This is a genomic window from Neobacillus sp. BP17 (assembly GCF_059579525.1).
The window spans coordinates 154,643-212,313 of record NZ_CM184198.1 but is presented as its reverse complement, the minus strand read 5'-3'; the positions used below and the strand labels follow the sequence as shown (position 1 = coordinate 212,313).

Genomic DNA, 57,671 nt, shown 5'->3' with positions numbered 1-57,671 from the left:
TTAAAGCCTAAAGATTTAGACAACGTTTAACTTCCATTCTTTTGTTTTTTTATCAAAAATGATTTTTGCATGACACGGTTTCGATGAGACTTGCTCATATTCCTCCACCATATCATCCATATTGGCGAAATCGCCAATCACCCAAATAGGAATTTCAATACGCGTCCGTTGATGGTCGGAATCTCGTAACGAAATACAAATCCCTTCCTTAATGAACGGCGTTAGGGACAGAAGGATTTCTTTATTTACTTGTGGATAGGTCTTTTTCTTTCGAAAGCCAAGAATGGACTTTTCAACTTTAAGATCCCCTAGTTTCCCTGCAATCACTTCACTTAAAACATGGAAGAAATCCTTGAAGCTTCGGTAATAGGTTTTGTTAAACCAGCCATCATCTTGAGCCAAATAAACAAAACGGTTACCTAGTTTATTATAAAAAGGTAATTTCAAATGGTGCTTTAGATGACCTAAGTATAATAGTTCAGCGATTTCCTGACCTGTCAGTTCATTCAACACATCTTCCTCAATAAAGTCAATCCAACAGAAATTTCCGTAACTATAGACATCTTCCCCTGCCAATTTATTAATTCTATCATCTGGACAATATTCAAGTTGGGTATGCATATTAAAATCAGCATCATCAAAGCGGTGCGCAAGTAATAGCAAGGGATTTAATGAACCTGAAAAAGCAGCAGCGAATTCAGCAAATTCGATGCCGGAAGACATTACATACTGGTCTGTTTGGTTTAAATGGACATAGATGAGATCCTGTATGTCTTGATGATGCTTTTTCAATGCAAAACTCCTCCGTTCAACACATGAAATGATTTAGTCAATACTTCCTTATTTTATCAAATAATAGTCCAAATAGCTTATTTCAATTCTTTTACAAATAATAAGATTGATTAACACATACTAGATTTATGATTATTGGATTATTATTTGTTAACTTTCCTTTTTCATCTATATTTCTTTTGTAAATTAGAATTTATGCATTAGCAAGATAAGGAGCTGGTTTCATCCATGATTAAGGATATGACTCAAGATGAATTAAGTCTTTATATCATAAAAACATTAAAGGAAAACAGAAAAACGGAATTTGAAAATATACTTGATGAACTCCAGCCCTATGATATCGCTAAGATTTACGAGGATTTACCTGAAAAACATAAAGGGAGATTTCTCCTATTTTTAAAATTTGATGTTCTTGCTGATTTAATGGAAGAACTTGAAAAGGAAGATCAGCTTGGCTTATTAAATATTTTAGGAATTGAAAAGTCTAGTAAGGTCCTTGATTTAATGGATAATGATGACCTGGCGTCATTACTGCATGAATTATCGCCCGAGAAAAAAGATTCCCTTCTTTCAGGAATGAAGGCCGAGGAGTCTAATGCTGTTCAAGATATTATGAAATATCCACCAGAGACGGCCGGCAGAATCATGACGAATCGGTTTGTTTGGATTCGCAGCTCTTATACGGTTAGGGAAGCGGTTGACAAGTTTAAGGTGTTCGCTGAATTTGCCGAATCCATTAACTATCTATACGTTATTGATGAAGACCGGAAATTGGTTGGCGTCGTTTCTTATCGTGATCTACTCTTAGCAGAGCTAGATGAAAAAATAAGGACCATTATGTATGAACGGATCATTTCTGTTACAGTCGTGACAGACCAAGAGGTTGTAGCGCAAATCGTGGAGCGCTATGATTTCCTAGCCATCCCCGTCGTCGATGAGAATAATGTCCTCGTCGGGATTGTCACTGTGGATGACATTATTGACATCGTAATAAAGGAAGCCAATGAAGATATTGAAAAATTATCGGCATCTGGAAAATCCATTGACTTTGAAACAAAGACTTTAGTTGCAGCCGCAAGAAGGCTTCCATGGCTCATCTTGCTTTTATTTATCGGTGTGGTTTCAGGAAGAATTATCAGCAGTTTTGAAGATACGCTAAAGCAAGTAGTCGCGCTGGCCTTTTTTATGCCGATGATTGCCGGCATGACTGGAAACACAGGGACACAATCGCTGGCAGTTGTAGTAAGAGGATTGATTTCGTACGATATTGATAAAGGTGTGATTGCACGATTAATTGCAAGGGAATTGGGTGTTGGGATTACCATTGGTATGACTTGCTCAATTTTGATTGCAGTGATTGCATATATTTGGCAGGGAAGTCTCATTTTAGGGGCAGTAGTCGGCAGTTCTCTATTTTTCACGCTCATCATTGGAACACTTGCAGGGACAGTTATTCCGCTTATTCTCTTTCGTTTAAAAATTGATCCTGCTGTTGCCTCAGGACCCCTAATTACCACTTTGAATGATATATTTTCACTGCTTACCTACTTCGGGATTGCCACCATGTTTTTAAAATATCTCATGTAGAAAAAAATCAGTGAATTGTTTTTTGATTTTTTAGGAATGTCCTAAAGAAAGGGACCATATTTATTTCTTAAATAGACAATCTGGTTTACACTAGGAAAGGAGATACTAACATATAGTTAAGCGAAGGTGAATTATGACAGATTTTATTAGTTCGATCTTGGAGTTTTTATCACAATTGGGCTATTTCGGCATTGCGATAGGATTAATGATAGAGATTATCCCGAGTGAAATTGTTTTAGGCTATGGCGGTTATATGATTTCGCAGGGACATCTTAATTTTATTGGATCCGTCATTGCCGGGACCATAGGCGGAACACTTGCACAGTTATTTTTATATTGGGCCGGTTATTACGGCGGCAGACCTTTTTTAGAAAAGTACGGAAAATATGTGCTAATTAAAAAGCATCATATCGATATAGCTGAACAATGGTTTGAAAAATATGGAGCCGGTGTTATTTTTTCAGCACGCTTCATTCCTGTTGTCCGGCATGCGATTTCCATCCCAGCAGGTATTGCTAAAATGTCAGCAGCCAAATTTACGCTATTCACGGTGGCAGCTATTATTCCGTGGACGATTCTATTCCTCTACTTAGGTAAAGTCTTAGGCAGTAACTGGGCACATATTAAAGAGTATGCACAACCCTACGTAATGCCCGCCATTATCGGAGCAGTTATTCTAGGAGCCATTTATTTTTTAGTCAAAAAGACAAAGAAAACCACCGACTAAATACCGGTGGTTTTGCTTTGCTTAAAATTTTCTTTGCGCCTCAGTAAAGCGCCTGGAGCAGAGATCAAAATCCCAAATTAAAATGTGCTATTTTTTGAAATGAAATGGGAGTGTTGACACAATAACCCTCTTTTTAAAAATAAGATAGGTACGAATCAATAAACTTGATTGGTTGTGCAAAATATTGTGCCAGTTTTTCTTTGTTATAAATTGCGGAATCAATACGGTCACCCGATATTGGTTTTCACTTGCTTTATGTTCTACCGTATCGATAAACTTCGATAGAGGAATCAGTACACTTCGGTAATGCGACTGTAGCGTAACGAGCCTTACATCCGGCTGCCATTGCTTCCATTTTTCTTCGAAACGCTTTTCGTCCTCACGATCAAACGACACATACACCGCAAAGATTTGATTCGTTAACGATTTGGCATAATTGATTGAGTTTTCAACAACCTTAGTAATCCCGGCGACAGGGACAATAATAACATTTCCCTCAATCGGAGGCGCAGGATCACCTGGATGGATTCTTAATTGCTCGCCAACTGCTTCATAATGATGATTTATCCGTTTGAAGGCAAACACGATGATGGGTAAAAAGATAACCACAAACCATACTTGGCTAAATTTAGTTAAAAAGAAAATGATTAATACAGCTAAGGTAATCAGGGCACCGATTAGATTGGCAGCGAGTTTTGCCACCCATCCAGCCGGCCTTTCTCGTAACCACTTTATGATCATCCCCGATTGCGACAAAGTGAAGGGGATAAATACGCCCACTGCATAAAGTGGAATTAAGTGCTCTGTTTGACCTCTAGAAAAAATAATCAGCAAGATGGAGCCTACTCCTAAGGAAACAATCCCGTTAGAATACCCCAGTCTGTCTCCCCTAATGGTAAACATTCTTGGCATATATTTATCCTTGGCAAGCGCATATGCTAATAACGGAAACGCAGAGTATCCAGTATTAGCCGCCAGAACTAATATAAGTGCGGTCGTACCTTGGACAAAGAAATATAGGTAATTACGTCCAAAAGTCTCTTTTGCTATTTGTGAGACGACCGTTTCGTCATGCTTTGGTGAAATTCCGTAATAATAAGCCAGGAAAGTAATACCCGTAAATAACAAGGCGAGCAATGTCCCCATTAAAATTAATGTTTTGGCCGCATTCTTTGGTGCTGGGTCTTTAAAACTTGGAATGGCATTCGAAATGGCTTCCACCCCTGTTAACGCTGAGCATCCTGATGCAAAAGCACGAAGCAGCAAGAACAGTGTTATTCCTTGAACCGGCGTCCCGATGGCTGCCTGTTCAACAGTTGGTGAGACATCGCCTGTCATAATTTTAAAAAGACCCACACCAATTAAAATAAACAGCGCTACAACAAACAAATAGACAGGATAAGCTAAGATTGATGCTGACTCCGTTATTCCACGCAGATTGAGAATGGTAATAAAGACTACCAGAACGCAAGCGATTCCAACGGTATGCTGGTGTAAAATTGGGAAAGCCGACGTGATCGCATCCGTACCAGCAGATATACTTACCGCTACCGTTAATATGTAATCAACTAAAAGGGATCCCCCTGCAATCAATCCTGCTTTCTCACCAATATTCTCTTTCGAAACAATATAGGCCCCGCCGCCCTGGGGATAGGAATAAATAATTTGTCGGTAGGAAAGGATTAACGCAGCTAATAGAAATAATACTCCAACAGCAATCGGAACTGAGTACCAGTAAGCAATAACACTAACCGTTGCTAACACAATCAGAATTTGTTCAGTCCCGTAGGCCACAGATGATAGGGCATCGGAGGATAGTATCGCTAAAGCCTTTAGGATATTTAATTTTTGTTCGCCTAGTTCCGTTGATTTTAACGGCCGGCCGATTAAGAATCTCTTAAAAGAAGAGAGCACTGGATTCACCCACCACATTTGAAGTAAAATTACCGATTGATTTTAACACAACACCATTTTTATATGAAGTGTTTTATTTTTGACAGATATCCGAATTTCCACAAAAATATCAATGTATCACTACATAGTCTTTTCCTAATCATTCCGATTAATGAAGAAAATTATCCGGTAAAGGTAAAAAAAGCATGGAACCCTTATTAGGACCCCATGCCTTCACACTAATATTTTTACAAACTAATTTACGTTCGCTTTAATGATTCGCTTCATTGCCTGCATTTGTCCTAAATGAATCCCCTCATGGAAAAGCGCAAAATTGGCTAGTTCACCAAAGGTTTCTTGACCAAGGAATGGGGTTTTTAGTCTTTGATTAAAACTCTCCACTGGAATTTCTTTGATTCGCGCTAATTGGTCTTGCAACTGAATGATTAATTCCTGAACGGAGGGAACATCCCCTTCCCAGGCAGCCGGACTCGTTCCTGTGGCAAATAACTGCATATAGCTCGCTGGCAGCTGAGTTGATTTTTTCGGAAAGCCAAACATAAATTGCTCGGCTACTGTGAGAACATGACCCACATGCCAATGGAGCGTATTATTAAATCCATTGGGCTGAATGCCGGCGATCCCTTCTTCTAGATCCCCTACAAAGTTAACAAATTTTCCTCGTGTAAGCTCAAAATGCTTAAATAATAATTCACTCATCTTTTTGCCTCCCTTTCAATTGCTTAGCTGAAGCTCAAATTGATTATCCTACATTTCATCAGGGGCTTCCAATCCTAACAACCGTAACCCCTCTTTTAAAACTTCCGTTACCGCAAAGACTAGCGCTAACCGGCCCTGCTGCTCTGCGCTGTCCTCGAGGATTTTTACTTCCGCATAATATTTATTGAACGCTTGTGCCAGATCAATAATGTATTTTGCCACTTGGGACGGATCGAAGTTGGTACAGGCTCTTTGAACCGCAGGAGCGAATTCCATTAAGAGGCTGGTTACCTTCCATTCCTTCTCCCATGAGTTGGTGTAGGTTGCAGCCTTATACTCAGTCTTCACAGTGGCTTTTCGTAAAATGGAACATGCCCGTGCATAAGTATATTGGACATAAGGACCTGTTTCACCTTCAAAGCGAAGCATCTCTTCTAACGAAAATTCAATATCGTTCATTCGGTTATTCTTTAAGTCATGGAAAATAACCGCGCCAACTCCCACTTGTTTAGCTACCTTATCTTTGTTAGCAAGATTAGGATTTTTCTCTTCAATATTATGTCGAGCCATTGCAATCGATTCATTTAAAACTTCTTCTAATAAAACAACCTTCCCTTTTCTCGTCGACATTTTCTTTCCGTCTTTTAGCATCATGCCAAAGGGAATATGGTGCATTAGTTTCGACCAATCATAACCCATCTTTGATAACACTGCGATTAACTGTTTAAAATGAAGACTTTGTTCATGGCCTACGACATATAAGGATTGAACAAATTGATACTCCTCCTGTCGATAAAGAGCCGCAGCTAAATCACGGGTCGCATACAAGGTGGCCCCATCCGACTTTTTAATAAGGCATGGCGGAAGTTGTTCTTCATTTAGTTCGACCACTTGTGCCTGCTCGGACTCAACGAGTAAATGCTTTTCCTCTAGAAGTTGAACGACGCGATCCATTTTGTCGTTATAAAAGGCCTCACCTGCATATGAATCAAATTCAACGTTCATTAGCTCATATATTCTGGAAAACTCTTTTAATGACTCATCACGGAACCATTTCCAAAGCTCTAATGCTTGCGCGTCTCCGTCTTCCAGTTTCTTAAACCAACTCCGTCCTTGATCTTCAAGAGAAGGGTTGCTCTCGGCTTCTTCATGAAATTTAATATAAAGGGACAATAATTCCTTAATCGGATTTGCTTTAACCTTGTCGGCATCTCCCCATAATTGATAGGCCGTGATTAACTTCCCGAACTGCGTCCCCCAGTCACCCAGATGATTAATTTTAAGGGGTTTATAACCGCATTTCTCTACAATTAGTGCGAGTGAATTGCCGATTACAGTTGAACGCAAGTGCCCCATTGAGAAGGGTTTTGCAATATTAGGAGAGGACATGTCAATCGTGACAGCCCCGCCGTTCCCAAACGTCAGCGCACCATACTTCCCCTTTTGTGTGAGGATATCTTCTACAACTTTTTCGGAAGCTGTCTTTTTGTTTAAAAAGAAATTAAGATATGCCCCAACCACAGTCACTTTTTCAAAAATGGGGGATTGAATTTTTTCACATAATTCTTCGGCAATCAGATTGGGGGATTTTCTTCTTAGCTTCGCTAACGTAAAGCAAGGAAAAGCTAAATCCCCGTGCTCCTGGTTTTTGGGCTTTTCGATCATCAGTTCCAAGTCTTTCAGTGTCATCTCTTGGCCAAGCAAATCAAGTAAGATAGATGCCAGCTCTTGTTTAAAATTCATTTGATTTGACCTCCTATTTTCTTTATAAAAAACAAAAAACTCCCGTCTCTACTAAAAGAGACGAGAGTTTAGAATCCCGCGGTACCACTCTAATTGTTCAATTAAGAACCAGCTTTCCTTTGTAACGGAGGATCCTCCGGCATACCCTACTTTACCTTCAAGCATGCATCTCAAAAGTGCGCTTCATTATCTATTCTGTTTCAGGCTCACACCACCCCTGAATCGCTGGACCATCATAGATAACTACTCTCTTTTTCATTGATTTTTTCCGAATTTATTATCAGTTATTATACTGGATTAATATGGGTTTTTCCAGTGATTATTGATTATTTTTTACATTCGGGAAATCCTAACGTAAAGGAGGGATTTTAATGGCGAGAAGAAGAAATAAAATCCTTGTTCCAGAGGCGCGAACTGGCTTAGATGCGTTGAAGGCGAAAGTCGCAAATACCGGTAACCCGGAGGATGCGAAATTTGAAGCAGCACAAGAGGTGGGGGTTCCATTGAAAAAAGGTTATAACGGCCAACTCACCTCAGAGCAGGCAGGGAAAGTAGGCGGCCGGCTGGGCGGCAGCATGGTCCGCGAATTGGTAAAGATGGCACAAGAAAACCTAGCAAAGAAATAATGCCCGGGGTCAAATTTATTTGGCCCCTTTTCCAATCTGAGTGTCTAATACAGAAGTCAATACACAAAATTTAAAAAATAAAATTTTCAAAAAAAGTTTGACAATTCTGTGACAATTGATAGAATATTCTTACAGGGAGTTGATGATGATGCAGGAAAAACACTTAAAGAGTATTTTTACATTTAAGAAAACAGCTATCTTCGGAAGCAGTTTAGGAATCATTCTCATTTTGTTCGGTCAATTTGTAAACGGTTACAACACTGCGTATTTTTTAACCGCACTTGGATTTGGAATCCTCGCTGGTTCCGTAGTCAATTACCTTTTCGGAACTTTTTTAAGTTTAATGGAAGAATTCACTGGCAACCGTAAGAATGCACCAAAAATGGCCGCTGCTTCAAAGAATCTTTATCTTATAAAATAAGTATACGGAGCGCCACACTAGTGACGCCCCATAGCTAAAGACTTGTATGGATACAGACAAGTCTTTTTTATGTGGACAGACCTTTTACTAAAAACACCTTCATAATTTCCGCAATTTGTTCAGAGCTTAACGGCTGATGATGCTTCTCCCAGTCTGAAACTAAAGCAATATACATTTTTAACAACAGAAAGCTAGTGATTTCAGTATTGGCTGCCGGGATGGCCCCTTTCATGATGGCCGCATCGATTTTCAGCTTTAAGTAAGCAATAATTTCATCCTCCACATGCTGCAGCATTTCTGAAACCGCTAAAGTCCCCATTTCCGTTTCCTCTTGCACCATCTTGATCATCAATTGGTGCTGGGAGCGAAATTCTAATAAACGATAAAGCGCCCGATGCACGTTTTCAGTAAAGGGTAAATCTGGTTGGATAACTGATTCTGCTTCCGCAATCATTTCCTTTACCAAAGTGGAAATAATCTCTTCGAATAATTCTTCTTTATTTTTAAAAAAGGTGTAAATCGTCCCTTTCCCTACATTGGCCAACTTTGCGACTTGATCCATTGTTGTTGCTTTATAGCCAAACAAGGAGAAGGATTTCGTTGCTGCTTCTACAATCAGCTTTCTTCGATCGGTTGCCATGTCAACCTCCACTGACCATTTTAGTTTTTCGGTCATTTTCTTCAAATATACCATAAGTTCCATTCTACTTCAATCTCTCCATTAACATGCAGACAGACTCCTAAATCAGGAAATTGCGGATCGATTAAATATAGAAAATTTCCCTTATTCATTATAGAATAAATAGATCGAATTATATTTAACAAAACCCATCTAATTTATAGAATCAGATGGGTTTTGTTCTAAATTAATGATTTTTTCAGGTTCCGTAAATATCGGTAGCGAATCAAAAAGAAATAAATGAATTGTGCCAGTAAGAAACCAGCTAGAACGATAATCATGTCTTTTGCGATCGATAATTTATAAAAGCTTTGTAATGCCATAAAGGCGAACCCACTATGAACAAAGGCTACTACAATTGGCACGAAAAAAAGCAAGGCCAGCTGCTGAGTAACAATTTTATTTAGTTCACGATCGGTTAATCCTACCTTTGTAATGGTCAGATATTGGCGCCTGTCGTAATCCAAATCTGCATAAAGCCTGAAATATAGAAAGCTTCCTGCCGCGATAAAGAATACTGCACCAATTAATAAAGCAACGAATAACATCATCTTATACATACCCATTTGTAGTTCGTATAAAGTTCCGCTGACCGTGATCGAGTAAGGAACATGTTCTAACGACATAGAGGTACCGTTCCTGACTAGATTTTCTGCCATCCCTGTTGTTTTTTTTAGTTCCTTTGTGTAAAAGCCCGTAAAGGTTTCGGTATTCACGGGTGTAAGCCTGTCAAACAACCCATCACCGACCACGATCCCCTGACCATGAAGCAACTGGTTGGGAAAAACGATGTGTTTAGTGGGCTGGTCATGAGTAAGTCTTATCTGATCCTGTTTTAAGGTATGGGTTACTTCTTCCAAGTTACTAAAAATCGATGTACGCATTTCTAGCGTTTCATTTCCGACAAGCCGCTTTTCATCAAATTCGTAACCAGCTGCTGCTGCAATTTTTTTATAATCCGAGAAAGAAACGACCGGGATTTTTTCTCGTGCATATTTATCTGTTGAAGAAGCAACAGCTACGTATTTAATCAGGATCTGATTCGTTGTGTAATTGATATTCTTTTCCTTTAATTCCGCTTCAATTTGCTGTAAATTTTGCTGGTGAACTGGTTGATCATCTTTTGCAAGATAACTAATTTCAGCGGGAAATTCTACGTCGAGTTGTTTAATCATTACATTCATCGAGGCAAGCGTCCCTACCGCACAAAATGCCACCGTTGAAACAATCGTTACCATGAAAAACATCCGTGCATTATCCTTCAAACGATAGGCCAGACTGGAGAACGTCACTAAATTCGTTTTTTTCCAATACAAGAAACGATTTTTTTGAAGTAGTTTTGTAACCCATACCGATAGCTGAGTATAGAAAAAGTAGGTGCCAACAATTGTCATTCCAATTACAGGCAGAACTCTGAAAATTAATGTCAGCATGGTTGCTGTTGCGGCTAAATAATAACTGACTATGAGCAAAATTGCTGAGAAAATTGATAAGAAGACCGATACCTTGGGTTCTTTTTTCGGCTTTTCCCCTGCCTGAAATAAATCAATTAATTTATTTACTCTGACAAGAATGGTTGTAAATAACGATATACAAAGGAAAAGGATTAAAAAGGCGCCGACAGTGAGCAAGAGTGCTTTTTCAGAAAAATAAAATGACAAGGGGGGAATTCCAATCATTTTGGAGCCAATCATAAGAAAGAGTTTCCCCGTAATCATTCCAGCCCCAATTCCTATAATAATCGCTCCAACCCCAATTATCATATTCTCTAAAAACACCATAAGATTTAACTGGCCCTTTGTCATGCCATGCATCATTAAAATTCCAAATTCACGTTTCCGTGATTTTAGAAACGTGCTGACAGAGTATAGTACAAACAGGAAGGAAAACACGTACATAATTACTTCAGCAGCCGTCATTAATTCAACAGCAAGCGCCGAAGTTACACCCTTTTTAATATCTGGATGAAAGATATATAGGGCGTAAATAAAAAAGATCATGACCGAAAAAGCACTGCTTAAGAAGTAGGCTGCGTAGGTCCGTTTATTACGGACCACATTTCTATAAACGAACTGTGGAAAGGTCACGGCTGTCCCCTCCTAACAACGCAAGCATATCAATAATCTTTTGGAAGAATGCCTGGCGGTTATCACCGCGGTAGATTTCGTTATATAGTTGTCCATCCTTAATAAAAATGACACGGTGACAATAGCTTGCGGCGACAGCATCGTGTGTGACCATTAATGTGGTAGCGCCATCTTCCTTGTTGATTGCAGTCAGTGTCTCCATGACATCCTTTGCTGATTTTGAATCCAGGTTCCCTGTTGGTTCATCCGCCAAAATAAGCGCTGGCTGATGAATGATGGCACGGGCGATGGCCGTCCGCTGCATTTGACCGCCTGAAATTTCATAGGTGCGTTTTTTCAGGATTGGGTCAATCCCTAATTTCTTTGCTACCTGATTGAGTTTTTGGTCCATTTCCTTCACACTTTCACCATCAAGTGTGAGCGGTAGAACGATATTTTCCTCTACAGTTAACGTATCTAGTAAATTAAAATGCTGAAAAACAAACCCTAGCTCATGGCGTCTAAATAGCGCAGTTTCCTTTCGATTGAGCACATGGGGGTTTTTCCCATTTATAAAGATGTCCCCGGCAGTTGGCCGGTCGATTGTGGCAATAAGGTTCAAGAGTGTGGTTTTCCCACTACCAGACGGCCCCATGATTCCAACAAATTCACCCTTTTCAACCGTAAAATTTATATTTTCAATGGCTTTATGCGCCACTTTCCCCTCATAAATCTTTTCTAAATGTCTCACATCTAAAATCGACATCCAATTTCACTCCCTGTTTTATTCGTACCCTCATTTTACCTAGATATCAGCCCCCGCTTCCATGTCGTAAACTTACAACTATCTTACACAATTGTAAGGTTGAAAAAATTGTGCAGTAAGATAGATAACCATCCATCCGAGCGTCCGCCCCAAAAGGACAAAACAGGAAAGTGTCCACAGACGGTGCCTGACACCATAAATGACACCATAAATTGAATCCATAAATTGATACCATTAATGGCATCAAAAAAAAACGCCATTAGAAAATAATGCGCACGGTGGTTCCTTGATTGACGATGGATTCGATTTCGATGTAATGACCGAGTTTTTCACAGATTTGCTTGGTGAGATGGAGGCCCATTCCGGTCGATTCTTGAAAGTTGCGGCCATTTTCACCTGTAAAGTAGGGATCAAAGACACGGGGTAAGTCGCTTTGGGGAATCCCGACTCCTTCATCACGGATTTCTAAAACAGTATTTATTCCACGCTTATAGCCATGAAAGTATATTTTACGATTCTCCTCAACGGTATAGCGCAGGGCATTGGTCATCAACTGGGTAATGGCAAAGGACAACCATTTTTCATCTGATGCCACTTGAAGACCCCCATCGATTTCTATCACTGGGAACACTCGCTTCCGAATAAATAAGCGTTTCTGGCTGGATGTCACAGATCTGGCAACGGTTTGCAAATTTAGGGTCTCCACATAAAAGTCGCGTTCAAAAGTATCTAAACGTGCTGTGTATAAAACCATATCCAACCCCTTTTTAAGACGATCCAACTCATCCCTAATTGCGCTGGAACGGGAATCATCCTCATCCTGGACAATTAAATGAATAACAGACAAAGGGGTCTTCATTTGATGCACCCATTGATTGATAAACTGAATATGCCCCTCCAGTTTGTATTTATAATTATGAATGTCTGTTTTATAGTGACGGAATTGGCTTTTCAAAAGCTGTTGTAAGCCCTCCGCCAGTGGGCTTTGCTGTACATTGCTTGTAAAATCCTCCATGGAGGTCAGCTGTTTTTCCATCCGCTGGTAGAACGAGCGATTCGTGATGTATCGAAAAAAGAGATAACCAATTAGAAGGCATGTACTTAGGAATGCCGCATAAAGACTTATCGATAAATGACGATAGCCGTCAAGCCAATAAATGCCCGTTATCACGACTAATTGAAGAAAATAAAAGAGAATCAATGCCAGCTGTTCCCGAAAAAAAAGCCTCATCACACATGCCTCCAATTCGGAACGAGCCGATACCCTTGACCGCGGATCGTTTGAAGGGCATCATCAATAGACAATGCAGCTAATTTTTTCCGAACACGTGTTACGTACACATTCAAAGTATTATCATCCACAAAAGCTTGATCGTCCCAAATTTTTTCTAAAAGCCTGTCACGGCTGACGACACGTTCTACTTTTTTCATTAGTTCATTTAAAATTTTTGCTTCCGTATGGCTCAGGTCAATTTCCTGTTTATTTAAAGTTAGCCGCAGCCGTTCCACATCCAAGATTAATCCTTCCACTGAGGTCGTCCGCTCATTATTCGCACTAGCATAAGTTCCATAAGCTCTTCGCAGGTGACTATTTATTTTCGCCGTAACAATTTCATAATCAAAAGGTTTCGTGATATAATCATCCGCTCCATTTTCTAGTGCCATCACTTGGTCCATCTTTCCTTCTCGAGCAGAAATAAAGAGAATTGGACAAGTTGAAACACTGCGAATTTGCCGGCACCAATAGTAACCATCATATTTTTGCAAATTCACATCCAATAAAACGAGGTGTGGTTCAAATTTCTCAAATTCCCCACGGACCGCATCAAACTTTTCAACGGACTTTGTATCATACCCGAATTTATGTAAATGCTCTTTCAGCAAGTTCACCAATTGTTTGTCATCTTCAATTATAAAAATTTTAAACATGATAATACTCCTTCCCTATACTCCTCCTTGATTGTATCAAATGGCCGCAAAAAAATGGAAATAACAGCAAAAAACACCGCTAGGGAGCTCAGAGCGGTGCTTGGCAAATCATAACTATTTACTCACAACGAGATGAGCAAAATGAAAATGCTCAAAGGCATGTAATCCATCTTCTCTTCCCTTAAAATACATCTCCTCAATATTAGCTGGAGAGAGATTTTCATAGAGTAACATCTGGCAGTCCTGGAGCTCCAAGTCCAGTTCAAACGGATCGTAGCCGGTAATCATCGGTTCACCCGTTTGGGCGGTAATTTGTCTCATTCGGGTTAGTTTCTTAGAGGCTAGTCTTTCATTAAAAGCAGTATCATCGAGGTAGTCAAAGATAAATGAACTCCCGTTTGCGGACATTTCCGCCACAGAAGATAGTAATTGGCAGAACTCCTTTTTAGCTAGGTACATGACCACGCCCAGCAGGCTAAAATAAGTATATTGTTGTTCATCAAAGCCGCTTTTCTTCAGTTCTGCACGAAGAGAATCACTTTTAAAATCTACAGGGATGAATCTAACATTTCTGGGAATATCCATACCGATTTCCTGGAGACGTTTTATCTTAAAATCTTGGGTTGCAGGATGATCAACCTCATAAATAATAAAATCCTCTGGAAGCTTTTCTTGCCTTAAAGCAAAGGTATCGAAACCCGCTCCGAGAATGACATACTGTTTAAACCCACGTTCGATTGCAGACCTAAGTCCATCTTCTGCATATCTTGACCGGCTGACTAATTGGGGAATGGTCTGGTTGTTCATCACCCACATTAGCTTTTCATCAAAGGTTTCCAATGTTTCGCTTTTTTCTTGATCAAAGAAGGCAATTGCGTTAGCCCAGTTGGTGGCGATCAACTGTTTTTCTTCTTCATTTAAGAGTGAATGAGCAATAAAGTCATTAAAAATCGGATCTATGCTGGTAGATGCATGATAACCCCTGGCAAAGCAACTAACTATTGCGGTCAAGCTTTCCTTCCTAGTTTGCAAACAGGTTCCCCCTTCATAATCCCTTATTAACGCAGAAAAACTCCTAACAGAGCTCTGCTAGGAGTTTATTTTATGATAGAGACATACCTATTGTCAATAAATTAATATTATACCACAAATCAATTGATTTGTCAACTAAAATTTAACCTGAATAATAAAAAACATCCGGTCCGCAACTTTTCATTCGACCACCGTGATTACCCCTATTATTCAATTACCTTTTGATTTCCCTTTAATTTATCCAATATTTTCAGTAATCCAACAAAACCTCTAATTGTAAACAATGTAAAATTTACACTGCCAAAAGTATGGAAGACTGTCCATTTTCTCCATTTAAATAGCTTTGTATTCCTTTCCATATACCATTGACCAATACTCATAGGAACACTAAAAATCAAACTTTTCAATAGTATTTTCCAAAATTTATCTTTGTAAGAAATCTTGACCCAGATCACACTTAAAATCGGGAAAAATAGTATGTCATAAATAATGTTCGTTTTAAAAATCTTCGGAAATGGACGAACTGGATATGCAACTCTTTTTGTTCCAACTACATACGCATCAATAAGAGTAGCTAATACTCCTTTTGAGAAAAAAATGACGAGAGTTTCTCTCATTTTTGATCCTTTAAATAGAAATGGCAAGGAAATAAAGCATAAAGATGTAAGTAAATTTAAGAGTTTTTTCTCCATATTAAGCATCCTTCCAAAGAAATTATGATTGACTATATTAAAATATCCTATTTTGATTAATATTATCCTTTGAAAAAATTTAAATAATTACCTGTAAGTAATTATGACTTATTGGGCAGCATTTTTTTATCTTAATTTTGTCTGTAATATCATAAAAAAAAGGCTCAATCCCGTTAAGTTCTCTGGATTGAGTCTCGGATTTAAAATTATTAATGCTGTTCCTTCTATCACTTCATCAGTTTACAGGGAATATAAGCATTGCACCTGCACACAGTACAATAATACGGATTAGGTACATAGGTACGGAGAACAACCAGAACTGCGGAAGTTTATATTTACCCATGCCTAAAATCATCGCGGGCATACCATCGATTGGCATGTATCCGCCGTTCCATCCAGATACGACAACGGTAACTGCGGCAGCAACAGGATTAAGTCCCAAACTAAGGCTGGTTGCAATAGCGATTGGCGCAAAGATGAAGACAGAACCCATATTTGAACCAGTAAATGTAGCACAGGTACTGGTAAGAAGTGCGAAAATTAAGATAAGAATGAATGGACTGATATTAGTACCTAATGAATCTGCCACAACTTTTCCGATCATAGCTGTAAATCCAGAGTTAGCCAGAGCGTCCGCAACGCCGATCACACCAGCCATCATTAGGATTACAGGTGCACCCATATTGTCGCGAGCTTCCTTGAAGTCAAGTACATTCATAAATAGTAAGATTGCTCCTGCAAGACCAGGGATTACAAATGAAGCATTACCTAATTGGTTCATTAGCATCATACCAATAACACTAAGGACAAATAGAACGATGGTAGTGTATTCTTTCCATGCAGGCAAAGCCGCAAACTCAGCCGTAGCAGCTGCCTCATCCATGACGGAATCTTCGGAAATTGGATGATCTGGCAGAAGACGATAAGCAATCAAACTCCATACCAAGAAACCAAGAGCCAGGATGAAATTCACTACAGCGAATTTCGTCATAGAAAGCCCGCCATGATAACCTGCCGTTTCCAGTACGCTGACAGTAACACCATAGAAAAGTGCTACATTGAAAGGAATCAAAGGGTGGTTTGTCGCAAACCCCAAAGGCATCATCAGTTTAGACGTAGGCATTTTTTTATTGTAAGGGATCGTAGATATTAAGGATAAAATGAGTACATAGTAACCAGTGGCACCGGCACCTGGTAAGCTGGCACCAAGCATAACGACCACAAGCAATAGAGCATAGCTCTTATAACCGCCCTTATTTACCAAAGCAAGCATAGAGGCCTGAACCTTACCAATCAGGCTAGTCTTCATTAATGCCGCCATCACAACCATAAAGCCGGCAATCATGATAACACTTGGGTTCACGAAGCCTGCGAAGGCCTCTTGGACAGTAGACAAACCGGTGGCTACTAGCAGAAGGCAGGCTAGGATTGGTGGTGCACCGAAGGCCATCTTGTCTGACATAATCAATCCAATCATCAGGATCAAGATACCAAGGGCAAGAATCATGTGCAATGTCATATCTTATTTCTCCTCTCTTAATAACCAAGTAAACTGATATTTTGTTAAATTGGTTTTATCCCCAAGCGTTCCGGTGGTAACTTACGATCTAGCTGATTTCTCCAGATGTAGGATTGTAAACCCCTTCATTTTCACGTTTTTCACCATAGATATCTTCAACTGAAAAACTATTATATTTTACACATATTCTATTCTTATATGCGTACACTAAATGCAATCGTCTTTCCTCATCTTGATAAATAGTAGGATATTCAAATTGTGAATTATTCGTTTTATTCTCTGCCCCAATGAAACCTTCTGCGTGTTCAATAATCCGGCCGATTGGCCAAGTATGTCCGCCATCTTCTGACACTGAAACCACTACCGGATTTCTCAATCCAGGCCATGCTACTTTCCCTTTTTCAGGATTATTTGCAGCGTTTGCATTATAGGCAATGGCAATGGCACCGTTATCCAATTTGATTGCACTTATACTAGCATTATTATTTGGTAAGGTTGTTGGTTCAGGCGCTGTCCATGAGTCTCCATTATCTGTTGACTCGCTTCTATAGATATAATCCGCAAATCTACTTCTCATAAATGCTACTAAATGACCATCCTCTAATTCGACCACATTGGCATGCACTCGTCCGTTACTATCAGGCATGCGAACTTCTTTCCATGTCAGTCCTTCATCATCTGATACTTGAAATACGGTAGGATCGTTTGTCAGACCTAATTCTGAATCTTCACAGATCCATGTGCTAAAGATCCATCTGCCATTACTTAATACTTGAATCGCTTGTCGAACAAATGTACCAGGCTGGCTAAATAATACTTCCGGTTCTGTCCAAGTTTCACCATTGTCGTATGTTTTCTGATATTTAATAATAGACGTAAACTGCATATTATCTTTACCTGGTTGTCTACCCTCCTGAGAAGTATAGATTAACCAAATGGATTTATCAGGAGCTTGGAAGAATGATGGGTTTTGCTCACTGCGCGTATCATCCTGCGAGACAATTTTCGGTTCATTCCACTCTAGGGTTTCATGGTTAAATTTCGATAAGACAATAGAAATATCGGGACTGCCTTCAAATGAACCTGCAAACCATGCACATAATAAATCTCCGTCGTCTAACTTAATAATCGTTGGTGCATGTGCGGTTGAAAAAGGACCAGATGGAATTAATGAAAAATCAATATTTGTATAATCATCATGAACTAATTTACCGTTTGGAATCGACCTGTTAATGACTAATGTATTGTTACCCATACGAATCACCCTATCTTTCTATTAAATTTCTATCTAATTGCCGCTTCTTTATTTGCATTATTTGCTAGCTGGACCGCGTAATCAATAGCATTTTCAAGACTAAGTTCACTCGCCGTCATCTTACCTGCTTGGTCGAATGCTGTTCCATGATCCACTGAGGTTCGGATAATTGGCAATCCTAATGTAATATTTACTCCAGAAACCTCTTTCCATTTGTTTTCTTCTTTATCAAATACAAACCCTAAAAGTTTTAATGGGATATGTCCTTGGTCATGGTACATGGTTACAACGATATCATACATTCCACCACGAGCTTTTGAGAATACGGTATCTGCTGGTAAAGGTCCGAATACATTAACCCCTTCACTTTTAGCTGCTTCAATCGCAGGGATGATTTCGTCAATTTCTTCCGTACCAAACAATCCATTTTCTCCACAATGTGGATTTAAACCCGCCACAGCAATCCTTGGATTTTCGATCCCCAAGTTTACACAAGCATGATGAGCAATGTTTATTACATCTAACACTCTCTCTTTTTTAACTAAATCGCAGGCTTGTCTCAAAGAAACATGCGTTGAAACGTGAACCACTCTTAAATCACCATCAGCTAACATCATAGAAAATTTATTCGTATTTGTAAGCTGTCCATAAATTTCAGTATGACCGGCAAAGTGATGTCCCGCTAAGTTTAACGCTTCTTTATTTAATGGATTCGTAACGGTCGCATCTACTTTCCCTTCAAGGGCTAATTCAATGACTTTTTCCACATAGAGATAGGCTGCATTTCCTGCCTCTTTAGACACCTCACCAATCTGTAATTCATTTGCATCGACAGAAGCTAAGTCAATGACATCGATTGTTCCCCATTCATACAATCCATCTTCCGGTGTAGTTATAGCATTTACTTTCAACTGAATCTCCGGGAATTTCTCTAAATAGCTCTCGACAATACTTTTATCTCCAACTAGTAAGGGGTTACATTTTTCATATAAGCCTTTCTTTTGAAAAGCTTTGATTGAAATTTCAGGTCCGATACCTGCAGGATCACCCATTGTTACTCCGATAATTTTTTTCATAATGCCCTCCTAACTACTTCATTCCCAATTCGATATTTTCATTTAATACTGATTTTAATGCTGTAATTCCTTCATCAGACACTTGGTTGAATGGTGCACGGCACTTCCCAACCGGATAGCCTAGCAGTTCAACAGCCGTTTTAACCACAGTATTGGGATTTGCAAATTTAAAACAATCTCTGAAACTTCTGATAGAATCCTGGTATTTACGCGCTTCTTCGATATTCCCATTGACAAATTGTTCGTATATTTGTGCCATAGTAAACGGATAAACATTCGAACATCCTGCAATACCGCCAGTTCCACCGGCAAGTAACGTCCATAATATTAATGAATCATTACCTGATAGCACCGAAAAGTCTTCTCTATTTCTTGTTCTTTCAATATATTGAAGGATATTATCAAAGTTGCCGCTGCTATCTTTGACACCCACAATATTGTCAATCTGACTTAGTTTTTCAACAGTCGCAGGTTGGATAGAATTACCCGTTCTAGCTGGAATATTGTATAAAACAATGGGCATATCAACGGCTTCAGCAACTGTTTTAAAATGATGATAGATCTCTTCTTGAGTGGCTGTTGCAAAATAGGGTGTAATGATGGATAAGTAGTCTACACCAACACGCTTAGCCTCTAGCGATAAGCGAATGGTATCTTGTGTTCCAACTAATCCTGTGGATGCATAGACAGGGACCCTTCCTGCAACAGTTTTAACTACTGTTTCCATGACTTTCACTTTTTCTTCTTCACTTAAAATATACCCTTCACCATTTGTACCAAATGTAAAAATACCATGAACCCCACTCTCAATAACTCTATTCACCTGATTTACGAGCTCTTCATAGTTAACTTCTTCATTGTCATACATGGGTGTAACAATGGGTGAAATAATTCCTTGTAATTTGTTTTTCACATGAATCACTCCTACATAATTTCTAGATAAATTTTACGAGCATCTTCTGGTGTTACTTCTCTCCTATTATTCACAAGCAATCGTTGAACTTCCATTCCAGCCTCAACCAATCCTTCAAGATCTTCCTCCGGCACATTGAAAGCTTTTAAGCTAGTTGGAATTTCAAGTGTTTTCACGATGTTTTCGATGGAATCAATGATAAATTTTGACTTTTCATTTACCGTCAATTCTTCATTTTTTTCCTTTACCACTCGATCATACGCTTTCGCTAAGAGGTCAATAATAACCGGCTCATTAAACTTCATAACTGGTGTTAGCAGAATGGCGTTAGAAACACCATGAGCAATATGATATTTTCCACCTAAAGGATAGGACAAGGCATGAACCGCAGTAGTCCCTGAAGATGTAATCGCTACCCCAGCATAGAACGAACCTAATAACATGTTACGCTTCGCTTCAAGTGCATCTGGGTTTGTGCAAGCTTCAATAATGTTATTCATAATTAAATCTAATGCCTCTAATGCAAAGGTATCACTGATTGGGTTCGCCTTTTTTGAAGTAAAGCATTCGATCGCATGTGCTAGAGCATCAATGCCTGTGGCAGCAGCAATCGGTTTAGGTAAATTTTTTATCATGTTGCTATCTAAAATAACGTGATCAGCAATTAATTCACCATTGACAATACCAACTTTTAAATTCTTTTCAGGTACACCTACAATGCTATTAGGGGTTGCTTCAGACCCTGTACCAGCTGTGGTAGGAATCATTAATGATGTCACTTGTTTTTTAGCTGCTAACGGATCCTCTAGTAAATCTTTTACCGTATAATCATCAGTAGATAAAACGGATGCTAATTTAGCGATATCCATCACACTTCCGCCGCCAACTGCAATGATAAAATCAGCGTTCAATGCTTTAAAATGCTCAACAACCTCTTGGGCCTCTGTGTAAGATGGCTCTGTTGGTATATCCGATAAGATTTCGTACTCGATATGATTCTTTTCGATAATACTGATGACTTCGTCTAGCAATCCAACTTTAAGGATGCCTTTATCTGTAAAGATCGCGATTTTTGTCACGCCGTCTTTGATAAGGGTATGGAGGTTTTGCATAGCATCTGAACCTGCAAACACATTTGTTGGCATTTTTAAATTATAATTATTTAACATAATACACATCTCCTTTTTCACTAATCAATGCATGTAATTTAACAAATAGATCTTCATCACCAAACCCGCCAGATTTAGTAATGACATAATGTTTTTCATCCTTAAAATCAATACTTCCATAAACAATTCCAGGGAATAATTCTTTCAGAGGTTTAATTTCAGTAATCCCGAATACCTTCATCGATTGATATAATGTATCTCCGCCTGTAAATAAGATTGTTCTTTTCATACCATTTGACATAAGCTTCTTTACTAAGTATCCGAGTGACTGTCCAATCCGAAATCTTAGTTCATTTCCTTGATCGGGCAGTTGATTGATTTCATCTGTCGATACCTTCCCAAATGTTTCAAACATGAGAGGTTGTTCCATGTTTAAATATTGAAGGATATTTTTTTGCCCGTTTACTGTATCCCAATATTGTTTATCCCAAAGCTGCTCTAGCGTTAACGATATTCGTTCGAATCCATTTACTTCCGCAAATGCAATTTGCTTTTTAGTTACTGGATTCACACTTCCACTAACAATGAATAATGGTAGTTCCATACTGTTTTGTGTGGTGTCCCTATTTTTATAGATGATCTTGGCTAATGCTTTAGCAAACCCGGCACACCCCACCGTGATCTTTAATGCATCATTCAGTAATAGCTCATACCCTTGAGATAACATCTCCACATCCGAGTGACTTTCTATTAACATAATTCTTTCTTTTTTGGGAGGAATGTCATATTTTTTTGTAATATACGTTTTTAAGTCTGCTTCTTTCAGTAGAAGAGATGGGATGTGGCTTTCCGTTACCGGTTCGTACGGATCTTGTCCAAAAACGCTTTCATTTACTGGAATGGAATCAATAAGTAATATTCCTTCACAACTAAAGCGATTTTGTTCTGGATACGCCGGAAGAAAAGGAATACATACATCCTCGAAAACATCACTCAACGCTCTTAACTCAGAAGCCACATTTCCTCTTAAGGCGGAATCCACTTTTTTAAATATATATGGAATATTTTCCTCTTTGGCTTTTAAGGCGATCTTCTTAATCACTTCATATGCTTCAGATTTATTCAAATATCTTGTTTCAGTATTGAAGACAAGTACTTCTAACTGATCTGTAGATTCACCAAATTCAAACTCTAAGTCAGAGGTCACTACAGTTTTCACACCATAATTAGAGAACTGAACTCCAGTATCAAGTGCCCCCGTAAAATCGTCAGCCATTATAAGTACCCTAATCATATGTTCACCACCTACTTTATAATTGAATTATAGATTTATAAGCTGTCTAAAAAAATATGATAACGATTAATATTGTTACATTTTGAAACTTTTATAGTGAAAACGTTACCAGTTTTCAAAGATTCGTGATAAACTGTTTAAAAATGAAACGCACAAGGGGAATATACATGCAAAATATAACAAAAATCCTTGGTATCGCACCTTACGAAGAGTTAAGAAAATCAATGGAAAATGTAGGATCTACTTTCTCTAACATTTTGCTAAATACGTATACTGGTGATTTACAAGAAGGAAAAAATCTAGCCCTGGAGGTGATTCATAACGATTACGATATTGTCATATCAAGAGGAGGAACAGCTGAGTTAATTAGGAAGAATATATCTATACCGGTTATAGATGTTTCAATATCTGTATATGACATTCTAGGTGCGATCAAACTAGCAAATAACTACACTTCTAAATTCGCGATTGTAGGCTATTCAAGTATTACGGAAACGGCACATTTAATTTGTGACATATTAGACTACTCTGTGGAAATATACACGATAGATGATTCAAGTGATAAATTAGGTCTGCTAAAATCACTGGGGAAAAAGGGGATTAAATTAGTTCTTTGTGATGCCATAACGAATAAACTAGCACTAGAAATTTCTTTAAATACCATCCTTATTACATCAGGAAGTGAAAGTATTAGACGTACATTCGAACAAGCAATAGAGTTAAATACGCATCTTCAAAAATTAAAATTAAAAAATAACTTACTCACAGAAGCTATTGAACATTTTAAAACGGACTGTTTAATTTTATCCAGTCAGTTTGAATTGATTTACTCCAGTTTAAATACAGAAATTAATGACTCCATCTATAATTATTTGCTTTATAAAAAAGAGACTGCTCCATTTAATGAATCACAAACCTTTTATCATTCAGTAAACAACACTCTATATAACTTAAAAGTAAATAGTTCAAATAAGGCAAATGATATTTTTTATATTGTCACTGTCCAAAAATCTGTCACACCTGTCATGAATTCTAAATTCGGTGTCACCTATGAAGATAAGTCAGAAGTGGAACAACAATTAAATAATAACTTATATAAAAATCCTATTATCACCGATGAGATTAAGGATAAAATTAAACAAATGGATTCAAATAATTCGCCTATTATATTACTAGGAGAAAGAGGCACAGGAAAATATATAGTCTCGCAAAGCCTATTCACCAGTCAAAATAATAACAATCATACAATGGTAACGATTAATTCTAACTTACTAAATGATACAATGTGGAAACATCTTTTAAACACTAGTAACGGCCCTTTCCTTGAAGTCGGCAATACCATCCAGTTTAATCACTTTGATAAAATTTCAAATGAAAACTTTGAAAAGTTAATGACTATTATTGAATCTACTAACTTACACATAAATAATCGTCTGATCTTTATTTGCGAAAAAACATCTGAGGGTATTACATCAGAGTCCTATAAAGAATTAATGAATCGAATGAATTCGATAAGTTTTCTTCTACCTACCTTACGAGAAAGAAAAAATGAAATATCAGCTATATTGACGATGTTTTTAAATAAGGTAAATATTGAAAACAATACGGATATTATCGGGTACGAACCTAGTGCTCTGGCTACTCTTTCGCAATACAATTGGCCAGGTAATTTCATACAATTAAAACATGTTCTAACCGAATTAGTTTACCTATCTAAGTCGCTCTATATAACTAGTAATAATGTTAATAGTATTTTGGGTACACAAAAAATGGTTGAAACGATTTCTTACTCAGAAGATGGGATGAATGTTCCATTTAACAGCAGTAAAACATTACATGAATTTAGTCTGGATATCATCAAGCAAGTACTTGACCAGCATAACGGCAACCAAACCTTAACAGCTGAGCAGCTTGGCATCAGTCGAACAACGTTATGGAGATACTTAAATAAATAAAAAAGCCTCTTATAGATGGATGAACCATGCTAGCAAAACTAGCATGGTTTTTTCTAATATCCTTCGGCCATTGAACTATCCTCACCCATTTTTCAGCAAATTTCTATGTCAACCAAACGTTTGATTAAAACAGCTATATCCCTTGATACATATGCCTCTATCCCTCATAGTCCAAAAATAATTTGTAGAAAAATAAAAAAAAATAAGTCGTATCTTAGCGAAAAGTCAAGATGCGACATCCTTTCGACGAAATAACAAAAAGGCTATACTAATCAAACGTTTGATTAGTATAGCCTTAAGAACTGATATATTAGAATTATTCCTACAAAGTGACCGCAAAGATTGTCGATAGGAATGAATTAATTCCGCAGGAAATAATCTACTTTTCTACAAGATTTGATGAGATTTCCCAAAACCTACAAGGGTTTTAGTCATCCTCCGCTGCTTTAATGCAGTGGAGGACTGACCCTTGTCTTAATTCTTGAGCAAATTGTACTGGTTAATTATCTCAATAGAGATTTCACTATTTTCATCCAACCCGCATACTTCATTCAGAACAGTCGGTAGTCCTTTGTCCTGAATCATCGCTTGCAGTTTCACCGCTTCTTGATCTTCCTGATAGTCGAAATGTAAAGCAGAAGCAATCACCGTTGCAAGATTTTTGAAAGAAATGCCTGCTTTCGCGGCTTCCACAGCCGGTTTAACTAAACGATCATTTGGTCCCAGTTTACGGAGAGGCCCACGCGCTACCCTTGTCACGGCATCATTTAAATGCGCATTTTTAAAGCGATGAATGATCTTATCAATATATTGCTGATGTTCATTAGGATTTAAACCATATTGTTTAATTAAATAATCGCCTGTCTCTCCAAGAGTAGCTCGAACTTGATTCAGAATGTCTTCATCTGCTAATGCTTGATCAATTGTTTCTTTATTTCCTAGATAGCCAAGATAGGCAATGGTGGCATGGCCCGTATTCACGGTAAAAAGCTTTCTTTCAATAAATGGAGCAAGATCATCGACAATTTTCATCCCTTCAACAGGTGGAATACTCTCACTTGTTTCCACAACCCATTCATAATAGGTCTCAACCAGCACATCGAGTGAGCCCTGATTGTTCTGAATCGGTACAATCCGGTCAACGGCTGAATTAAAGAAATAGACTTTTCCAGCTAAATTTTCCTTTGTTTCTTCATCTAAATGATCAAATATATAGCCTTTTAACAAGTCGGTCGCTGAAATTTGATTTTCACAAGCAATCACATATAACTTTTCATTGTTCGATTTTACTCGTTTGGCTATTCCTTTCGCCATTAAAGGGGCAATATGCGGCAAAATATTCGGCCCAATCGCTGTCGTAAGATAAGTAGCCTTGCTGATTGCGTCCACTACCTCTTCTTCCTGTGTCAAATTATTCAATCCGGAAACATTTTCAACCATCATACTTTCTTGTTGATCGGTTGCCAATTTTACTTGATATTGCTTTTCTTTGTTTAACTGATTAATGATTTGGTCGGCGATATCAACAAAGGTAACATGATAGCCGGACTGTGAAAAAAGTGCGCCAATAAATCCTCTTCCAATATTTCCTGCTCCAAAATGGACTGCTAATTTCATTTTTATCATTCCTTAATAATATTTGTATGAAGATAGTCCAAAAAGACCGCTTCTAATCTCTCCCGGATCATCTCTTCATTCGCTGATGAAAATATCTGGATTGCTTCATTATTTTCAATTAAACTTGTACTTATCAAACTTACTATTTCCTGCTCTCTAACCGCTAATTCCTCAGGGGCAAGCATTAGAAGCAAATTTTTAATAAACATGTCCTTACCATCCATTCCTTTTACAAGCAATGGATGCTCCAAATGCGCAATCTGAAAAATAAGCTCCTGAACATGTTTATTCCTGCAGTGGAACAGGGCCATCCCTGTTTCTGGTATTCCGAGTCCGCCTTTACTTTCTCGCTCTTTTAATGAGGTCAGTACATCTTCTCCGTTTGTTAACAGTTTTTCCTTCTCAGCCTCATGTACCATTCTTTCAATAATCTTTTCATGGTCATTTACTTCAGGCATCTGATTGACACGAAAATTAGTTAGGACAGCCTCAATGCTTTTTTGGACATCTTTTAACTGTTGCAAGACTTCGGTAATGTCTGCCTTTTTTCCTCGGTCAGCTGAAAAGGATTCCTTTGGTGAAAATCCTAGATATCGTTTTTTCTCCGTTAGTACATCAATATTTTGGCGCAAGAATTCCCGAATCGTCTCTATATTTTCCTCAGTTAAAAGGGGAGAAACTAAAATATAATCTATGTCAATAAACGGTAGGTTCACAGTTGAAATAATCAAATCATAGTCTTCTAATTGATCTTTTTGCTGGATTTCTTTGATGGATTTGATTTCTATCTGTTCAATCCTGGGAATCTCCTTTTTCACTCTGCTTGCGAGCATTTTAGAAGTTCCGATACCAGTCGGACATACCACCAATGCATGGATTGGTAATTTTTCCTCCCTTAACACAAGCGCTGATCCGAAATGCATGACAATAAAGGCGATTTCATCATCAGGAAAGGAATCAATCTTTCTTAATTGCTTTTCTACACTATTTTTTACCGCGAGAAACAATAACGGATACTTCCGCATTATTTCCTCTTTTAAAGGGTTAAATAAACCCATTTGTTGTTTGATTCGATAAAGAGAAGGTTCCATATGAGCCAGCAGTCCTTGATACAATGAAAAGTCATTCGTTAAATCAACATGCAGTTGGGAGGAGACATCCTGTATAAGAGCTCTAACCAATTTGCTAAGACCGATACTGTCATAGGGAGCCTCATCCGCTGCTTGAAGTTTGGACCCCTTTAGGATTACGGCTAAATAGATGAAATCCTCTTTAGAGAACTTGACCGAGAAGATCGCTTCAAGTTCCTTACATATTTCCACTATTAGCCGATACTCATTTGTTAAATCATCGGAAAATTCTACATCCTCCTTTAATAAAAAGAAGTCTTCCGTCCTTTGCATGGTAATACATATATGTACGATAAGCCCAATATAATCACTATCGGCAAGACGCAGCTGCGAATTACTAAAAGTAGTATTTACTAACCGCTCTATCGCAAGAAGGTAGTCCGGAAGAAAGTAATGTAAAATATTTCTATGATCATACTTACCATTTTCCAACAAAAATAATCTCTCTATCAGTTCTTCATGAAAATGAAGCAGAATATAACTTGCTAGGGCTTTTCGCTTAGATGACTCCGAGCCGATCATATCGACCCCCACACCTCGTTTTCTTGTTAATTGCACATTAAAACGACCAAGCCAATCCTTCAATTCATCTAAATAAGTTGTCAAAGTTGCAATACTAACACCAATGTTACTTGATAAGACTTGAATCTTATAGGATTCCTCTTGAACCAAAGTTATTAATAACTGTAGTTTTTTTTCTTGCGGGGTTTGATCGATTGAATGATTCCCCATTAAAAATTGGAATAGGCGAAAAATTTGTTCGTTCTTCCCTTCAATCGCAAGTCCCTTCTCCATATTACGTATTAATCGGAGATCAAATGAATCAATAATTTTCTCTACCGCTTTTAAATCCCGGTGGATTGTTCGCCCGCTCACATTTAAGTATGCTGCTATCGACGAAACGGTATGTTTACCTGATGTTTTAACGATTAATTCAATGATTGCTTTTTCCCTAGAAGTTATATACATGCAATCAACTCGTTTCTGATAAAAAGTACACGAGGAAAAAGTGAATAGAAAAGCGGCAATATGCTGCTTTTCTATTCGTTAATTGAGAACTATTTATTATTTATCATTTAAAATATCCATGATTTCTGTTGCTGACTTGGCCTCAACCAGTCTTTCTATATTGGCCATATCTGAACAAGTAACAGCAATTCCAGATAAAATTTCAAGGTGTGTACCATCTTTCCCGGCAATGCCGAAAATCAGTCTTACCTTTTGCCCATCAAAATCCACACCATTTGGTACCTGTAATACCGTAAACCCAGAATTTAGAACATCTTTTTTCGCTTCTTCGGTACCGTGTGGAATCGCAACATCATTACCCATATACGTAGAAGTCATTTCGTCACGGGCAATCATGGCATCAATATAGCTTTCCTTCACATATCCCGCCTTAACTAGTGCCCGACCCGCAAAACGAATCGCCTCTTCCTTTGACGCAAATTCCTGATTGAGAAAGATATTTTCTTCACGCAGCAAAGCATCATCTGTATGTGGGTCACCACTTGGAACAACGGCTTCAGCGTCCTCGACGATTTCCTGCAGCTCAGCTGTTTCAGGATTTTTTAAACGATTAATTAATTTATCATATTCTGGGCTTGATAAGAAATTATCAACTGAAATATGATAAGCATGTGGTACTTGTTTCTGAGCTCTAGGTGTCAGTTCCTCCTGCGTTATAACAATTTGGGCATCAGAAGGCAGGTTACTAATCGCCATATTAGTCACTGAAATATTCATATCAGCTTCCTTAACCTTTTTCCGAAGAAGTGAAGCCCCCATTGCACTTGATCCCATTCCAGCATCACAAGCGAAGATAATTCTGCTTACATTTTCAGGAAGTTCTCCGTCATTAACAGCAAAAGCATTGGCAACGGAGCTCTTCTTGCCTTTCATTTCTTGCATTTTTCTTGCTGCTTCTTCAAGATCCGCATCTTGCTGCTTACCTGTCTTTAAAATAAATGATGAAAAAACAAAGGATACGACTCCAGCTACGAGGACTCCAGCAATGTTTGCTAAATAAGTACTTGCATGCGGCGGAGTAACGGCCATAATGGCAAGAATACTACCTGGCGATGCCGGAGCTGATAATCCCCCGCCTAACAGCCTTAAGGTAAATACACCGCTCATTCCACCCAAGATGACGGCAAAGAACAACATCGGACGCATTAAAATGTATGGGAAGTAAATTTCATGAATCCCGCCAAAAAACTGAATGATGGCAGCGCCTGGTGCTGACCTTTTTGCATTCCCTTTTCCAAAGATACAATAGGCCAAGAGAACACCAATCCCCGGACCAGGGTTTGCTTCAAGCAGAAACAGTATGGATTTTCCTGTTGTTTTTGCCTGTTCCAAACCGATTGGTGAAAGTACACCATGATTGATCGCATTATTTAAAAACAATACTTTTGCCGGTTCGATAATGATACTTGTCAATGGCAAAAGTCCTGTTGCTAACAGCCAATCTACACCCGTAACAAGCCAGCCGGTAAACGTGGTAACAGCCGGACCAACAGCTAAAAAGGCTAAGATAGCTAAGAATCCGCCCAATATCCCTGCTGAGAAATTATTTACTAGCATTTCAAAACCAGCTTTGACTTTACCCTCAATCAGCTGATCGAATTTCTTAATGACATAACCGCCGAGCGGCCCCATGATCATAGCACCAAGGAACATTGGGATATCTGCGCCCACAATGACACCCATTGTCACAATCGCCCCAACGACACCCCCGCGTTGATCGTGTACAAGTTTCCCGCCTGTATAACCAATTAATAGCGGAAGCAAGTAGGTAACCATTGGTCCTACTAATCTGGAAAGGTTTTCATTTGGGAAAAACCCTGTAGGAATAAATAGTGCAGTAATTAAACCCCAAGCTATGAATGCCGATATATTCGGCATAACCATCGAGCTTAAGAAGTTACCGAACTTCTGAACAGCTACTTTTATATTAGATTGAGCCATATGCCCTCATCCCTTCATTATGATGTTACCTTATTCATGGTAAAGGACAAACCGACTGCATTCAATAAAGAGGAAAACTAACTTTGTCATTATATAAGTGACAAAGTTAGTTTTTCTCAAAGGACAAATAGTTATGCCGCTTGGAAACCCATAAAACATGCATGGTAAGTCCTTGTTCTTCAAGGAATCCTTATTGCAAAATAAAAGACTCAATCCATTTCGGATTGAGTCTTACTAGAATAGATTTTTCATTCAACAGTTTCTTAGGACAGACTTATTACTCTACCGTTACTGATTTCGCAAGGTTACGCGGTTTATCCACGTCACAATCACGGTGCAGAGCGGCGTAGTAAGCAATTAACTGCATTGGTATAACAGAGATAAGTGGTGTTAATAATTCATGGACTTCTGGGATGACGAAGCTATCTTCGTCCATATTTAATCCCTTCATTGAAATGATACAAGTGCTTGCTCCACGTGCAGCAACCTCTTTCACATTTCCACGGATGCTTAAGTTTACACTTTCTTGGGTGGCAAGAGCGATTACTGGTGTGCCCTCTTCGATTAAGGCAATCGTTCCGTGCTTTAATTCTCCACCTGCAAAGCCCTCAGCTTGGATATACGAAATTTCCTTCAGCTTCAAGGCACCTTCTAAACCTACATAATAGTCAACACCGCGGCCGATGAAGAAAGCATTCCTTGTTACTGATAAGAATTCTCTTGAAATATGCTCAATCAACTCTTTAGAGTCACATAGCACTTCCATTGCATTTGCGATAATTCCTAGTTCATGGACTAAATCCATCTCAACGTCGATGTTTTGGCTCTTAGCTGTTACCTCAGCCAAAATGGCAAGTACAGCAAGTTGTGCAGTGTATGCTTTCGAAGAAGCAACGGCAATTTCAGGACCTGCATGAAGCAAAAGTGTATAATCCGCTTCACGAGAAAGTGTTGAGCCTGGGACATTTGTAATTGTTAAAGTTGGGTAACCTAATTCTTTTACTTTAACAAGCACTGCACGGCTGTCGGCCGTTTCTCCACTTTGTGAAATGAAAATAAACAAAGGCTTTTCTGTAAGAAGCGGCATATTGTAAACAAATTCACTAGCAATATGCACTTCGACAGGAATTTTAGCAATGTTTTCAATGAACTGCTTACCGACAAGTCCTGCATGGTAAGAGGTTCCTGCTGCTACAATATAAATCCGGTCTGATTTATTCACGGCCGCAATGATCTCATCATCAATGGTTAATTCACCCTGAGTATTTTGGTACGTTTGGATAATCTTACGCATCACAAGCGGCTGCTCATCAATCTCTTTTAACATATAGTGCGGGTACGTACCCTTTTCGATGTCACTTGCATCCAGTTCCGCTGTATATGGCTTTCGGCTGATAATTTCACCGTTAAGATTTTGAATGGTCACTTCATCCTTCGAAACAAGGACAACTTCTTTGTCCATTAATTCCAGGTATTGATTCGTAACTTGAATCATTGCCATTGCGTCGCTGGCAATCACATTAAAGTCTTTTCCTAATCCGACAAGAAGGGGACTTTTGTTTTTTGCCACATAAATGGTTTCGGCGTCTTCTGCATCTAATAACGCAAGCGCATATGAACCGTGTAACAGCTCTAGGGTTTTACGGAATGACTCTAAAACCTCTGACCCTTGGCTGACAAATAATTCAATCAGCTGAACAATAACTTCTGTATCTGTTTCGCTCGTGAACGAGACATCTGCTAAATATTCACGCTTTAAAAGGTCATAGTTCTCAATTACCCCGTTATGAACTAAGGTAAACCGACCTGAAGCACTTTGATGTGGATGAGAATTTACCTTACTCGGCACACCATGTGTTGCCCAACGGGTATGACCAATTCCCACATTTGCCGCAATATTTTCATCAACGATTTGACGTAAATCAGCTATACGACCTTTTTCCTTAAAAACATGAACTCCATTTTTGTTCATAACTGCTATGCCTGCTGAATCATAACCTCTATACTCAAGCTTTTCTAAGCCTTTTAATAAAATTTCTTTTGTATCATTATTTCCGATATATCCTACGATTCCACACATTTTCTAGTTCCTCCCTGATATAGGGGGCAAGAATGCTTTGGAGGCTAATGCTTGCCCCCTTATCTCTGTTTTTAAGGTATCTGTCTATACCCTTTTAGCATTACTGTTAGTATGCGCATTTTCTTCTCTTTGTGCACAAAGTTGCCTCTGTGTTTTAAAGAAGAAATTTTTCGGTTGTGCGTCTTCAACCGGGAGGTATCCGCCGAACATTCGATACTCCTCCTCCTCGTCAACTAACCCACCACATTAGGTTAGTCCAGGCGCTTTTTTTTTAATAGTAACTCTTATATTCTCACTCCCCACCTTTCGTTGAAATTATGCAGTATTTTGCTTTAAGAAACAAAGCAAATTAATACTACTATGATTACGTGTCCCCGTCAACCAAAAACAGGAATTCGTCATCATTCATACATAATAAAATATGCATAAAGGAAGGAGACCGTTCCCTTATGCATATTATATGGGTTCTATTCTTCTTTTAATTCCATTTCTTCCTTGACTACTGCTACAATTCGGTTTACATAGGATTCACATAATTCCTCTGTTGGTGCTTCTGCCATAACACGGACAAGTGGTTCTGTTCCAGATGGCCGCACGAGAATTCTACCGTCTCCGGCCATTTCAGCTTCAACCTGCTCAATAACCGCTTTTACTTGTGCATTATCGGTTACATGGTGTTTGTCGGTTACTCTCACATTGACAAGCTTCTGAGGGAATTTCTTCATTTCACCAGCCAGTTCAGATAACTTCTTCCCCGTAACCTTCATAATGTTAACTAACTGCAATCCAGATAATAAGCCATCCCCAGTGGTGTTATAATCTAGGAAGATAATATGGCCGGATTGTTCTCCGCCAAGATTAAATCCATTTTTCTTCATTTCTTCGACAACATAACGGTCACCCACAGCTGTCGGTACACTATGGATTCCATGAGCTTCTAGTGCTTTATAGAAGCCGAGATTGCTCATAACAGTTGAAACAATGGTTCCATGTTTTAGTCGACCTTGTTCTTTTAGATATTTACCACAAATATACATGATTTGGTCGCCATCCACGATTGATCCATTTTCATCAATGGCAATTAAACGGTCACCATCACCGTCAAAAGAAAGACCCACATCTGCACCTTTTTCTTTCACTAAAGCGGCTAATGCTTCAGGGTGTGTGGAACCGACACCCGCATTGATATTTAACCCATTCGGAGAAGCTCCCATGGTGGAGAGATCTGCATCCAAATCAGCAAATAAATGTGCGGCTAACGAAGATGTCGCCCCATGCGCACAATCTAAAGCAATATGGATCCCAGAAAAATCTTCATCGACACTATTTTTCAAGTATTGCAGGTATTTTTGACCGCCTTCGAAATAATCCATGACTTGCCCAAGTTCTGAACCGACTGGTCGAGGCAGCTGATCCTCTGGCATATCAATAAGTTTTTCAATTTCTAACTCCTGCTCATCAGAAAGTTTAAAGCCATCCGGACCAAAAAATTTAATTCCATTATCGGCGACTGGATTATGGGAAGCAGAAATCATAACACCTGCTTGTGCACCTAAGGCTTTTGTTAAATATGAAACACCTGGAGTAGAAATAACCCCCAAACGCATAACTTCCGCTCCAATAGATAGTAACCCCGCTACCAGTGCTCCTTCTAACATATGCCCAGATATACGAGTATCACGTCCGATGAGGACTTTAGGACGATCCTTGTCCTTTGTTAAAACATATCCGCCAAATCGTCCTAATTTAAAAGCAAGTTCCGGTGTTAATTCACTATTTGCTACTCCACGTACCCCATCGGTACCGAAATATTTTCCCATTTTAAAAATCTCTCCTTCAACATGTGTATTGCTGGATTTTATGCATTAATTTTATGGATCGTAATTTTCGCTGATGATTTAGCTGGTTTCCATTCTACTGCAGAAGGACCGTCAACATGAATGTCTACTTCATGATCCCCTTCTTCAAGGTTAGACACATCGATAAAGACATTAAAGTCTTCAGCCTTAACGCGAGTAACTTTTGAAGCGGGGCCGTTAACTAGTATATCAATCAACTGATTTTCAGGATCATTAATGGTAGCCTCATATTCATCGGATAATCCTTTAATGGTTACAGGTACATCCGAAAGGGTTTTTTCTTCTTCCTTTTTGACTACAACCGTTGCTTTTACCAATTGCGGTGTCACCTTGGTAATTCCATTTGAAATGATGACAGGCAATGTCAATGTGGTATTATCGGTAATTTTGCTAAGATCTACTTCCACGCGGACTCTTTCAGTATTATTTAGAACACTTTCACTCCCGTAGACGGTTGCTTCTTTTTTATCGATTTCAATCGACTCAATTGTCACTCCCTCTGGGGCGGTTCCATTTCTAACAATATTGATTGGCACAGTCTTTGTGTTGCTTTTCACTGGAATTGTAATTTTAACCGTATTAGGTTCCACTTGAACATTTAACTTATTTAGATCTTTATCAAGTACCTGGATGTCAGCTTCATCAGTAATCGTATCTTTTAGTTTATTTCTTGTTTCTAGAGTTGCCTTAACATAGCTAATCCGATCAACGATATTTTTTGCGCCTGTAATCTTTACCTTATTAGGTTCAACCACAGGGATACCTGCTGAATACCCCTCATCAATTTGATTCTTATTAAATTCTGCCTCTACCTTAAATTCCTTGGTAATCTTCTCTTGGACAGAAACAGTCACACTACTTGGTTTCACCGTTGCCGTCAATTTATCTGATAGATTTCTAACCTTTACTTTCACCTTCTGTTTTCCAACTTTGGCCTTTGTTAAATCTACATACACTTCAAAGTTTTTTAAGGCCTTTGCCGTCTGGATGTGCGTCAGTGGACCCTTTAAGGTGATTTCAACATTGCTTGGAATCCCAGACACGACTAAATTTTCAGTATCATAATAAACATTAACAGGAATATTAGTGATCGTGGCCGTGGATTGTTCTCCTGGAACATTGACGTCTGTTATCTTTTTCCCTGTATGTGGGACAGAGGAATAGAGAAGAACAGCTAATAGCAAAGCTAGGATTTTTATAAACCAGGGATTATCCATCCATTTATCCATTATTTTTTCCCCTCCAGTTCCAACGAGCTGAAGAAGCTTGTTTCGGTTTGATGTTAATTAGCAATTCACTCGTAAGTAATTCCTTTAATTCATCAAGATTGATTGAACGGTGAAGTTCCCCATTCTTTGTAAGCGAAATATTACCGGTCTCTTCCGATACAACGACAGTTAAACTATCTGTGACTTCGCTGATACCTAATGCTGCACGGTGCCTCGTCCCAAGCTCCTTCGATATAAATGGGCTTTCGGATAAAGGAAGATAGCAGGCGGCTGCAGCGACATTATTTTTCTGAATAATAACCGCACCATCATGAAGCGGTGTATTCGGGATAAAGATATTAATGAGCAATTCTGAGGAAATATTTGAATTTAACTGGATACCAGTTTCTATGTAATCGCCCATTCCTGTTTCTCTTTCAATAGAGATTAACGCTCCAATACGGCGCTTTGCCATATAATCGGTTGCCTTGACAATCGCTTCAACTGCCTTTTCCGGACCTTCATCATCCAAAGTACTGCTTCTCGAGAAGAACTTCCCCCTGCCTAATTGCTCAAGGGCTCTCCTGAGTTCAGGTTGAAAAATGATAATAATCGCAAGAAACCCGTATGTTATCGCCTGTTCCATCATCCAGCTTAACGTTTGGAAGCCTAGAAACTCGCTGACAACTCTGCCTAAAAGAATAACGAGAATGCCCTTTAGTAATTGGACGGCCTTCGTTCCTCTAATCACATTGATCAACTTGTAAATGACATACCATACGAGGACAATATCAACAATACTAGCTAAATACTTCCATATTTCGAAATCAGCAAACGGCATTGTTCTTCCTCCGTAATTTTCTTTATCACATATAAAATACAATCTATTTATTATATCATAAATACCACTTGTACCTATTATATGTATCTTCCTAAAAAAACAAATCACTCAGACAGAGTGATTTGTTTTTTATTTAGTTTCTGGTTGGTTCTCAAAAATTTGAACAACATCATGTGTAGTCTTTTTAATATGGTACCAAATCCAATCAAACACTTCATTAACTTCATCAATTTGCCCCGTTACATGTCCTGCCGAAGCCAAATACTTTTCACCATTTATGACGGTTACATCCCCTTGGACTTCGCCTTCAATTTTCAATTTGCCATTCCGGACGATGACATCGCCTTTGACTGTTTCACCTTTAGGAACGATGACCGTATTATTTTGAACCACTAAATTTTTTTGCTTTGTAACCGAAAATTCGCGATCTTCATTCCATGTCGAAAAGAGACTGCCCATCATTAATACGAGAAATAATGAGGCAGCTGCAAGCATGGGATGGTTTTTTATCCAGCGCTGCATTCCAATCTTTCTCTTCTCTTTTGGTAAACGTGCCAATACATTAGCGGTAAAATTATCAGGCGCTTGCATATATGAGACGCTTTTTACAAAAGCAATCGTCTTTTTTAATTCATTAAATACTGCTTCACAATCTTTACAACTTTGGAGGTGTTCTCTTAGGGTTCGTTCATGTTCGGGTGTAATTTCCTCATCTAAGTATTCATGCATTAGCTCGATGATTTGCTCTGGACACATTGACAGTTTCACCTCTCATCATACATATCTTAATTGTTGTCTAAGTGCTTCTCGTCCCCGGTGAATTCTTGTTTTAACCGTCCCCAGGGGTAATTCAAGAATTTCACTAATTTCATTTAAGGAGAGCTCTTCCATATATTTCAAAACAATGGCTGACCGATATTTGTCAGGCAGTTTTAAGATCTCATTTTGGACGGTTTCTTGCAGTTCTAAACTTTCTAACTCCGTCTCAGGCAGCGGTGTGTTGGAAGGGATCTGTGAGTACATGGTTAAGCCGTCTGTCCCTGCAACTTCAGCATCTAGATAATGATCGGGTTTCTTTTTACGCATTCGGTCAATACACAGATTGGTAGCAATCCGGAACAGCCAGGTTGAAAATTTCAAATCTTGATTAAAGGATTTGATATTAACAAAGGCACGGATAAAAGCTTCCTGTGCAATATCCTCTGCTTCATGGCGATTACCAAGCATGCGAAAACAAAGTTGATAAATACTGTTTTTATATAATTCAACAATTTCACCAAAGGCATCCTGGTCTCCCTTGATTACTTGCTTTATTCTCTTTTTTACTATTGCATCCATTAAGTTACCTCAGCTCCATTGCTGCTAACCGATAATACGTATCGATAACAGAAAAGTTTCGTTTAAAAACGAAAAAATTTACAACACCTTTAATATTAACAAAAATATCCTAAAAGGTTTAATAATAAGCTAAAAATAAAAAAACAGCAGCACAGATGATGTGCAGCTGTCTGATTTTGGGTGCTTTCTTATTAGATGACGGGGTGCACTTTTCGGTTGGGGGGATTAGGTAAAGCGGGCGAGGTGAGAAATAGACGGAAAAATTCCGCCTAATTTGAAATGAGTATAAAAAAATGAGTAAATAGCCGGAGAAATTCCGTCTATTTACTCAAAAAATGCAAAAGTGGGGAATTTTTCTTTGCTTAACCGGAAAAACTCCGCTTATTTACCACGAAATGAGCTCCATTCTGCTTTTAACCGGAAAAACTCCGCTTATTTTACTTTTGTTTGTTAACTCGACTAAGCTGTTTTTATTTATAATAATTTTTCCCCGAATAATGAACCCATCAACTCAACAGCAACTTTAGCTGTTTTATTTTTTTCATCTAAAATAGGGTTTACTTCAACAAATTCTGCGGAGGTAATAATTTTTGCCTCTTCTAACATCTCCATGGCAAGATGACTTTCACGGTAACTGATTCCACCAATAACTGGTGTACCAACTCCTGGCGCATCATTTGGATCTAAACCATCGAGATCAAGTGATAAATGAACACCATCTGTTTTATCCTTAAGGTAGGCAATTGTTTCCTCCATTACTGCAGCCATCCCCATTCGGTCTATTTCATGCATAGTATAAACCTTGATACCTATTTCTTTAATTAATTCTTTTTCTCCATCATCCAGCGCCCTTGCACCAATAATGACTACATTCTCTGGTTTTACTTTTGGACCATATCCGCCTATATCGGTTAACTTGCTGTGACCTAACCCGATACTGACGGCTAGAGGCATTCCGTGGATATTACCTGTGGGACTTGTTTCAGCTGTATTTAAATCACCATGGGCATCATACCAAATTACTCCAAGGTTTTTATAATGTTTAGATACACCTGCTAAAGTACCAATTGCGATACTATGATCACCGCCAAGAACGAGTGGAAATGCACCAGACTCCACAGCAGTATCTACTTTTTCAGCAAGTAAAGCACTTTTTTCCGCAACTAAATCTAAATTTCGTAAATTGGATTCTTTATCAACTACTACTTCAGGTCTTCCAATTGGAATATCCCCTAAATCATGTATTTCATCAAATAGTGGCTTTAGGCGTTCAACTACCCCCGCATAACGGATCGCACTTGGCCCCATGTCCACCCCACGTCTCATTTGTCCTAAATCCATCGGCATTCCAATAATCGAAAGCTTGTTCATAATAATTCCTCCTACCCCAATATAATTCTATTTTAACCGCTTTCATACCGATGACTCAACTCGACAAAATAATGTATGAATATACGTAAGAAAAGCAAAAAAAACTTTGGAATTTTATCCAAAGTTTTTTGCTTTTCCTATATGAGCCATGAAGGACTCGAACCTTCGACCCTCTGATTAAAAGTCAGATGCTCTACCAACTGAGCTAATGGCTCTCTGGCTGGGCTAGCTGGATTTGAACCAACGCATGTCGCAGTCAAAGTGCGATGCCTTACCGCTTGGCTATAGCCCAATAATGATGTGATAATATCTAGTATGACCAACTTTTTTAAAAATATAATGGTGGAGGGGGACGGATTCGAACCGCCGAACCCGGAGGGAGCGGATTTACAGTCCGCCGCGTTTAGCCACTTCGCTACCCCTCCATATTAAATTTAAAAAAATGGTGCCGGCGAGAGGACTTGAACCCCCAACCTACTGATTACAAGTCAGTTGCTCTACCAATTGAGCTACCCCGGCATAGGTTTACATAATAAAATTATGGTGGAGGATGACGGGATCGAACCGCCGACCCTCTGCTTGTAAGGCAGATGCTCTCCCAGCTGAGCTAATCCTCCAAATAAATGAAAGTTATTTTCACTAGCGTGAAAAAGTTATGGTGACCCCTACGGGACTCGAACCCGTGTTACCTCCGTGAAAGGGAGGTGTCTTAACCGCTTGACCAAGGGGCCATACTATTATTAAAATAGGTAAGCTTCCAAGCGGGCTCGAACCGCTGACCTCTTCCTTACCATGGAAGTGCTCTACCTACTGAGCTATGGAAGCACAGCTAAACTTAGTTTACATAAAAATGGCTCCGCAGGTAGGACTCGAACCTACGACCGATCGGTTAACAGCCGATAGCTCTACCACTGAGCTACTGCGGAACAATAATATTACAGCCTGGCAATGTCCTACTCTCACAGGGACGCGTGTCCCAACTACCATCGGCGCTGAGAAGCTTAACTTCCGTGTTCGGTATGGGAACGGGTGTGACCTTCTCGCCATAATTGCCAGACCATATATTCGACACTATTTTATTATAATGTCTTTTTTATTTTTTTCAAGAGGAAAATTAATTTTTTTCATTCCCTCAAAACTAGATAATACAGAAGAAGTTTGTAAACTTGAGTTCACCTTAAAATATGGTTAAGTCCTCGAACGATTAGTATCAGTCAGCTCCACATGTTACCACGCTTCCACCTCTGACCTATCAACCTGATCATCTTTCAGGGTTCTTACTAGCTTGCGCTATGGGAAATCTCATCTTGAGGGGGGCTTCATGCTTAGATGCTTTCAGCACTTATCCCGTCCGCACATAGCTACCCAGCGATGCTCTTGGCAGAACAACTGGTACACCAGCGGTGCGTCCATCCCGGTCCTCTCGTACTAAGGACAGCTCCTCTCAAATTTCCTGCGCCCACGACGGATAGGGACCGAACTGTCTCACGACGTTCTGAACCCAGCTCGCGTACCGCTTTAATGGGCGAACAGCCCAACCCTTGGGACCGACTACAGCCCCAGGATGCGATGAGCCGACATCGAGGTGCCAAACCTCCCCGTCGATGTGGACTCTTGGGGGAGATAAGCCTGTTATCCCCGGGGTAGCTTTTATCCGTTGAGCGATGGCCCTTCCATGCGGAACCACCGGATCACTAAGCCCGACTTTCGTCCCTGCTCGACTTGTAGGTCTCGCAGTCAAGCTCCCTTGTGCCTTTACACTCTGCGAATGATTTCCAACCATTCTGAGGGAACCTTTGGGCGCCTCCGTTACTTTTTAGGAGGCGACCGCCCCAGTCAAACTGCCCACCTGACACTGTCTCCCACCCCGATCAGGGGTGCGGGTTAGAATTTCAATACAGCCAGGGTAGTATCCCACCGACGCCTCCACCGAAGCTAGCGCTCCGGCTTCTCAGGCTCCTACCTATCCTGTACAAGCTGTACCAAAATTCAATATCAGGCTACAGTAAAGCTCCACGGGGTCTTTCCGTCCTGTCGCGGGTAACCTGCATCTTCACAGGTACTATAATTTCACCGAGTCTCTCGTTGAGACAGTGCCCAGATCGTTACGCCTTTCGTGCGGGTCGGAACTTACCCGACAAGGAATTTCGCTACCTTAGGACCGTTATAGTTACGGCCGCCGTTTACTGGGGCTTCGATTCAGAGCTTCGCTTGCGCTAACCCCTCCTCTTAACCTTCCAGCACCGGGCAGGCGTCAGCCCCTATACTTCGCCTTGCGGCTTCGCAGAGACCTGTGTTTTTGCTAAACAGTCGCCTGGGCCTATTCACTGCGGCTCTTCGAGGCTATTCACCTCAAAAAGCACCCCTTCTCCCGAAGTTACGGGGTCATTTTGCCGAGTTCCTTAACGAGAGTTCTCTCGCTCACCTTAGGATTCTCTCCTCGCCTACCTGTGTCGGTTTGCGGTACGGGCACCTTTTATCTCGCTAGAGGCTTTTCTTGGCAGTGTGGAATCAGGAACTTCGGTACTAAATTTCCCTCGCTGTCACAGCTCAGCCTTATGTGAGAGGCGGATTTGCCTACCTCTCAGCCTAACTGCTTAGACGCGCATATCCAACAGCGCGCTTACCCTATCCTCCTGCGTCCCCCCATTGCTCAAACGATAAAGAGGTGGTACAGGAATATCAACCTGTTATCCATCGCCTACGCCTTTCGGCCTCGGCTTAGGTCCCGACTAACCCTGAGCGGACGAGCCTTCCTCAGGAAACCTTAGGCATTCGGTGGATGAGATTCTCACTCATCTTTCGCTACTCATACCGGCATTCTCACTTCTAAGCGCTCCACCAGTCCTTACGGTCTAGCTTCAACGCCCTTAGAACGCTCTCCTACCACTGACATCGTAGATGTCAATCCACAGCTTCGGTGATACGTTTAGCCCCGGTACATTTTCGGCGCAGAGTCACTCGACCAGTGAGCTATTACGCACTCTTTAAATGGTGGCTGCTTCTAAGCCAACATCCTGGTTGTCTAAGCAACTCCACATCCTTTTCCACTTAACGTATACTTTGGGACCTTAGCTGGTGGTCTGGGCTGTTTCCCTTTTGACTACGGATCTTATCACTCGCAGTCTGACTCCCACGGATAAGTCTTTGGCATTCGGAGTTTGTCTGAATTCGGTAACCCGATGAGGGCCCCTAGTCCAAACAGTGCTCTACCTCCAAGACTCTTACTACGTGAGGCTAGCCCTAAAGCTATTTCGGAGAGAACCAGCTATCTCCAAGTTCGATTGGAATTTCTCCGCTACCCACACCTCATCCCCGCACTTTTCAACGTGCGTGGGTTCGGGCCTCCATCCAGTGTTACCTGGACTTCACCCTGGACATGGGTAGATCACCTGGTTTCGGGTCTACGACCACATACTCAATTCGCCCTATTCAGACTCGCTTTCGCTGCGGCTCCGTCTCTTCAACTTAACCTTGCATGGGATCGTAACTCGCCGGTTCATTCTACAAAAGGCACGCCATCACCCATGAACGGGCTCTGACTACTTGTAGGCACACGGTTTCAGGAACTATTTCACTCCCCTTCCGGGGTGCTTTTCACCTTTCCCTCACGGTACTGGTTCACTATCGGTCACTAGGGAGTATTTAGCCTTGGGAGATGGTCCTCCCTGCTTCCGACCGGATTTCACGTGTCCGGCCGTACTCAGGATCCACTCAGGAGGGAACGAAGTTTCGACTACAGGGTTTTTACCTTCTCTGACGGACCTTTCCAGGTCGCTTCATCTACCCCGTTCCTTTGTAACTCCATGTTGAGTGTCCTACAACCCCAAGAGGCAAGCCTCTTGGTTTGGGCTATGTCCCGTTTCGCTCGCCGCTACTCAGGGAATCGCGTTTGCTTTCTCTTCCTCCGGGTACTTAGATGTTTCAGTTCCCCGGGTATGCCTTCCATACCCTATGTATTCAGGTAAAGATACTGTTCCATTACGAACAGTGGGTTCCCCCATTCGGAAATCTCCGGATCAAAGCTTACTTACAGCTCCCCGAAGCATATCGGTGTTAGTCCCGTCCTTCATCGGCTCCTAGTGCCAAGGCATTCACCGTGCGCCCTTTCTAACTTAACCTAAAAGGTTATTCTCTTAACTTAATTAAGAGAGAAAACTAAAATGGCGATTACTCGATGTTTACTTTGCTTCTTCATTACGATTATCTAGTTTTCAAAGAACGAATTAGTTTGAGAGAATTGCACTCTCAAAACTAAACAAACAAGAATCAATGCACAAACTGTTTTGTCTGGCTCACAAGTCCAGCTTTATCCTTAGAAAGGAGGTGATCCAGCCGCACCTTCCGATACGGCTACCTTGTTACGACTTCACCCCAATCATCTGTCCCACCTTAGGCGGCTGGCTCCTTACGGTTACCCCACCGACTTCGGGTGTTACAAACTCTCGTGGTGTGACGGGCGGTGTGTACAAGGCCCGGGAACGTATTCACCGCGGCATGCTGATCCGCGATTACTAGCGATTCCGGCTTCATGCAGGCGAGTTGCAGCCTGCAATCCGAACTGAGAATGGTTTTATGGGATTGGCTAAACCTCGCGGTCTTGCAGCCCTTTGTACCATCCATTGTAGCACGTGTGTAGCCCAGGTCATAAGGGGCATGATGATTTGACGTCATCCCCACCTTCCTCCGGTTTGTCACCGGCAGTCACCTTAGAGTGCCCAACTAAATGCTGGCAACTAAGATCAAGGGTTGCGCTCGTTGCGGGACTTAACCCAACATCTCACGACACGAGCTGACGACAACCATGCACCACCTGTCACTCTGTCCCCCGAAGGGGAAAATCCTATCTCTAGGAGTGTCAGAGGATGTCAAGACCTGGTAAGGTTCTTCGCGTTGCTTCGAATTAAACCACATGCTCCACCGCTTGTGCGGGCCCCCGTCAATTCCTTTGAGTTTCAGCCTTGCGGCCGTACTCCCCAGGCGGAGTGCTTAATGCGTTAGCTGCAGCACTAAAGGGCGGAAACCCTCTAACACTTAGCACTCATCGTTTACGGCGTGGACTACCAGGGTATCTAATCCTGTTTGCTCCCCACGCTTTCGCGCCTCAGCGTCAGTTACAGACCAGAAAGCCGCCTTCGCCACTGGTGTTCCTCCACATCTCTACGCATTTCACCGCTACACGTGGAATTCCGCTTTCCTCTTCTGCACTCAAGTCCCCCAGTTTCCAATGACCCTCCACGGTTGAGCCGTGGGCTTTCACATCAGACTTAAAGGACCGCCTGCGCGCGCTTTACGCCCAATAATTCCGGACAACGCTTGCCACCTACGTATTACCGCGGCTGCTGGCACGTAGTTAGCCGTGGCTTTCTGGTTAGGTACCGTCAAGGTACCGGCAGTTACTCCGGTACTTGTTCTTCCCTAACAACAGAGCTTTACGACCCGAAGGCCTTCATCGCTCACGCGGCGTTGCTCCATCAGACTTTCGTCCATTGTGGAAGATTCCCTACTGCTGCCTCCCGTAGGAGTCTGGGCCGTGTCTCAGTCCCAGTGTGGCCGATCACCCTCTCAGGTCGGCTACGCATCGTCGCCTTGGTGAGCCGTTACCTCACCAACTAGCTAATGCGCCGCGGGCCCATCTGTAAGTGACAGCCGAAACCGTCTTTCAACTTTCCCTCATGAGAGGAAAAGGATTATCCGGTATTAGCACCGGTTTCCCGGTGTTATCCCAGTCTTACAGGCAGGTTGCCCACGTGTTACTCACCCGTCCGCCGCTAGACTCCGAAGAGTCTCGCTCGACTTGCATGTATTAGGCACGCCGCCAGCGTTCGTCCTGAGCCAGGATCAAACTCTCCAAGAAAGTTGATTAGCTCATTTGTTACGTTGGCTTAGTTTCATTTCTGAAACTAAAAGTTATTGTTTGTTTGCACGATTTTGTTTGTTTAGTTTTCAAAGAGCAATTTGTTGTATCGCTCAAAAGCGACTTTATTAATATATCACCTGCAAAACATAATGTCAACAACTTTTTTGAAGTTTTATTTATGTCAGCAGCGACGTTTATTAATATACCAAGATACTTATTTATTGTCAACGGTTCTTGCATAAAAAAAGAATCTTTTTTTATCCCTTTTTCCTATCCTTCTTTCCTCTCCTCATATACTTTAGACAATCATGTGGTGAAGCTACTCTTCGAAAAAGGGTAAATAATACTTTATATCTTTCTTCCATCGCTCTCTTTACTATGTGATCTATACGATCATCTCTTAAATCAAAAAGAATTTCATCCATTTCTCTTTTAATAAGGTATTCCATTTCTTTTACTTCCTTATCATTTATTAGAAGTCCAAACATTGAATAACCTCCAGCGTAATATCTAGTAATTGTAGTCTTTTCCAATTTTTGAGATTTTATTATAAGATTTTCTATTCATATTTTAAAAAAAGTCCGCATAGGTTGAGACAAGGACAGTATTGGACGAGGTGGGGACGATGAAATTTTTTGTAGTTAACGGGAAGTCTTTGAAGAACATTTCACTTATTTTAATTGCAGCGTTTTTTACGGCATGGTTTCTCTACATAGAGAACCTTACACAAATTCCTGTCTTTTCAACAAAGGATGGTCCGAAAGCAATTTATAGAGGGGAAAAGGGTCTTGCTCTTACTTTTAATATCGGTTGGGGTGATGAAAAGGCAGAGCCTATTTTAGATACCTTAAAGAGGGAAAATGTAAAAGCAGCTACTTTCTTCTTAGCTGGTTCGTGGGCCGAGCGACACCCAGACATTGTTAATCGAATCATAAAGGATGGTTATGAAATCGGTATTCTTGGCTACGAATACAAAGACTATCGGGACTTGGAAGATGTAAAAATCGGCCAAGATATCTCAAAAGCACAAGAAGCCTTCAGAAAACTAAATGTGAAGGATATTAAGTTGCTCCGAGCTCCAACCGGTCATTTCGATGAGCGGACTTTAAAAATTGCCAAAAGATATGGATATACAGTAGTCCATTGGAGTGTCGATTCAAAGGACTGGAATAATCCAGGGATTCCAGCCATTGTCAAGAACGTTGGTAAAGCAGACAAAGGCGATATCGTTTTGCTTCACGCTTCCGATTCAGCAAAGCAAACAGCCAAAGCATTGCCATTGATTTTAAAGGAAATTCGCCAAAAAGGATTTAAACTTGTTTCCGTATCAGAATTAATAGCTAACGGTGAGGCCAGTTCAAAAGAAATAAGATAAACACAAAAAAACCGTCCAACTTTTTAAATGGACGGTTTTTTTGTCTTTTTCTTAGTTACGGGTTTGTTACTTTGGGCTTGGTTTGCCCTCTTTTGTCTTTCCTGCTGTGATTGAATGTTTAATTTATGCAAAATCAAAAGTTGATAAGCATTACACGCCATTAATGCAAACATCATGAGGTAAAGCCAGCTATGTTCATTTACGCGAAGGACTGGTACCCACTCAACTAAAGTAACCACAATCATAAAAAATACGGCAGGAATAAACGCATCCCGATTGGTCTGTTTTACTTTATACCATGCTGCCGCTAACGCAACTATTAACAGGATGATAGCGGGACCAAAGTATGGGAGAACAGAATCACCTGGGTCAGCAAAATTGTCGTACCGCAAATAAACTAAATCAAATAAACCAAATAGAATAAGAACAATTTGTACAGCATTCCACAAGGAAACAGATTTAAAGATCCCTAAACCGAAACGGTGAACCGTTAAATATGCAAAAAAGCCCATTTGGCTAATAACACTAAACAAAAAGCCCATGACAATTAACCAAATCAAGGTCGACAAAATATCAATGAGTTTAAATTCAGTAAAATAGGGCTCAAACTCATTCCAGCGAACAATAAAGCCCACAATAGCCGTTGTGATACCGCCCACTAATAATGTGTTTAAAAATAATTTTACCCAATTACGGCTTGTCACACTATAAACCTCCAGAATACAAAAATAATCAACATTATGATTGTACCAAGTCAAATTTGAAAAATCCATAATTTATGATTCTGTACGAATAATCTTTCACAAGTTACAACATGCTAAACTTAAGGATTTTTATGTGAAAGGGGCTTATTAATGAAAGCAAAAAGCATATTGTGCCTCCTGCCCATCTTGGTGTTCTTGACAAGCTGTTCAGCCAATGAATCCAGCGGCGGAGGACAAGTTGATTACGAACAAACGAAAAAGATGGTTGTTGATATTCTTAAAACGGATGATGGGAAAAAAGCACTCCAAGAAGTAATGTCCAGTGATGGCATGAAGGAAAAGCTGGTAATGGATCAAAAAGTTGTCTCTGATACGATCCAGCAAACTCTCACATCGGATAAGGCAAAAGATTATTGGAAAAAAACGTTTAGTGATCCTAAATTCGCACAAAGCGTTTCAAAAAACTTGAAGTCTGAAAACAAAAAATTACTGAAGGAATTAATGAATGACCCCGAATATAGAGGAATGATGATTGAGGTTTTTAAAGAGCCGGAAATCCAAAAAGAGATGGCAGATGCATTAAAAAGCAAAGAGTACCGAGCACATCTACAAAAAGTCATAACAGAAACAATAGATAGCCCCTTGTTTAAAGCAAAAATACAAGAATTGCTCTTAAAGGCAGCAGAAGAAGCGGCTAGTAAATCCGCTGGTAAAAGCCAAAGTTCCGACAGCGGCAGTAAGACCGATACAGGAAGCTGAGGTGAATTTATTATCTTGACCCATACTATCTAATGAAGAGAAGCCTTTTCCAGGAGGAAAGGGCTTCTCTTTTTGCATCTTTTTATTTTTTAAGTAAGGCAGTTACTTTTTCAGCAATTTCTAAATAAATTTTTCCAGTCTGATGGTCTTCTTGATAAATTGATGGTGCAAAGTCTTCGTCGTTCCAATCGGGCTGGTTAAGCGGCAAACGGCCAAGAACTTCGGTATTCAATTCCTCCGCTAATTTATCTCCCCCGCCTTGTCCAAATACATATTCCTTTTCACCAGTCAGCTTACTTTCAAAGTAGGCCATGTTCTCAATGACACCAAGAACTTCATGGTCAGTTTTCAGTGCCATTGCACCCGCACGCGCTGCAACAAACGCAGCAGTTGGATGTGGAGTAGTAACGATAATTTCTTTACATGCCGGCAGCATGGTATGAACATCTAAAGCCACGTCCCCAGTACCTGGCGGCAAATCTAATAATAGATAATCGATATCGCCCCACTCTACTTCACTAAAGAAGCTGTTTAACATTTTTCCTAACATGGGTCCACGCCAAATAATTGGTGAATTGTCTTCCACAAAAAAGCCCATGGAGATAACTTGGACACCGAAACGTTCGACAGGGATGATCTTTTCTCCCCTAACTACAGGTCTCTGGGTAATTCCCATCATATCAGGTACACTAAAGCCATAAATATCGGCGTCAATTAATCCAACCTTTTTGCCTAGACGCGCCAGCGCGACAGCAAGGTTCACCGACACCGTTGATTTACCAACGCCGCCCTTTCCACTGGCAATGGCAATGAAAGTGGTTTTATTTGAATGAAGCAAATTTGTCTCATTATTTTCTGGTTCCGCATGGCGATTTGCTGCTAATACTTCTTCAGGTAGTTCGCTAAAGCGGATTCCCACCGTTGCCGCCCCAGCTTCTTTTAACAAATTAACAATTTGTGTTTGTAATTGGAGCTGCTCCGCTGTACCAGTTTTTGCGATTGCCACTTTTACGCTTACATGGTTTTTTTCTTCTTTGATCTTTATTTCCACAATAGCATTTAATTCAGCTAATGTTTTATGTAAAAATGGTTCCTTCAGGCTGCCTAGAACCTCATAGATTCTTTCCTCTGTTAACATAAAAAGCACCTCACATTTTGAATTCGTTTCCATCTCTCAGTATATCATATCCAAGTTAAGAAACAGTTAAATGAATCACAGGTATTTTTACTGCTAGCTGCTTTTTTTCCAAAAAAATAGAAGGTGTTTTTCCACCTTCAATACTCTGGCTCGACGAGTTCTTTTTCATTCGTATAATATCGAGTGATACCTTGATAGATGGAAACGGCAACTTTCTCCTGGTAGGAATCCTTTTTTAACTTTTCCTTTTCTGCAGGGTTGGACAAAAAGCCAACTTCCACTAAAACGCCAGGTTTCTTCGCGTTTTTTAAGATATAGACATTATTAATAGGTTTCGCTCTACGTGTGGTGTTCTTTAAATTTGTCCGCAGCTCGTCTTGGATAAACTTGGCCGCCTCTGCATTTTCTTTATATTGTGGTGCATAGAAGGTTTGAGCTCCGCTCCATCTGGAAGATGGAATGGCATTTAAATGAATACTGACAAAAAAGTCATTATCACCGTCGTTAATCATCTTCAGTCTAGTTTTTAAATCTTCCACTTTTCTTCGACTGTAGCCTCTTGTATCAGATGCTGCTAAATCGGTATCTGTTTCTCTGGTCATAATGACAAGGGCACCTTGCATTTGCAAGTAATCCCGAACTTTTTTGGTAATCTCTAAGGCAATGTCTTTTTCTAAGGTTTGACCCGTTCCTGCGCCGCCATCTGGTCCGCCGTGGCCCGGGTCAAGCAAAATGATTTTTCCTGACAACGGAAGATTCCAAGCATTCAATGAGTCATCTTCAGCAAAGTCATATTGTAAAACGAAAAATAAGACAAATAAGCCTACAATAAAACTAATTATTTTCAGTCTTCGTTTTGACACCCCAATCATTCCTTCCCGCTCGTCCCTATTCTCTAAACTATATGGGACAAAGGGGGGAATTAGAACAGGAAGAAATGCCAGACCTTAGTGCAGACGGAGCTTGTGGCGTCTTTGTCCTTTTTCATAGCCCTCTCTCCACCAGATATGGATATACTGCTCACATAGATAGTAAAGTGATTCACTCATGGCGCCTTCTTCACCGCTCCCCCAATAAAGGAAAAAGTTATATAACGTATCAATAAGATGTTTTTCTTCTCGGTAGCAGCGTTTTCGAACATCATCAAAGGTTTCACCATGATAACCAAATTTGCTATATTTTGCCCCCAATAAAAAAGCTTCAAGTGCGATATCATAACATGCTTCTTCAATTCCTGTATTCATGATGAGGCTGGAAACAATTTTGGTGGAGCCAAAGTATTGTTGGACTCGTTCTTTTAATGTATTGATCGATAATTCCCGAAGGACTGATCGTTCATATTTTATTTGTTTTTCCCGTTTTTTTTCCTTAAAGGTCGTAATGACTGTCACTTCTTTTCACCTCTTAGAACTATTCTTTATCTGGGGTTCAGAAGAAATGCAAAGAATTAAGTTGCCAATTTTTATCGGGTGTGACTCTAAATTGTTAACAAAGAATTCAAACCAACGAAGTAAGTTGCTCCTTCGTCCATTACTTAAAGATCTTGGCTTTCACTCACCTATTGAAGGTGACGTAACCTTTGTACACCCCAATTTCACCTTATACCAAGCCCCATTAAAAGAGCCAATTATTCACCCCACTCAGTTAAACAGTCTAATGAAAAAATTAAACGAGATTCCTTCAAAACTAACGAACCGCCACAAAATACTTGCTGATCAACTAATCTCATTGCACCAAACGGACAATCCTTTTACCCGTTATCCCGCTAATAACTTTGATCACCTGAAAAAGGGGGTTATTTGTGGAAAATGCCACTTGTTGATCATTCCTGATGAAGGGAAGATGATTGTCTGTAGTAAATGCGGGCACATAGAAACAATCGATTCTGCTGTATTACGGTGTGTGGAGGAATTAGTGTTGCTTTTTCCTGGCATCAAAATTACAACGAATCTGGTTTTTGAGTGGTGTGGGGTTGGGTCTAAGAAGCAAATACGTCGAATCCTTAAACAAAACTATACTTTGATGGGGTTTGGGCAATGGACTTATTATGAATAGATTTACCAAGGCAACTCTTTTTCGTTCATAAGGGTAGGAACGATTGACTGATTGAATACCCTGGGACTCTTTCTCCCCCTTGCTCGGTCGTCAATCGCTCCTATTGGCTACCCTGGCGACTCTTTTTTTCCCTTGCTCGGTCGTCAAATGCTCCTATTGGCTACCCTGGCGACTCTTTTTTCACCTTGCTCGGTCGTCAATGACATCTATTCACTCGCTATTTCTTCAATTCCTCATCCTAAAGTTGTAGATAAACTTCAAGCTTTTTTCCGAATGATGATTTTACAAAAACCTTTATGCTTAAGACATCAAGAAACAAAGGGGAGAGACGATATGAATAATAAAGTTGTGATGATTACTGGCGCGTCTAAGGGGCTGGGCAGAGCGTTGACACTGGCTTTTGCAAAGGAAGGAGCTAAACTGGCCATCTGCTCAAGAACATCAGAAAAACTCTTAAAAGTGAAAGAAGAAATTCAAAAATTAGGTGCGGAAGTTCTCGCAGTTACCGCGGATATTTCCAAATCACGCGATGTAGAACGATTCATTGCGATGACTGAGGAGGCATTTGGCCACATTGATGTCTTAATTAATAATGCCTCGATCCTTGGCCCCAGTCCAATGCCTCTACTGCTCGATTACCCAGAGGAAGACTTTGCGGAAGTACTGCGAGTAAATGCAGTTTCGCCCTTTCTTGTGACAAGAAGGGTCATTCCAGGGATGCTCGAGCGGAACGAAGGTTCAATCATCAATGTTACATCGGAAGCTGGCCATACGGGTTATGCAGGATGGGGTGCATACGGAATTTCTAAGTTCGCCGTGGAAGGACTCACCCAGACTTGGGCAGACGAATTAAAGGAGACGAATATTCGGGTAAACATGGTCGATCCCGGTGAAATGGACACAGATATGCATCAATTAGCAGTCCCAAATTGCAATTACCCATTAGCTAAGCCAGAAGATGTCATCGAAATCTTTCTTTATCTAGCATCAGATAAGGCAGCCGCAATAAATGGCCAGCGCTTTGAGGCTCAAGCAGAGGAGGAATTGTGATGGCAACAAGAGCATTAGATTTTTACCTGCCTAATGAATTAAATGCGTCCCTCCCCCCTGAAAAGCGCGGTGTGCGAAGGGATCATGTCCGGATGATGGTTCTCGACCGGGCAACAGGAGACATCAAGCATGATCATTTTTTCCAGCTTGCAGATTATCTCGAGCCCGGCGACCTGCTTATTGCCAATAACAGTCGAACTATCCCCGCGGTTTTACACGCCAATTGTATTCGAGGCACAGAACCCATCATACCCCATGTTGAAGTGCGTTTGGCCAGACGATGCCAGGAAGAACTATGGGAGGCATTAATCGTTGCCGCTCCCGTAAAACCAGGTGACATACTCGAGTTTTCATCAGAATTGTCTGCAATCGTAATTGCAGACAAGGGAAATTCTCCATTAAAAATCATTGAATTTACGAAACAAGGTACGGAACTATTTAATAGTATTTATACCCTTGGAGAGCCGATTCGTTATGAATATATCGAGAAGCCATGGGATCTTGATTACTATCAAACCATTTTTGCCAGTCATCCCGGTTCTGTGGAAATGCCCTCAGCAGGCAGAGCGTTCAGCTGGGAGCTAATTTTCAAATTAAAGCAATTGAACATCCATTTTGACTTTATCCAACTGCATACAGGACTAAGTTATTTAATCGACGATACCTATCAGCAGTCACCTGAAGAAAATATCGAAGAGTACCAAATCTCTGAACAAACCATGGATCGGATTCGCCAGACAAAAGCCGCTGGCAAACGAGTCATTGCGGTTGGCACCACCGTGGTTCGCGCTCTTGAAAGTGCAGCCAAAAGCGGAGTCCGATCGGGCGCAACCAATCTCTATATCGATCAGCAATATCCTTTAAAAATAGCCGACGGAATCATTACTGGTTTTCATGAACCCCAAGCGAGCCACCTTGATATGCTGTCCGCCTTTGTATCAGAGCAGCATTTGCTGCAAGCATACAATCATGCCATCGTCGAAGGTTATTTATGGCACGAGTTTGGCGATATGAATTTAATCTTATAATCCAAGGTTTTACCAAACGTGCGTTTCCATCATTATGGTTTTAAAGTTGATAATCTCGAGGAGTCGATTGATTACAAGCTAAGCCTGCTCCATAACGTTCAAAGTCAAGTTTTTAACGTCAACCTTCCATCCATTAAGTTATAATTACAGTAAATGCGGACAGTGGAGGAGAATAGAATGTCTGAGAAGAATAATGATATTGGGATTTTAAAAGAAATCGCTGAGTTATTGAATGAAGGAACGGATACAAACAATGTGCTGTCCGGCGTATTGAAAAGACTTCTCCAAGTAACTGGTCTACAGACTGGATGGATTTTTTTAATGGATGAGCAAGGGACGCATCACCTCGCAGCCGACGAATCACTGCCCCCTGCTTTGGCAGCTAACCAAAAAGAACGAATGTGCCAGGGCGGGTGTTGGTGCGTCAATAAATACAATAATAAAAAATTAACTAAAGCTACGAATATTATGGAATGTAAACGAATTGAGGAAGCGATCGAAGAACATGCTGGTGAAACTTGCGGACTGACCCATCATGCCACCGTTCCGCTAGGAGCTGGAGATGAACGATTTGGAATCTTAAATGTTGGATCGCCTTATAAGACACATTTCAACAAAAATGAACTTGCATTACTTGAAGCTGTTGCCTATCAAATCGGCACGGCGCTAAAACGCATAAAACTTACCCAAAGGGAACAAGAAACCGCACTTGTTGCGGAACGCAATCGGCTGGCAAGAGATCTTCATGATTCCGTTAATCAACTGTTATTTTCCCTCAGCTTAACAGCAAGGGCAGGAGTGGAAATGACTGAGCAAGAAGAAGTGAAACATACATTCGTCTATATTAAGGACTTAGCTCAGGAAGCGCTTGGAGAGATGCGAGCATTGATTTGGCAGCTGCGCCCGCTTGGTCTAGAGAATGGCATCGTTAGCGCCTTGAGAAGTTATGCTGAAATGCTTGGCCTATCCATCGATACCGAGATTACAGGAGCAGCGAGCGTTCCTGGAAAAGTCGAGGAAGCATTGTGGCGCATCGGTCAGGAGGCGTTAGCCAATTGTAAGAAGCATTCCCAGACCACCGATGTGACCTTGATGTTTCATGCCGCTAAGGACCTCGTTGTGATGACCATTAAGGATCAAGGATGCGGCTTCCATTACGGAGAAAATGTTGAAATTCTCTCATTAGGGTTAAAAAACATAAGAACACGGACAGAATCGCTTAACGGACAATTTTTCATAAAGAGTAGACCAGGTAGCGGGACAGTGATAGAGGTCCGCATACCTTTTTAGAGAGGAGAATTCACATGTGTATACGCATCCTAATAGCTGACGACCATCATGTCGTCAGAAGAGGCCTGGTCTTTTTCCTTCGAACACAAAAAGGCCTTGAAATTATCGGGGAAGCCGCCAATGGCAAAGAAGCCGTTCAACAGGCCCAGTTGTTAAAGCCAGATATTATTTTAATGGACCTCGTCATGCCGGAAATGGACGGAATCCAGGCAACAAAGATCATAAAAGAAAAGCAGCCCGAAATTAAAATTATGATGCTGACGAGTTTTTCGGACCAAGATCAGGTCATTCCCGCGCTCGAAGCTGGTGCTTCCGGGTTCCAATTAAAAGACATTCAGCCTGATGAGCTGGTCACATCGATTAAAAAAATCATCAGCGGGGAAAATCAGCTTCACCCAAAAGCTACCTCACATTTACTCGCCAATTTGTCCAATAAAAGCAAGCAGGAAAAGAATTTACTAGAGGAATTAACCAAGCGGGAGGTAGATGTGTTAAAAGAAATCGCGAAAGGAAAAAGCAATAAGGAAATTGCTGCCGCATTATTTATTACCGAAAAGACGGTTAAAACTCATGTATCGAACCTTTTAGCAAAGCTTGAACTGGCGGACCGGACACAGGCCGCCCTGTATGCAGTTAAAAACCAACTAGTCAACTAAGGGCGGATGCGGGGAGAAACTACATCTGCTTTGTTTGAAAATTAAATTGCAAGGAATTGAGCAATTTCTTGAGCATTTTATACACGCCTTTAATAGGATGAATTAAGCTTATTAAGGATGTGTTTTTTATGGAACAAATACCCTACCAAATTCCATCATATTTTTTAGAAATAAAAAAAGCGGATCTAAAAGATCTTAGGAATGATATTTGGAGCGATGACCCTGTTCCTGCCTGTTTACAGGTGGGTGATACCCGCTATAATGTTGATATTTGCTACCGAGGTTCCTATACCCGGGAATTCCGTAAAAAATCATATATGATCAAGTTCATAGAACCAAAAACCGTTTCGGATGCACATGTCATTCACCTTAATGCAGAATACAGAGATCCCTCACTCCTCCGCAACAAACTTTCTCTCGACTTTTTTCAAGACATTGGTGTCTTATCGCCGGAAAGTAAGCATGTTAATTTAATAAGAAATGGCTCTTTAAAAGGGGTGTATCTACAATTAGAATCCGTGGATGAAATGTTCTTGAGAAGAAGAGGACTCCCTTTAGGGCCGATTTTATATGCTGTAGGTAATGGCGCCAACTTTTCACTGTACAAAAAGGGCAAACAGAAGAAGTCTCTTACTTCAGGCTACCAAAAAGCATTTGGGAATGAATCCGATTATAAATACCTCATCGAACTAGTAGAAAAAGTCAATAGTATCCAACTCTCCGACTTCCCCCGGATCATTTTCAAACTCATTGACATAAATAAATACGCACAGTGGCTGGCATGCGCGGTTTGCACCATGAATAATGATGGATTCACCCATAACTATGCCCTTTATCGTAACAGCCAAACAGGGTTGTTTGAATTCATTCCTTGGGATTATGATGGCACCTGGGGCCGGAAAATTAGCGGGGGTATTATGAAGTACGATTATGTTCCTATTGGAGGTAGAAATACCAACCATCTTTCAATTCTTCTCCTGCAAGTACCTGAGTTTCGCACGCTTTACAGAAACATATTAGAAGAAATCTTAGAAACTCAGTTCACAGTTCCTTATTTAGAAAATAAAGTTACTTCTATGCATCAAGCTTTACGGCCGCATATCCTGCAAGATCCGTTTAAAAAGAAGGATATCGAATTATTTGATGGGGAACCGGAAGTGATTTTTCAATTCATTCGTGATAGATCTGCCTATTTAAAAAAAAGACTCAAGTATTTAGACTCCTAGCAAAGTTAGGCAAAAAAAGACCCCCAACCAATATGGTTGGGGGCCTTTGAAAGTACCAATAATAGTTGGAACCATGCTGCTATCCCAGGTTCCTATTTACATTCTAATACCCCTCATCTACCAGCTGTTTTGCTTCAAAATACAACACCTGAATAAACTTCTTGGCATTAATCCGCGTATGCGTTGATGAAATTAAAGATGCTTGTTTCAATTCCGTCATTCGTTGACGCACTGTTGTAAAATCAAAAAACTTCGACGCGTAATTCTCAAATTTCTGATTCGCAAAATCAGCGAGGCCAAGCGAGGCCAAATGGTTCAATGATTGGTAAATTGCTCGGCGAACACGCTGTTCGGACGCTTTTCTCTCCCTGTCAACCTCATCTTGCGAAGCGGCCGTTCCTAATTTTTTTAAGCTGATATGGGTGAAGATATCCTTTAAAATAGGAAATCCCGTCTCAAATGCTAGTTTTTTCTCATAATGGTATAAATAATCGATGATTTCCAGCAAGTCCTTGCTTCCATTTTCACCGGCTATGCCGAGTTCGGATAAAAGAACTTGCCCCCAATCTGTAATTTTCTTTTCCTCGGAGGCAGACTTTTGTTCCTTGGCGGAATTCCAATCAAATACATTGCTGAGTGATTTTTGAATGTCTTGTATAGACTGCTCCAAACGAATGCGTTCCATGACCTTCTGTACAACCGATAATACTTCATTTCTGTTCAGCGGCTTCGTGATGTAATATTCGATTCCAAGTGAATAAGCCTCCCCGATCAGTTCTTTAGACTCTACTTGGGAAATCATAATGATTTTCCCTTTAAATGACTGCGCAATGCCACGAATGGTTTCAATTCCGTCCCGGATCGGCATCAGTAAATCAATGAATAAAATATCGACATGCTTCATTGCCAGTGTATGTGCATCTAGTAATGAACCATCATCCGCTTCTCCTACAACGTCACCCAATTCTTCATCCTCTATAATTTGTGACAGCATAGATCGAAAGACTTCATCATCATCCGTAATATAAAAAAACATAAACTCACCCTTTCTCGGCAAGACAGAGGATCGGCAGCCGGATAATGAAAATGCATCCTTTCCCACTCGTTTGGAGTGTTACCTCTCCTCCCAATTCCTCTGACATTTCTTTTACAAAAGATAGACCGATTCCCGTGGACGGTGTTCCATCTTCTCCATATCTAGAAGTAAACCCCGGTTTAAAAATGAGATGTTTATATTTAGAAGGAACGCCCGGACCGTCGTCAATCACTTTACACTCGAGCCAATTATCCTCTTTATCTATTGAAATGGTGATTGTGCCTGT

Annotated in this window: 47 protein-coding genes, 8 tRNA genes, 3 rRNA genes and 1 other annotated feature (1 of these 59 cut by a window edge); of the genes, 13 read left to right on the top strand and 45 right to left on the bottom strand. The window is 40.3% G+C overall.

All coding sequences use genetic code 11. The features are described from left to right. Nucleotides 1-15 precede the first annotated feature (15 nt). Nucleotides 16-792, bottom strand: a complete 777-nt coding sequence (locus AC4QJR_RS01135; RefSeq protein WP_375377345.1) for a hypothetical protein — start codon at nucleotides 790-792, stop codon at nucleotides 16-18. Nucleotides 793-1,020: 228 nt separating this feature from the next. Between AC4QJR_RS01135 and mgtE the strand changes: the two genes are divergently transcribed. Both mgtE and uptA read left to right on the top strand, forming a co-directional pair. Continuing rightward, a complete protein-coding gene (gene mgtE, locus AC4QJR_RS01130) occupies nucleotides 1,021-2,379 on the top strand; it encodes a magnesium transporter (protein ID WP_496525010.1) in 1,359 nt (452 codons plus the stop codon). 133 nt (nucleotides 2,380-2,512) lie between these two features. Then, nucleotides 2,513-3,106, top strand: a complete 594-nt coding sequence (uptA, locus tag AC4QJR_RS01125) for an undecaprenyl phosphate transporter UptA (protein WP_496525009.1) — start codon at nucleotides 2,513-2,515, stop codon at nucleotides 3,104-3,106. Between the two features lie 87 nt (nucleotides 3,107-3,193). On the opposite strand, the gene AC4QJR_RS01120 is transcribed toward uptA, so the two are convergent. From AC4QJR_RS01120 to argS, 3 genes are all read right to left on the bottom strand, one after another. Next, nucleotides 3,194-5,020, bottom strand: coding sequence for an APC family permease (locus tag AC4QJR_RS01120; RefSeq protein WP_496525008.1), 1,827 nt, complete (start codon nucleotides 5,018-5,020; stop codon nucleotides 3,194-3,196). 234 nt (nucleotides 5,021-5,254) lie between these two features. Beyond that, nucleotides 5,255-5,719 carry a DinB family protein gene (locus tag AC4QJR_RS01115; RefSeq protein WP_496525007.1) on the bottom strand — a complete coding sequence of 155 codons (465 nt, stop codon included), beginning with the start codon at nucleotides 5,717-5,719 and terminating at the stop codon, nucleotides 5,255-5,257. 48 nt (nucleotides 5,720-5,767) lie between these two features. Next, nucleotides 5,768-7,462, bottom strand: coding sequence for an arginine--tRNA ligase (gene argS / locus AC4QJR_RS01110; protein WP_496525006.1), 1,695 nt, complete (start codon nucleotides 7,460-7,462; stop codon nucleotides 5,768-5,770). Between the two features lie 53 nt (nucleotides 7,463-7,515). Then, nucleotides 7,516-7,730: a binding site (T-box leader), on the bottom strand. Between the two features lie 103 nt (nucleotides 7,731-7,833). Between argS and AC4QJR_RS01105 the strand changes: the two genes are divergently transcribed. Both AC4QJR_RS01105 and AC4QJR_RS01100 read left to right on the top strand, forming a co-directional pair. Continuing rightward, nucleotides 7,834-8,088, top strand: a complete 255-nt coding sequence (locus AC4QJR_RS01105) for an alpha/beta-type small acid-soluble spore protein (RefSeq protein ID WP_098576651.1) — start codon at nucleotides 7,834-7,836, stop codon at nucleotides 8,086-8,088. Between the two features lie 148 nt (nucleotides 8,089-8,236). After that, the gene (locus AC4QJR_RS01100; RefSeq protein ID WP_496525005.1) at nucleotides 8,237-8,509 is read left to right on the top strand and encodes a hypothetical protein; all 273 of its coding nucleotides are present in this window, start codon (nucleotides 8,237-8,239) and stop codon (nucleotides 8,507-8,509) included. 67 nt (nucleotides 8,510-8,576) lie between these two features. Here AC4QJR_RS01100 and AC4QJR_RS01095 read toward each other — a convergent pair whose 3' ends face one another. From AC4QJR_RS01095 to AC4QJR_RS01035, 13 genes are all read right to left on the bottom strand, one after another. Continuing rightward, nucleotides 8,577-9,149, bottom strand: a complete 573-nt coding sequence (locus tag AC4QJR_RS01095; protein ID WP_496526589.1) for a TetR/AcrR family transcriptional regulator — start codon at nucleotides 9,147-9,149, stop codon at nucleotides 8,577-8,579. A gap of 221 nt (nucleotides 9,150-9,370) precedes the next feature. After that, complete coding sequence (locus tag AC4QJR_RS01090; RefSeq protein ID WP_375377337.1) at nucleotides 9,371-11,275, bottom strand: ABC transporter permease; 1,905 nt, start codon at nucleotides 11,273-11,275, stop codon at nucleotides 9,371-9,373. Beyond that, the gene (locus AC4QJR_RS01085; RefSeq protein WP_098576674.1) at nucleotides 11,250-12,020 is read right to left on the bottom strand and encodes an ABC transporter ATP-binding protein; all 771 of its coding nucleotides are present in this window, start codon (nucleotides 12,018-12,020) and stop codon (nucleotides 11,250-11,252) included. Before AC4QJR_RS01085 ends, AC4QJR_RS01090 begins: the two co-directional genes overlap by 26 nt. Nucleotides 12,021-12,279: 259 nt before the next feature. Beyond that, nucleotides 12,280-13,251 (bottom strand): ATP-binding protein, encoded by a 972-nt coding sequence (locus AC4QJR_RS01080; protein ID WP_496525004.1) that lies wholly within the window; start codon nucleotides 13,249-13,251, stop codon nucleotides 12,280-12,282. Next, entirely contained in the window at nucleotides 13,251-13,949 is a 699-nt protein-coding gene (locus AC4QJR_RS01075; protein WP_496525003.1) for a response regulator transcription factor, read from the bottom strand. Before AC4QJR_RS01075 ends, AC4QJR_RS01080 begins: the two co-directional genes overlap by 1 nt. A gap of 114 nt (nucleotides 13,950-14,063) precedes the next feature. Beyond that, nucleotides 14,064-14,981 (bottom strand): class I SAM-dependent methyltransferase, encoded by a 918-nt coding sequence (locus AC4QJR_RS01070; RefSeq protein WP_496525002.1) that lies wholly within the window; start codon nucleotides 14,979-14,981, stop codon nucleotides 14,064-14,066. A gap of 206 nt (nucleotides 14,982-15,187) precedes the next feature. Continuing rightward, a complete protein-coding gene (locus AC4QJR_RS01065; RefSeq protein WP_251462712.1) occupies nucleotides 15,188-15,673 on the bottom strand; it encodes a CBO0543 family protein in 486 nt (161 codons plus the stop codon). Between the two features lie 235 nt (nucleotides 15,674-15,908). Beyond that, nucleotides 15,909-17,192 carry an SLC13 family permease gene (locus AC4QJR_RS01060; RefSeq protein ID WP_496525001.1) on the bottom strand — a complete coding sequence of 428 codons (1,284 nt, stop codon included), beginning with the start codon at nucleotides 17,190-17,192 and terminating at the stop codon, nucleotides 15,909-15,911. An 88-nt stretch (nucleotides 17,193-17,280) separates the two neighbouring features. After that, nucleotides 17,281-18,447 (bottom strand): sialidase family protein, encoded by a 1,167-nt coding sequence (locus AC4QJR_RS01055; protein ID WP_496525000.1) that lies wholly within the window; start codon nucleotides 18,445-18,447, stop codon nucleotides 17,281-17,283. Between the two features lie 29 nt (nucleotides 18,448-18,476). Continuing rightward, nucleotides 18,477-19,523 (bottom strand): 4-hydroxythreonine-4-phosphate dehydrogenase PdxA, encoded by a 1,047-nt coding sequence (gene pdxA, locus AC4QJR_RS01050; protein WP_496524999.1) that lies wholly within the window; start codon nucleotides 19,521-19,523, stop codon nucleotides 18,477-18,479. Between the two features lie 13 nt (nucleotides 19,524-19,536). Further along, nucleotides 19,537-20,436, bottom strand: coding sequence for a 4-hydroxy-tetrahydrodipicolinate synthase (dapA, locus tag AC4QJR_RS01045; protein ID WP_496524998.1), 900 nt, complete (start codon nucleotides 20,434-20,436; stop codon nucleotides 19,537-19,539). Between the two features lie 11 nt (nucleotides 20,437-20,447). Next, nucleotides 20,448-21,605, bottom strand: a complete 1,158-nt coding sequence (locus AC4QJR_RS01040) for an iron-containing alcohol dehydrogenase (protein WP_496524997.1) — start codon at nucleotides 21,603-21,605, stop codon at nucleotides 20,448-20,450. After that, entirely contained in the window at nucleotides 21,595-22,839 is a 1,245-nt protein-coding gene (locus tag AC4QJR_RS01035; protein WP_496524996.1) for a four-carbon acid sugar kinase family protein, read from the bottom strand. The genes AC4QJR_RS01040 and AC4QJR_RS01035 overlap by 11 nt, the downstream gene beginning before the upstream one ends. Nucleotides 22,840-23,006: 167 nt before the next feature. Between AC4QJR_RS01035 and AC4QJR_RS01030 the strand changes: the two genes are divergently transcribed. Continuing rightward, the gene (locus AC4QJR_RS01030; RefSeq protein ID WP_496524995.1) at nucleotides 23,007-24,794 is read left to right on the top strand and encodes a PrpR N-terminal domain-containing protein; all 1,788 of its coding nucleotides are present in this window, start codon (nucleotides 23,007-23,009) and stop codon (nucleotides 24,792-24,794) included. A 474-nt stretch (nucleotides 24,795-25,268) separates the two neighbouring features. Here the strand turns inward: AC4QJR_RS01030 and AC4QJR_RS01025 are convergent, their stop codons facing one another. The 22 genes from AC4QJR_RS01025 to AC4QJR_RS00920 form a co-directional block, all read right to left on the bottom strand. After that, nucleotides 25,269-26,411, bottom strand: a complete 1,143-nt coding sequence (locus tag AC4QJR_RS01025) for a mannitol-1-phosphate 5-dehydrogenase (RefSeq protein WP_496524994.1) — start codon at nucleotides 26,409-26,411, stop codon at nucleotides 25,269-25,271. 5 nt (nucleotides 26,412-26,416) lie between these two features. Further along, a complete protein-coding gene (locus tag AC4QJR_RS01020) occupies nucleotides 26,417-28,510 on the bottom strand; it encodes a BglG family transcription antiterminator (RefSeq protein ID WP_496524993.1) in 2,094 nt (697 codons plus the stop codon). Between the two features lie 96 nt (nucleotides 28,511-28,606). Then, the gene (locus AC4QJR_RS01015; protein WP_496524992.1) at nucleotides 28,607-30,511 is read right to left on the bottom strand and encodes a PTS mannitol transporter subunit IICBA; all 1,905 of its coding nucleotides are present in this window, start codon (nucleotides 30,509-30,511) and stop codon (nucleotides 28,607-28,609) included. Nucleotides 30,512-30,788: 277 nt separating this feature from the next. Beyond that, the gene (glmS, locus tag AC4QJR_RS01010; RefSeq protein ID WP_098576659.1) at nucleotides 30,789-32,591 is read right to left on the bottom strand and encodes a glutamine--fructose-6-phosphate transaminase (isomerizing); all 1,803 of its coding nucleotides are present in this window, start codon (nucleotides 32,589-32,591) and stop codon (nucleotides 30,789-30,791) included. 467 nt (nucleotides 32,592-33,058) lie between these two features. Continuing rightward, the gene (gene glmM / locus AC4QJR_RS01005; protein WP_496524991.1) at nucleotides 33,059-34,411 is read right to left on the bottom strand and encodes a phosphoglucosamine mutase; all 1,353 of its coding nucleotides are present in this window, start codon (nucleotides 34,409-34,411) and stop codon (nucleotides 33,059-33,061) included. A 38-nt stretch (nucleotides 34,412-34,449) separates the two neighbouring features. Next, on the bottom strand, nucleotides 34,450-35,679 hold the full coding sequence (locus AC4QJR_RS01000; RefSeq protein ID WP_251462774.1) for a CdaR family protein: 1,230 nt from the start codon (nucleotides 35,677-35,679) through the stop codon (nucleotides 34,450-34,452). Further along, nucleotides 35,672-36,499 carry a diadenylate cyclase CdaA gene (gene cdaA / locus AC4QJR_RS00995; RefSeq protein WP_375377321.1) on the bottom strand — a complete coding sequence of 276 codons (828 nt, stop codon included), beginning with the start codon at nucleotides 36,497-36,499 and terminating at the stop codon, nucleotides 35,672-35,674. The genes AC4QJR_RS01000 and cdaA overlap by 8 nt, the downstream gene beginning before the upstream one ends. A 129-nt stretch (nucleotides 36,500-36,628) precedes the next feature. Then, nucleotides 36,629-37,255, bottom strand: a complete 627-nt coding sequence (locus AC4QJR_RS00990) for an anti-sigma factor family protein (RefSeq protein WP_098576655.1) — start codon at nucleotides 37,253-37,255, stop codon at nucleotides 36,629-36,631. Between the two features lie 18 nt (nucleotides 37,256-37,273). Next, entirely contained in the window at nucleotides 37,274-37,837 is a 564-nt protein-coding gene (gene sigW, locus AC4QJR_RS00985) for an RNA polymerase sigma factor SigW (protein WP_098576654.1), read from the bottom strand. Nucleotides 37,838-38,311: 474 nt separating this feature from the next. After that, a complete protein-coding gene (gene rocF / locus AC4QJR_RS00980) occupies nucleotides 38,312-39,208 on the bottom strand; it encodes an arginase (protein ID WP_496524990.1) in 897 nt (298 codons plus the stop codon). Nucleotides 39,209-39,350: 142 nt separating this feature from the next. Then, nucleotides 39,351-39,423, bottom strand: a tRNA-Lys gene (locus AC4QJR_RS00975). Nucleotides 39,424-39,425: 2 nt separating this feature from the next. Then, a tRNA-Gln gene (locus AC4QJR_RS00970) sits at nucleotides 39,426-39,500 on the bottom strand. A gap of 48 nt (nucleotides 39,501-39,548) precedes the next feature. Continuing rightward, a tRNA-Tyr gene (locus AC4QJR_RS00965) sits at nucleotides 39,549-39,633 on the bottom strand. Nucleotides 39,634-39,651: 18 nt separating this feature from the next. Continuing rightward, a tRNA-Thr gene (locus AC4QJR_RS00960) sits at nucleotides 39,652-39,727 on the bottom strand. A 22-nt stretch (nucleotides 39,728-39,749) separates the two neighbouring features. Then, nucleotides 39,750-39,825 (bottom strand) — tRNA-Val (locus tag AC4QJR_RS00955). A 39-nt stretch (nucleotides 39,826-39,864) separates the two neighbouring features. Then, nucleotides 39,865-39,939: transfer RNA gene (locus tag AC4QJR_RS00950), tRNA-Glu, on the bottom strand. A gap of 21 nt (nucleotides 39,940-39,960) precedes the next feature. Further along, nucleotides 39,961-40,033: transfer RNA gene (locus AC4QJR_RS00945), tRNA-Thr, on the bottom strand. A gap of 26 nt (nucleotides 40,034-40,059) precedes the next feature. Continuing rightward, nucleotides 40,060-40,134 (bottom strand) — tRNA-Asn (locus AC4QJR_RS00940). A gap of 14 nt (nucleotides 40,135-40,148) precedes the next feature. Beyond that, a 5S ribosomal RNA gene (rrf, locus tag AC4QJR_RS00935) occupies nucleotides 40,149-40,265 on the bottom strand. Between the two features lie 127 nt (nucleotides 40,266-40,392). Continuing rightward, nucleotides 40,393-43,329, bottom strand: a 23S ribosomal RNA gene (locus AC4QJR_RS00930). Nucleotides 43,330-43,527: 198 nt separating this feature from the next. Next, nucleotides 43,528-45,065 (bottom strand): 16S ribosomal RNA (locus AC4QJR_RS00925). The 16S, 23S and 5S rRNA genes sit together here with 8 tRNA genes alongside, the layout of an rRNA operon. A 260-nt stretch (nucleotides 45,066-45,325) precedes the next feature. Further along, on the bottom strand, nucleotides 45,326-45,556 hold the full coding sequence (locus AC4QJR_RS00920; protein ID WP_026565703.1) for a hypothetical protein: 231 nt from the start codon (nucleotides 45,554-45,556) through the stop codon (nucleotides 45,326-45,328). Between the two features lie 137 nt (nucleotides 45,557-45,693). Between AC4QJR_RS00920 and pdaB the strand changes: the two genes are divergently transcribed. Beyond that, nucleotides 45,694-46,443, top strand: coding sequence for a polysaccharide deacetylase family sporulation protein PdaB (gene pdaB / locus AC4QJR_RS00915; protein WP_098573590.1), 750 nt, complete (start codon nucleotides 45,694-45,696; stop codon nucleotides 46,441-46,443). 23 nt (nucleotides 46,444-46,466) lie between these two features. Here pdaB and AC4QJR_RS00910 read toward each other — a convergent pair whose 3' ends face one another. After that, entirely contained in the window at nucleotides 46,467-47,147 is a 681-nt protein-coding gene (locus AC4QJR_RS00910) for a KinB-signaling pathway activation protein (protein ID WP_375377161.1), read from the bottom strand. Nucleotides 47,148-47,297: 150 nt separating this feature from the next. Here AC4QJR_RS00910 and gerD point away from each other — a divergent pair, with 150 nt between their 5' ends. Next, nucleotides 47,298-47,906, top strand: coding sequence for a spore germination lipoprotein GerD (gene gerD / locus AC4QJR_RS00905; RefSeq protein WP_496524989.1), 609 nt, complete (start codon nucleotides 47,298-47,300; stop codon nucleotides 47,904-47,906). An 82-nt stretch (nucleotides 47,907-47,988) separates the two neighbouring features. Here gerD and salA read toward each other — a convergent pair whose 3' ends face one another. The 3 genes from salA to AC4QJR_RS00890 form a co-directional block, all read right to left on the bottom strand. Continuing rightward, entirely contained in the window at nucleotides 47,989-49,044 is a 1,056-nt protein-coding gene (salA, locus tag AC4QJR_RS00900) for an iron-sulfur carrier protein/transcriptional regulator SalA (RefSeq protein ID WP_098573599.1), read from the bottom strand. A 137-nt stretch (nucleotides 49,045-49,181) separates the two neighbouring features. Then, nucleotides 49,182-49,907, bottom strand: coding sequence for an N-acetylmuramoyl-L-alanine amidase CwlD (gene cwlD, locus AC4QJR_RS00895; RefSeq protein WP_496524988.1), 726 nt, complete (start codon nucleotides 49,905-49,907; stop codon nucleotides 49,182-49,184). A gap of 84 nt (nucleotides 49,908-49,991) precedes the next feature. After that, nucleotides 49,992-50,435, bottom strand: a complete 444-nt coding sequence (locus AC4QJR_RS00890; protein WP_496524987.1) for a YbaK family protein — start codon at nucleotides 50,433-50,435, stop codon at nucleotides 49,992-49,994. A gap of 46 nt (nucleotides 50,436-50,481) precedes the next feature. On the opposite strand from AC4QJR_RS00890, the gene AC4QJR_RS00885 reads away from it, so the two are divergent. The 6 genes from AC4QJR_RS00885 to AC4QJR_RS00860 all read left to right on the top strand — a co-directional run bounded on the left by AC4QJR_RS00885 (nucleotide 50,482) and on the right by AC4QJR_RS00860 (nucleotide 56,349). Beyond that, on the top strand, nucleotides 50,482-51,099 hold the full coding sequence (locus AC4QJR_RS00885; RefSeq protein ID WP_496524986.1) for a hypothetical protein: 618 nt from the start codon (nucleotides 50,482-50,484) through the stop codon (nucleotides 51,097-51,099). Between the two features lie 333 nt (nucleotides 51,100-51,432). Continuing rightward, on the top strand, nucleotides 51,433-52,149 hold the full coding sequence (locus AC4QJR_RS00880; protein WP_496524985.1) for an SDR family NAD(P)-dependent oxidoreductase: 717 nt from the start codon (nucleotides 51,433-51,435) through the stop codon (nucleotides 52,147-52,149). Then, a complete protein-coding gene (locus AC4QJR_RS00875) occupies nucleotides 52,149-53,177 on the top strand; it encodes an S-adenosylmethionine:tRNA ribosyltransferase-isomerase (protein WP_496524984.1) in 1,029 nt (342 codons plus the stop codon). Before AC4QJR_RS00880 ends, AC4QJR_RS00875 begins: the two co-directional genes overlap by 1 nt. A 177-nt stretch (nucleotides 53,178-53,354) precedes the next feature. Beyond that, a complete protein-coding gene (locus AC4QJR_RS00870) occupies nucleotides 53,355-54,467 on the top strand; it encodes a GAF domain-containing sensor histidine kinase (RefSeq protein WP_496524983.1) in 1,113 nt (370 codons plus the stop codon). A 14-nt stretch (nucleotides 54,468-54,481) separates the two neighbouring features. Then, nucleotides 54,482-55,123, top strand: a complete 642-nt coding sequence (locus tag AC4QJR_RS00865) for a response regulator (protein WP_496524982.1) — start codon at nucleotides 54,482-54,484, stop codon at nucleotides 55,121-55,123. Nucleotides 55,124-55,251: 128 nt separating this feature from the next. Beyond that, a complete protein-coding gene (locus AC4QJR_RS00860) occupies nucleotides 55,252-56,349 on the top strand; it encodes a CotH kinase family protein (RefSeq protein ID WP_496524981.1) in 1,098 nt (365 codons plus the stop codon). A 103-nt stretch (nucleotides 56,350-56,452) separates the two neighbouring features. Here AC4QJR_RS00860 and AC4QJR_RS00855 read toward each other — a convergent pair whose 3' ends face one another. Then, the gene (locus tag AC4QJR_RS00855) at nucleotides 56,453-57,385 is read right to left on the bottom strand and encodes a response regulator (RefSeq protein WP_098573619.1); all 933 of its coding nucleotides are present in this window, start codon (nucleotides 57,383-57,385) and stop codon (nucleotides 56,453-56,455) included. A 4-nt stretch (nucleotides 57,386-57,389) separates the two neighbouring features. Beyond that, nucleotides 57,390-57,671, bottom strand: partial view of an ATP-binding protein gene (locus tag AC4QJR_RS00850; protein ID WP_496526588.1) — the 3' end only. It continues 1,017 nt past the right edge of the window; only the last 282 of its 1,299 coding nucleotides appear in the window; the start codon falls outside the window, past its right edge; it ends in the stop codon at nucleotides 57,390-57,392.

Bases quoted from the DNA above. Each gene is read 5' to 3' on its own strand.
- mgtE (WP_496525010.1), top strand. From the start codon at position 1,021: ATGATTAAGGATATGACTCAAGATGAATTAAGTCTTTATATCATAAAA.
- uptA (WP_496525009.1), top strand. From the start codon at position 2,513: ATGACAGATTTTATTAGTTCGATCTTGGAGTTTTTATCACAATTGGGC.
- AC4QJR_RS01115 (WP_496525007.1), bottom strand. From the start codon at position 5,719: ATGAGTGAATTATTATTTAAGCATTTTGAGCTTACACGAGGAAAATTT.
- argS (WP_496525006.1), bottom strand. From the start codon at position 7,462: ATGAATTTTAAACAAGAGCTGGCATCTATCTTACTTGATTTGCTTGGC.
- AC4QJR_RS01105 (WP_098576651.1), top strand. From the start codon at position 7,834: ATGGCGAGAAGAAGAAATAAAATCCTTGTTCCAGAGGCGCGAACTGGC.
- AC4QJR_RS01100 (WP_496525005.1), top strand. From the start codon at position 8,237: ATGCAGGAAAAACACTTAAAGAGTATTTTTACATTTAAGAAAACAGCT.
- AC4QJR_RS01095 (WP_496526589.1), bottom strand. From the start codon at position 9,149: ATGGCAACCGATCGAAGAAAGCTGATTGTAGAAGCAGCAACGAAATCC.
- AC4QJR_RS01085 (WP_098576674.1), bottom strand. From the start codon at position 12,020: ATGTCGATTTTAGATGTGAGACATTTAGAAAAGATTTATGAGGGGAAA.
- AC4QJR_RS01080 (WP_496525004.1), bottom strand. From the start codon at position 13,251: ATGAGGCTTTTTTTTCGGGAACAGCTGGCATTGATTCTCTTTTATTTT.
- AC4QJR_RS01075 (WP_496525003.1), bottom strand. From the start codon at position 13,949: ATGTTTAAAATTTTTATAATTGAAGATGACAAACAATTGGTGAACTTG.
- AC4QJR_RS01065 (WP_251462712.1), bottom strand. From the start codon at position 15,673: ATGGAGAAAAAACTCTTAAATTTACTTACATCTTTATGCTTTATTTCC.
- AC4QJR_RS01060 (WP_496525001.1), bottom strand. From the start codon at position 17,192: ATGACATTGCACATGATTCTTGCCCTTGGTATCTTGATCCTGATGATT.
- AC4QJR_RS01055 (WP_496525000.1), bottom strand. From the start codon at position 18,447: ATGGGTAACAATACATTAGTCATTAACAGGTCGATTCCAAACGGTAAA.
- pdxA (WP_496524999.1), bottom strand. From the start codon at position 19,523: ATGAAAAAAATTATCGGAGTAACAATGGGTGATCCTGCAGGTATCGGA.
- AC4QJR_RS01040 (WP_496524997.1), bottom strand. From the start codon at position 21,605: ATGTTAAATAATTATAATTTAAAAATGCCAACAAATGTGTTTGCAGGT.
- AC4QJR_RS01035 (WP_496524996.1), bottom strand. From the start codon at position 22,839: ATGATTAGGGTACTTATAATGGCTGACGATTTTACGGGGGCACTTGAT.
- AC4QJR_RS01030 (WP_496524995.1), top strand. From the start codon at position 23,007: ATGCAAAATATAACAAAAATCCTTGGTATCGCACCTTACGAAGAGTTA.
- AC4QJR_RS01025 (WP_496524994.1), bottom strand. From the start codon at position 26,411: ATGAAATTAGCAGTCCATTTTGGAGCAGGAAATATTGGAAGAGGATTT.
- AC4QJR_RS01020 (WP_496524993.1), bottom strand. From the start codon at position 28,510: ATGTATATAACTTCTAGGGAAAAAGCAATCATTGAATTAATCGTTAAA.
- AC4QJR_RS01015 (WP_496524992.1), bottom strand. From the start codon at position 30,511: ATGGCTCAATCTAATATAAAAGTAGCTGTTCAGAAGTTCGGTAACTTC.
- glmS (WP_098576659.1), bottom strand. From the start codon at position 32,591: ATGTGTGGAATCGTAGGATATATCGGAAATAATGATACAAAAGAAATT.
- glmM (WP_496524991.1), bottom strand. From the start codon at position 34,411: ATGGGAAAATATTTCGGTACCGATGGGGTACGTGGAGTAGCAAATAGT.
- AC4QJR_RS01000 (WP_251462774.1), bottom strand. From the start codon at position 35,679: ATGGATAAATGGATGGATAATCCCTGGTTTATAAAAATCCTAGCTTTG.
- cdaA (WP_375377321.1), bottom strand. From the start codon at position 36,499: ATGCCGTTTGCTGATTTCGAAATATGGAAGTATTTAGCTAGTATTGTT.
- AC4QJR_RS00990 (WP_098576655.1), bottom strand. From the start codon at position 37,255: ATGTGTCCAGAGCAAATCATCGAGCTAATGCATGAATACTTAGATGAG.
- sigW (WP_098576654.1), bottom strand. From the start codon at position 37,837: ATGGATGCAATAGTAAAAAAGAGAATAAAGCAAGTAATCAAGGGAGAC.
- rocF (WP_496524990.1), bottom strand. From the start codon at position 39,208: ATGAACAAGCTTTCGATTATTGGAATGCCGATGGATTTAGGACAAATG.
- AC4QJR_RS00920 (WP_026565703.1), bottom strand. From the start codon at position 45,556: ATGTTTGGACTTCTAATAAATGATAAGGAAGTAAAAGAAATGGAATAC.
- pdaB (WP_098573590.1), top strand. From the start codon at position 45,694: ATGAAATTTTTTGTAGTTAACGGGAAGTCTTTGAAGAACATTTCACTT.
- gerD (WP_496524989.1), top strand. From the start codon at position 47,298: ATGAAAGCAAAAAGCATATTGTGCCTCCTGCCCATCTTGGTGTTCTTG.
- salA (WP_098573599.1), bottom strand. From the start codon at position 49,044: ATGTTAACAGAGGAAAGAATCTATGAGGTTCTAGGCAGCCTGAAGGAA.
- AC4QJR_RS00885 (WP_496524986.1), top strand. From the start codon at position 50,482: ATGCAAAGAATTAAGTTGCCAATTTTTATCGGGTGTGACTCTAAATTG.
- AC4QJR_RS00880 (WP_496524985.1), top strand. From the start codon at position 51,433: ATGAATAATAAAGTTGTGATGATTACTGGCGCGTCTAAGGGGCTGGGC.
- AC4QJR_RS00875 (WP_496524984.1), top strand. From the start codon at position 52,149: ATGGCAACAAGAGCATTAGATTTTTACCTGCCTAATGAATTAAATGCG.
- AC4QJR_RS00870 (WP_496524983.1), top strand. From the start codon at position 53,355: ATGTCTGAGAAGAATAATGATATTGGGATTTTAAAAGAAATCGCTGAG.
- AC4QJR_RS00865 (WP_496524982.1), top strand. From the start codon at position 54,482: ATGTGTATACGCATCCTAATAGCTGACGACCATCATGTCGTCAGAAGA.
- AC4QJR_RS00860 (WP_496524981.1), top strand. From the start codon at position 55,252: ATGGAACAAATACCCTACCAAATTCCATCATATTTTTTAGAAATAAAA.
- AC4QJR_RS00855 (WP_098573619.1), bottom strand. From the start codon at position 57,385: ATGTTTTTTTATATTACGGATGATGATGAAGTCTTTCGATCTATGCTG.